The 50,171-nt window shown below is 64.6% G+C and carries 38 protein-coding genes (1 of these 38 cut by a window edge); 15 read left to right on the top strand and 23 right to left on the bottom strand.

Annotation, left to right across the window (positions count from 1 at the left end):
- The 3 genes from VN706_15905 to VN706_15895 all read right to left on the bottom strand — a co-directional run.
- The coding region (locus VN706_15905; protein ID HXT17127.1) for a M28 family metallopeptidase at positions 1-1,677 on the bottom strand (1,677 nt) is incomplete at its 3' end.
- Positions 1,678-1,699: 22 nt separating this feature from the next.
- Positions 1,700-2,449, bottom strand: coding sequence for an HAD family acid phosphatase (locus VN706_15900; GenBank protein HXT17126.1), 750 nt, complete (start codon positions 2,447-2,449; stop codon positions 1,700-1,702).
- 404 nt (positions 2,450-2,853) lie between these two features.
- Positions 2,854-3,582, bottom strand: a complete 729-nt coding sequence (locus tag VN706_15895) for a CPBP family intramembrane glutamic endopeptidase (GenBank protein ID HXT17125.1) — start codon at positions 3,580-3,582, stop codon at positions 2,854-2,856.
- 160 nt (positions 3,583-3,742) lie between these two features.
- Here VN706_15895 and VN706_15890 point away from each other — a divergent pair, with 160 nt between their 5' ends.
- On the top strand, positions 3,743-4,084 hold the full coding sequence (locus VN706_15890) for a PadR family transcriptional regulator (protein HXT17124.1): 342 nt from the start codon (positions 3,743-3,745) through the stop codon (positions 4,082-4,084).
- Between the two features lies 1 nt (position 4,085).
- Positions 4,086-6,683: an ABC transporter permease gene (locus VN706_15885; GenBank protein HXT17123.1), complete on the top strand. Its 2,598-nt coding sequence runs from the start codon at positions 4,086-4,088 to the stop codon at positions 6,681-6,683.
- A 66-nt stretch (positions 6,684-6,749) separates the two neighbouring features.
- Here VN706_15885 and VN706_15880 read toward each other — a convergent pair whose 3' ends face one another.
- Complete coding sequence (locus VN706_15880; GenBank protein HXT17122.1) at positions 6,750-7,127, bottom strand: hypothetical protein; 378 nt, start codon at positions 7,125-7,127, stop codon at positions 6,750-6,752.
- Positions 7,128-7,163: 36 nt separating this feature from the next.
- On the opposite strand from VN706_15880, the gene VN706_15875 reads away from it, so the two are divergent.
- On the top strand, positions 7,164-7,811 hold the full coding sequence (locus VN706_15875; GenBank protein HXT17121.1) for a hypothetical protein: 648 nt from the start codon (positions 7,164-7,166) through the stop codon (positions 7,809-7,811).
- 198 nt (positions 7,812-8,009) lie between these two features.
- Here the strand turns inward: VN706_15875 and VN706_15870 are convergent, their stop codons facing one another.
- The gene (locus tag VN706_15870) at positions 8,010-10,589 is read right to left on the bottom strand and encodes a prolyl oligopeptidase family serine peptidase (protein ID HXT17120.1); all 2,580 of its coding nucleotides are present in this window, start codon (positions 10,587-10,589) and stop codon (positions 8,010-8,012) included.
- Between the two features lie 107 nt (positions 10,590-10,696).
- On the opposite strand from VN706_15870, the gene VN706_15865 reads away from it, so the two are divergent.
- A complete protein-coding gene (locus VN706_15865; protein HXT17119.1) occupies positions 10,697-11,356 on the top strand; it encodes a DUF4397 domain-containing protein in 660 nt (219 codons plus the stop codon).
- On the opposite strand, the gene VN706_15860 is transcribed toward VN706_15865, so the two are convergent.
- Positions 11,357-11,878: a DinB family protein gene (locus tag VN706_15860; protein HXT17118.1), complete on the bottom strand. Its 522-nt coding sequence runs from the start codon at positions 11,876-11,878 to the stop codon at positions 11,357-11,359.
- Between the two features lie 10 nt (positions 11,879-11,888).
- Entirely contained in the window at positions 11,889-12,323 is a 435-nt protein-coding gene (locus VN706_15855; GenBank protein ID HXT17117.1) for a RidA family protein, read from the bottom strand.
- Positions 12,324-12,688: 365 nt separating this feature from the next.
- On the opposite strand from VN706_15855, the gene VN706_15850 reads away from it, so the two are divergent.
- The 4 genes from VN706_15850 (at position 12,689) to VN706_15835 (ending at position 16,450) form a co-directional block, all read left to right on the top strand.
- The gene (locus VN706_15850) at positions 12,689-14,767 is read left to right on the top strand and encodes a PQQ-binding-like beta-propeller repeat protein (protein HXT17116.1); all 2,079 of its coding nucleotides are present in this window, start codon (positions 12,689-12,691) and stop codon (positions 14,765-14,767) included.
- Positions 14,768-14,774: 7 nt separating this feature from the next.
- On the top strand, positions 14,775-15,317 hold the full coding sequence (locus VN706_15845) for a DinB family protein (protein HXT17115.1): 543 nt from the start codon (positions 14,775-14,777) through the stop codon (positions 15,315-15,317).
- 81 nt (positions 15,318-15,398) lie between these two features.
- Entirely contained in the window at positions 15,399-15,761 is a 363-nt protein-coding gene (locus VN706_15840) for a hypothetical protein (protein HXT17114.1), read from the top strand.
- Between the two features lie 56 nt (positions 15,762-15,817).
- A complete protein-coding gene (locus VN706_15835; protein HXT17113.1) occupies positions 15,818-16,450 on the top strand; it encodes a DUF305 domain-containing protein in 633 nt (210 codons plus the stop codon).
- Between the two features lie 81 nt (positions 16,451-16,531).
- Here the strand turns inward: VN706_15835 and VN706_15830 are convergent, their stop codons facing one another.
- Positions 16,532-17,089 (bottom strand): DUF1629 domain-containing protein, encoded by a 558-nt coding sequence (locus VN706_15830; protein HXT17112.1) that lies wholly within the window; start codon positions 17,087-17,089, stop codon positions 16,532-16,534.
- A gap of 14 nt (positions 17,090-17,103) precedes the next feature.
- Entirely contained in the window at positions 17,104-25,236 is an 8,133-nt protein-coding gene (locus tag VN706_15825) for an RHS repeat-associated core domain-containing protein (GenBank protein ID HXT17111.1), read from the bottom strand.
- 673 nt (positions 25,237-25,909) lie between these two features.
- Here VN706_15825 and VN706_15820 point away from each other — a divergent pair.
- Positions 25,910-26,242 carry a PadR family transcriptional regulator gene (locus VN706_15820; protein HXT17110.1) on the top strand — a complete coding sequence of 111 codons (333 nt, stop codon included), beginning with the start codon at positions 25,910-25,912 and terminating at the stop codon, positions 26,240-26,242.
- 17 nt (positions 26,243-26,259) lie between these two features.
- On the top strand, positions 26,260-28,950 hold the full coding sequence (locus VN706_15815) for an ABC transporter permease (protein HXT17109.1): 2,691 nt from the start codon (positions 26,260-26,262) through the stop codon (positions 28,948-28,950).
- Positions 28,951-29,732: 782 nt separating this feature from the next.
- On the opposite strand, the gene VN706_15810 is transcribed toward VN706_15815, so the two are convergent.
- From VN706_15810 to ftrA, 8 genes are all read right to left on the bottom strand, one after another.
- On the bottom strand, positions 29,733-30,161 hold the full coding sequence (locus tag VN706_15810) for a hypothetical protein (GenBank protein ID HXT17108.1): 429 nt from the start codon (positions 30,159-30,161) through the stop codon (positions 29,733-29,735).
- 83 nt (positions 30,162-30,244) lie between these two features.
- Positions 30,245-31,132, bottom strand: a complete 888-nt coding sequence (locus VN706_15805; GenBank protein ID HXT17107.1) for a metallophosphoesterase — start codon at positions 31,130-31,132, stop codon at positions 30,245-30,247.
- A gap of 312 nt (positions 31,133-31,444) precedes the next feature.
- Positions 31,445-34,066 (bottom strand): ABC transporter permease, encoded by a 2,622-nt coding sequence (locus tag VN706_15800; GenBank protein ID HXT17106.1) that lies wholly within the window; start codon positions 34,064-34,066, stop codon positions 31,445-31,447.
- Positions 34,063-34,419: a PadR family transcriptional regulator gene (locus VN706_15795; GenBank protein ID HXT17105.1), complete on the bottom strand. Its 357-nt coding sequence runs from the start codon at positions 34,417-34,419 to the stop codon at positions 34,063-34,065. The genes VN706_15800 and VN706_15795 overlap by 4 nt, the downstream gene beginning before the upstream one ends.
- Positions 34,420-34,599: 180 nt before the next feature.
- A complete protein-coding gene (locus VN706_15790; GenBank protein ID HXT17104.1) occupies positions 34,600-35,952 on the bottom strand; it encodes a hypothetical protein in 1,353 nt (450 codons plus the stop codon).
- 155 nt (positions 35,953-36,107) lie between these two features.
- The gene (locus VN706_15785; GenBank protein HXT17103.1) at positions 36,108-38,771 is read right to left on the bottom strand and encodes an ABC transporter permease; all 2,664 of its coding nucleotides are present in this window, start codon (positions 38,769-38,771) and stop codon (positions 36,108-36,110) included.
- A gap of 1 nt (position 38,772) precedes the next feature.
- Positions 38,773-39,102: a PadR family transcriptional regulator gene (locus tag VN706_15780; protein ID HXT17102.1), complete on the bottom strand. Its 330-nt coding sequence runs from the start codon at positions 39,100-39,102 to the stop codon at positions 38,773-38,775.
- 320 nt (positions 39,103-39,422) lie between these two features.
- Positions 39,423-40,421, bottom strand: coding sequence for a transcriptional regulator FtrA (gene ftrA / locus VN706_15775; GenBank protein HXT17101.1), 999 nt, complete (start codon positions 40,419-40,421; stop codon positions 39,423-39,425).
- A 138-nt stretch (positions 40,422-40,559) separates the two neighbouring features.
- Between ftrA and VN706_15770 the strand changes: the two genes are divergently transcribed.
- Positions 40,560-40,967, top strand: coding sequence for a rhodanese-like domain-containing protein (locus VN706_15770; GenBank protein ID HXT17100.1), 408 nt, complete (start codon positions 40,560-40,562; stop codon positions 40,965-40,967).
- Positions 40,968-41,025: 58 nt separating this feature from the next.
- Here VN706_15770 and VN706_15765 read toward each other — a convergent pair whose 3' ends face one another.
- Both VN706_15765 and VN706_15760 read right to left on the bottom strand, forming a co-directional pair.
- On the bottom strand, positions 41,026-41,370 hold the full coding sequence (locus tag VN706_15765; GenBank protein HXT17099.1) for a hypothetical protein: 345 nt from the start codon (positions 41,368-41,370) through the stop codon (positions 41,026-41,028).
- A gap of 57 nt (positions 41,371-41,427) precedes the next feature.
- Positions 41,428-41,838, bottom strand: a complete 411-nt coding sequence (locus VN706_15760) for a hypothetical protein (protein HXT17098.1) — start codon at positions 41,836-41,838, stop codon at positions 41,428-41,430.
- A 75-nt stretch (positions 41,839-41,913) separates the two neighbouring features.
- Between VN706_15760 and VN706_15755 the strand changes: the two genes are divergently transcribed.
- The 3 genes from VN706_15755 (at position 41,914) to VN706_15745 (ending at position 45,720) form a co-directional block, all read left to right on the top strand.
- On the top strand, positions 41,914-42,570 hold the full coding sequence (locus tag VN706_15755; protein HXT17097.1) for a TetR/AcrR family transcriptional regulator: 657 nt from the start codon (positions 41,914-41,916) through the stop codon (positions 42,568-42,570).
- A gap of 86 nt (positions 42,571-42,656) precedes the next feature.
- Entirely contained in the window at positions 42,657-43,007 is a 351-nt protein-coding gene (locus VN706_15750) for a PadR family transcriptional regulator (GenBank protein HXT17096.1), read from the top strand.
- Positions 43,008-43,053: 46 nt separating this feature from the next.
- The gene (locus tag VN706_15745; GenBank protein HXT17095.1) at positions 43,054-45,720 is read left to right on the top strand and encodes an ABC transporter permease; all 2,667 of its coding nucleotides are present in this window, start codon (positions 43,054-43,056) and stop codon (positions 45,718-45,720) included.
- Positions 45,721-45,748: 28 nt separating this feature from the next.
- Here the strand turns inward: VN706_15745 and VN706_15740 are convergent, their stop codons facing one another.
- From VN706_15740 to VN706_15725, 4 genes are all read right to left on the bottom strand, one after another.
- Positions 45,749-46,618, bottom strand: coding sequence for a hypothetical protein (locus VN706_15740; GenBank protein HXT17094.1), 870 nt, complete (start codon positions 46,616-46,618; stop codon positions 45,749-45,751).
- A 214-nt stretch (positions 46,619-46,832) separates the two neighbouring features.
- A complete protein-coding gene (locus VN706_15735) occupies positions 46,833-47,396 on the bottom strand; it encodes a winged helix-turn-helix domain-containing protein (GenBank protein HXT17093.1) in 564 nt (187 codons plus the stop codon).
- A gap of 141 nt (positions 47,397-47,537) precedes the next feature.
- Positions 47,538-48,296 carry an AraC family transcriptional regulator gene (locus VN706_15730; GenBank protein HXT17092.1) on the bottom strand — a complete coding sequence of 253 codons (759 nt, stop codon included), beginning with the start codon at positions 48,294-48,296 and terminating at the stop codon, positions 47,538-47,540.
- Between the two features lie 360 nt (positions 48,297-48,656).
- Positions 48,657-49,868, bottom strand: a complete 1,212-nt coding sequence (locus VN706_15725; protein HXT17091.1) for a hypothetical protein — start codon at positions 49,866-49,868, stop codon at positions 48,657-48,659.
- Positions 49,869-49,970: 102 nt separating this feature from the next.
- Between VN706_15725 and VN706_15720 the strand changes: the two genes are divergently transcribed.
- Positions 49,971-50,171, top strand: the 5' portion of a protein-coding gene (locus tag VN706_15720; protein ID HXT17090.1) for a SemiSWEET family transporter. 63 nt of this gene lie beyond the right edge of the window; 201 of the gene's 264 nt are visible here — the first part of the coding sequence; its start codon is at positions 49,971-49,973; its stop codon lies beyond the right edge, outside the window.

Raw genomic sequence — 50,171 nt, 5'->3', positions numbered from 1 at the left:
TGCCTTGAACTCCGTGCCTGCCTTCCACTCCGGCCACCGATCCGTCTGAGCGATGCGGTAGCCGACCTGGAACAGCGCCTGGAGATCCTCGGCCGCGCCCGAGAGATCCCAGTCCGGCTTCACCTGGTCCGACGGCTTGTGGTAGTCGTTGTTCGTGTACTCGTCGCGCTTCTGCTGACTATACGCCGAGTCCTTTCCGACGTACTCGGTGCCGGAGTCGATGTACAGCGACGGCACGCCCTGCTTCGCGAACTCGAAGTGGTCGGAGCGGTAATAGAAACCCTTCTCCGGTTCAGGATCGGGTCGCACGGTGCGATTGTCGGCCTTGAGGACGTCGGTCAACACGTCGTCGAGCGTGCTGTTCCCCAGCCCGATGACCGTGTAGTCGCTCGTTTTGCCCCACTGGTTCAGACCGTCCATGTTGATGTTCGCGGCGGTCTTGTTCAACGGATACAACGGATGCGTCGCGTAGTACTTCGACCCGACCAACCCCTTCTCCTCGGCCGTCACCGACAGGAAGAGAATCGAGCGGCGCGGCGGCGTCTTGAGCTTGGTATAGGCTTTCGCGATCTCTAACAGCGCGGAGCTGCCGGAGGCGTTGTCGGCCGCGCCATTGTAGATCGAGTCGCCGTTCACTTTGGGGCCGATACCCAGGTGGTCCCAATGCGCGGTGTAGATGACGTATTCATCTTTCTTGTCGCCGCCCTCGAGCTTCGCGACGATGTTCTTCGACTGAACGCGCCGGTGGTCGATCTTGACGTCAAAGCTCGCCGTGGCGCCGGTGAGCGTTGCCGGCTTGAAGTCCTTCTTCGCGGCCGCGGCCTTGAGCGAATCGAAATTCAAGTGCGCGGCGCTCAGCAGCTCTTCCGCCTTGGGCAGCGTGATCCATCCCTCGACGGGCACGCGCTTCTCCGCATCGGGCGACACGACGTCGAACTGCTCCTGCGAGTTGCTGCTGCTCACCACCGAATACGGATACCCCGCCGGCCCGGTCTCGTGGATGATGATCGCGGCCGCGGCGCCCTTGTCGGTGGCGATCTCGTACTTGTACGTCCACCGGCCGTAGTACGTCATCGCCTTGCCCTTGAACATCGTGCTGTCGAGCGTCGTATCGCCGGCCACGCGAATCGCCGGGTCGTTCACGAGCATGAGGATCGTCTTCCCCTTCACGTCGACGCCCTTGTAGTCGTCCCAGCCATATTCGGGCGCGACGACGCCGTAGCCGACGAACACGATGTCGGAGTTGTCGATCTTCGTCTCGGGCCGCTCGTGGCGCGAGTTCGCGATGAAATCATCGGGATACTTGAGCGCGACGGTCTTGCCGTTCGCCTTGAACGTCGCGGTGGGATGCGACAGATAGCCGACGAGATCGACCTTCTGAATGAACGATCCATCGGGATTGCCCGGCTTGAGGCCGAGCGACTTGAACTGCGACTCCATGTACGCGGTGGCCTTCTCTTCGCCCGGCGTGCCGGGTGCGCGCCCTTGCATGGAATCCGCGGACAGATCCTTGATGTGTTGCAGCAACGCGTCGGCGGTAATGGCTTGCGCCGCACTGTCGACATCAGCTGAACTCGTCGCGCCGCCGCTCTTGGTCGCGTCGGTCTTGGCGCATGCAGCCACCGCGATGGACGCGGCAAGCGCAGCCATCACGGCGATCGGTAGTCTCGAGCTCACGAAACCCTCGTGGGATGAATGCCTACGGATCGCGATTCTGCTGCCACGATCCGTACATGGGATTGGGAAGAATGAACCAGCGCCGGCCGAAGTCGGCAAGCGCCCGCGGATCATTTCGCGCGGCCTGCGTCATTCCCGGAAAATCGAGAATGTTGTCGCCGAAGTACGCCACGACGTCGAGCGCTGGAACCCCGGCGACCGCGCTGCCGCTGCGCACGCGCTCGAAGCGCGGATTCTTGTCGCTTTGACCGGATGGCTGGCACAACACGAGATCCGCCTCGATGCCGGCCGATTGGAGATTCGCGCGCGTCGCCGCACAGAGCGAGTCGGCGCGATTCGTCACGATCGCCACACGTCCGCCAAGGGAGTGGACGCGGCGCGTGAGCTCGGGTGCGCCGGGAATCGCGGTCGCCGCGCGCTCGTTCACCCACGCGACCCAGCTCGCATCGGTGTAGCCGCTGTCGAGCATCGCCCGGCGCCGCTCGTACTCGGAGTTGTCGAGCACTGTTTCGTCGGCGTCCATGATCACCGCCCACGACTGCGACGCGAGGCCGCGAGAGAGCTCGGGCATTCGATCCGCCGCGACTTGAAACGCCTGCCGCGCGAGCGCGCGATACTCCGCGGAGGTCCGGAACCAGCGCACGTCATTCGGGAGCGCGCGCGGCACCACGACCGGGCCGGCGGCGGTCGCGATCGTCGCCGGCGAACCGGCACAACCGGACAGCGACGCGACGAACGTGACCACAATCGAGACTGACTGAATACGGTGCATGTGTCCTCGTGACGTTGGCGAGTCACACGGAATTTATTCTCACCAGTCCAATGCTGCTTGACTCGGCACGCGCACTCGGCTTAGGTGAGACATGTGGTGTCTCGGGAGACTGGATAGTGCGCGCGGGCGGCGGCGACACCGCGGTCTTTGAGATTCTGCCGAATCCGTCGACGACCGTTGCGTACAATGCGCTGGTCGCCGTCACCGATTCGACCTCGGCGACGCGACGGGCCCGATCACGACGACTTGCATCGTTCGTCGATCGCGGTCGGGCCAGCGATTCGTCGATTGAGCATGTGTCATCCCGAGGAGCAGCGCGACGAGGGATCTAGCATACTGGTCGAGGGATTAGCCGCGCTGCCGAGATGAAAGATCCCTCGTCGCCGCGCTCCTCGGGATGACAGTTATGTCGTCGCGATCGCAGGGACCGCACCAGGCCGACGCAGCACCGCGAAGCCGAGCACGCCGCCCGAGATATCCACCAGCGCGTGAATGACCATCGCCGGGATCAGCCACCCGCTCCCGAGCACGATGAGACTCATGATGAGACTGACGACACCCGTCTTGATCATGCCGCGCGGTCCCTGATACGCATGTGCAACGCCGAACACGACGGCCACGAGAACGATCGCCGCCGGCAGTCCGACGTACGCCACGAGCAGCCACGTAAGAAATCCGCGATAGAGCAGCTCCTCGCAGACCCCCGCGGTACATGAGAGAACCATGAACCAGCGGAACTCGCGCGCGTTGTGCGGCAGAATCATCTCGACGTTGCCGATCTGCTTGGCCAGCTCGTCGAGGCGCTCGGGTTTCGCGCGATACACCGCGCGATTCTGGCGGACGACGAGCATGCCGACGCCCAGCATCACCCCGACGCCGAGGTAGACGCGCCAATCATTCGGCGGCACCAAGCCGAGGTCGCGCCATGGACGCCGGGCGCGCGACCAGATTACGATCGCGGCCGCGGCGAGCGCCCACTGCACGGCGGTGGCGCGGCGATACGCGTTGAGTCGCGCGTTCGGCACACCGGCGGCGATGCGCCGCTTGAGCTCGCGGTCGAAGTAGAGGACCGCCGCGCCGGCAACGCCGACGGCGAAGAAGAGGGCGAACGCGACGTCGAGGAGGTTGGGCATGCAGGCACGCGAGGAAGATTGCTAAAGTAATTTCGTACGAGGGCGTCGGCGAGGCGCAAGACGACCCGGCCGGCGCTCCTGATCGCCCTTTCCAACCCTTTTCGCACGGCCGGTGTCTCCAGTAAGCAGCTTACGGTAAGTCTCTTACTGGAGACCCATCATGGAGAAGGATGGCGTGCTGGTTCCCGGCACGTTCGATCTGCTCATCCTCAAGGCGCTGAGCCTGGGGGCGATGCACGGCTGGGGTGTGGCCGAGCGGATCGAGCGGCTGTCGGGCGGCGTGTGCGAGATTCAGCAAGGTGCCGTGTATCCCGCGCTGCAACGCCTGCGCCGCCGCGGCTGGGTCGTCGCCGAGTGGCGCATCACCGACAACAACCGCCGCGCGCGCTTCTACAAGCTCACGGCATCCGGACGCCGGCAGCTGGCCGCCGAAGTCGCGTGGTGGCAGCGCGCGATCGGCGGGGTGGATCGCGTGCTGCGCGCCGTCGCGGCGGAGGCCTGACATGTCGTGGCTCGATGCATTCCGCCAGCGCGCGGCGGATCTCTTCACGACGCGCGGCGACCGCGAGTTGCGCGAAGAGATCGACTATCACCTGGAGCTCGAGACGTCGCGCCTCATTCGCGACGGCTGTGATCCCGCGGTCGCTCGCCGCCGCGCGCTCGAGAAGTTCGGTCCCACCACACACGTCACCGACGCCACGCGCGACGCGCGCGGCTCCAATCCGACGGAGGGGAGCATGCAGGATTTCCACTGGGCGATTCGCTCGCTTCGGAAGAACCCGGCGTTCACCGCGCTCGCCCTCGTGACGCTCGTGCTGGGCATTGGCGCGGCGACGGTCGCATTCACGGTGCTCGACACGGTACTGCTGCGTCCCCTGCCCTATCGCGATGCGAACCGCCTCGTGATGATCCGCGAGCGCACCGACGAGCAGGTGCTGCTGCCGCCGTCGTATCCGAACTTCGTGAGCTGGCGCGAGTCCGCGCGCTCGTTCGATGGCGTCGCGTCCGCGATGATGCCGTATTCCACCACCGTGTGGCCGTCGCCGTCGGCACCGGAGCCACTGCGCGTACCGATCATGGGCGTGTCACGCCACTTCTTCGCCACGCTCGGCGTCACGCCCGAGATTGGTCGCGAATTCACCGACGACGAGAACGCGGTCGGCGGACGTTGGGCCGCGATGGTCACGCACGAGTTCTGGCAAACGAACATGGGTGGACGCCAGCCACTCGGCGCGATTCGTCTTTTCGGTGAGATCGTGCCCGTCGTCGGCGTGCTGCCGCCGGGATTTCGTTTCGCCGCTCAGGTGGACGTGTTCTTTCCGCACGAGCGGATGCCAGGCACCGTGCGCAATGCGCACAACTACATCGTCGTCGGGCGCCTCAAGCCGGCGGTTACGCTCGACGCGGCCCGCGCGGACATGACGAGCCTTTCACGACGCTTGCTCGCCGAATATGGAAACGAAACGCAGGCGGTCGATGCCGATGTGTTGCCGCTGCGCGATTACTTCGTGGCGGACTATCGCATCATGCTCTCCGTGGTGTTCGGCGCGGCGTCGCTCGTGCTGTTGATCGCGTGTACCAATCTCGTGACCGCGCAGCTGGCGCGAGGTACCGCGCGCGAGCGGGAGATCGTCGTGCGCGCCGCATTGGGCGCGTCGCGCGCACGACTTGCCCGGCAACTGCTGCTGGAGAGCGTCGTGCTCGTGGTCGTCGGTGCGGTGAGCGCGGCGGTGCTCGCGCTGGCGGCGACGCGCGGCATCAAATCGGTCGGACAGAATCTGGTGCCGAGGCTGTCGGAGCTCAGTGTCGATCCGCGCGTGCTCGGGTTCGTGAGCGCTATCGCGGTGGTGACGACGCTGATCGTCGGCGTGTACCCCGCGTGGCGGCTCGCCAATCGCGACGCCGGCCTGGTGCTGCGCGGCGCGCGCGACGGAGCGACCATCCGCGCCACAGTGTGGCGGCTCCTGGTCGGCTTCGAGATTGCGCTCGCGCTGATGCTGCTCGTTGGATCGGCGCTGCTGGTGCGCACACTTCACAATATTCTCACAGCCGATACCGGCTTCAATCCGCATGGCATCGTGACGGCGTCGATCGCGCCGCCGAACGACGTCAATCGGCTCGACGAGGTGTTGACCGAGCTTCGAACGGTGCCGGGCGTGCAAGGCGCCGCGCTCACGAATCGGGTGCCGCTCTTGTGGGGCGTGTCGTCGGCCCCGGTGCGCCGCCCGGGTGATCCGGGCGATCACGATTGGCCTGCAATGGCGGGCTTTCGCGTCGTGAGTCCGGATTATTTCTCCGTCCTCCAGCAGCCGATCCTTCGCGGACGTGCATTCACGACGGCGGACGCCGCGAATGCTCCAGGCGTGGCGATCGTCACGCCGGGCATCGCCGGGAAGTTGTGGCCGGGGCAGGATCCGATCGGGCGCACGATCTCGAGCAACTACGCGTTCAACCAATGGCTGACCGTCGTGGGCGTCGTTCGCGAAGCATCGAACTGGTCGATGCCGCGCGGTACGCAGAACGAGATTTACGTTCCGCTGGCGCAGCATCCGAAGTCGCTCGAAGGACAGGTCGTCGCGATGCTGCGCACGAGCGGCAGCACCGATGCGATCGCGCCGGCGCTCCGCGCCCGGCTTCACGCGCTCGTACCGAAGTCGCCGGCGCAGATCAGCACCATGGATACGCGGATCGCGAACAGCGCGGCGGATCGTCGATTCGCGATGCTTGCGCTCACCGCGTTCAGCGCGATCGCGATCGTGCTGGCGGCGGTCGGGATCTATGGTGTGATCTGGTACATCGTATCGACGCGCACGCACGAAATCGGCATTCGCATGGCACTCGGCGCCACCGCGGCGATGGTGCGTCGCAATGTGCTCGGCAATGCGCTCATGATGACGGGAGGCGGCGTGATCGCGGGCCTGGCGTGCGGCGCGTTCGCGACGAGGTATCTCAGGGCGTCGCTGTACGGCGTCTCTCCGCTCGACGTCAGCGTTTACATCATTGGCGCGCTGATCGTGCTCGGCACGGCGATCCTCGCGGCGTACGTGCCGGCGCGGCGGTCGAGCCGGGTGGATCCGATGGTTGCGATTCGGGGTGAATAGAAAAAAACGACAACGTCTGACAAGATCCGACCAGATCTGGTCAGGTGTCGTCAGACGTTGTCGTACTCAAGGTTCGACGGCGTCCGGCGACGCCACCTTCGGCGGCAGCAGCGACGCGATCTTCGCCGCGCGAATCGTGTGTCGTTCGCCCAGCATCCGAAACGTCTCCGCGGTTTCAGTCTGGCCGGTCGTCTCGAGCTGGCGCGCCATCGCGCGGCAGTAGTCGGCGACCTGAACCTCATCGTCGACGTCCTGCGCGGAAAAGCCGAACGGCTCCTCGTAGAGCAGCAGCGCCGCGACGGCGTGCGCTGAGAACGGCGTATCGAGCAACTGTTCGCGAATGTCATCCAGTTGCGCTCGGTTGGCCAACACACCTGCCCATTCAGCGCCGCTGAGAGCGGGCGTGACGTCCTCGTTCACCGCGATTCCTCCGAAGATGGGCACTGTGATTGCCCTTTAGGTGCATACCAACATGGGGGGATGATGATGATAGCTCAACGGGTGGCACGACTTGCGGCGACGGCGGCAGCGTTCGCTTCGCTCTCTGCACTTGGCGCCTGCGCGAACGCAGGTCAGCTCGGCAATATCCTGGGCGGTGTGCTCTCGCCGGCGGCCACCGGCATGCAGGTGTCAGCGACCGTGCAAAGCGTGAACACGCAATCGCAGGCGATCAACATGCAGCAGTCGAACGGCCAGAACATCGCCGTGCTGTATGACAGCCGCACGAGAGTCATTTACGACAACCAGCTCTATCCGGTGACGTCGCTCGAGTACGGCGACCAAGTGCTGGCGCATCTGCTCGATCAGGGTAATAACAGTTATTACACGGACTCCGTGTACGTCACGCAGCCGGTAAACGGCTCGGCGACGAACTACCCGACGACGTCGTACCCGAATTCGAACTCGGCGAACGTGCAGGCGCTCCAGGGAACGGTGCGGTCCGTCGACTACAACAACGGCCAGTTCAACATCGACAGCGGGAACGGCGTGCTATTGACCGTGTCGATGCCGTATCGCGCGAACAGCCAGGATCAGAATCGCTTCAACAGTCTTCGCGTTGGCGATTTCGTTCGCTTCTCGGGCGTGTTCCTGAATAACTCGCGCGTGGAGTTGAGGCAGTTCAACTAGCGCTCCACTCTTTGTCATCCCGAGCGGAGGCGCGCAGCGCTCCACTCTGTGTCATCCCGAGCGGAGGCGCGAAGCGCCGCAGTCGAGGGACCCCCTTCTCAGCGGAGCGCTGCGTATGGCTCCTCCGCCGGGACGGGGGTCCCTCGACTCCCCTTCGCTACGCTCAGGGTCGCTCGGGATGACAAGGAGTTCGTCGCGTTACGGAATCGTCTTCGCGTCGCCGCTACCTTTCACGTACGTATCAAACCACGCGATCCACCGCGCCCAGAGGTCGAGATCGGTGGTATACGTCGCGTCGCTGTGATCCTCATACGGATACATGTACAACGCCGCCGGTTTGCCGAGCCCTTGCAACGCGTGGTACATGCGGATGGAGCTGATCGGCGCCGTGCCGACGTTCTGATCCTCGAGCGCGTGATACATCAATAGCGCGCCGTGGATCTTGTCGGCGCGATAGAACGGCGACATGTCGAGATAGACGTTCTGCGCCTCGAAGAAATTGCGTCGCTCGCTCTGAAATCCGAACGGCGTGAGCGAACGATTGTACATGCCGTCGCCCGCGATACCCGCCTTGAAGTACGGCGTGAGCGTGAGGCCGTTCACCGTGCTGAACGCGCCATAACTATGGCCGCCGAGTCCCATGTGGTTGCGATCGACGTAGCCGGCGTCGACGGCGGCGTCGATCACCGCGTCGAGATTCTCCTTGAGATCGCGCGTGTAGTTGTCGTTCATCTTGCCCGAGTCGCCCATGATCGGCGAATCCGGCTCGAGCAACACGTAGCCCTGCGTCACCCATAGCTTCACCGATGACGCGGGGCGAGCCGGTTCGATCTCCGGAAACTTGTTGATGTTCGTGTTGTAGCGCGATCGATCGTATTCGGCCTGCGTCGTGTATTCGCGCGGATAGAACCAGATGATGCCGGGCATCCGCTTGCCGGGCTGCCATTCCTTCGGCAGCGTGACGTCCACCCAGAACTTGACGTCGTCGCGCGGACGCGTGACCTGAAAACGCTCGTGACGCGCGCCGGTGACTTCCGGTGCGACGTCCCTGTTGTGCGTGAGCTGCACGTCCTGCCCGCTCGCCGTGTGCAGATGCGCGTCGGGAAGCGTGGTGGCGGATTCGTGCGTGAAGATGAACTGGCTGTAGTCGTCGTCGAGTGGAGCGACGACTTCGTCGAACGCGTTGGCCGGACTCTCGAACACCCGCTTGCGCGCGCCGGTCGCGATGTCGACGCGATCGACCCACGGCCGTGGCGATTGCGTCGTCCACTTCGCGGCGGGCATCTGGGTGCCCGTCGTGAAGACGCTCTTGCCGTCGCTGCTCACCATGACGACCTGTTCGCCATTCACGCCATGTGTCACGGCGAGCGCACCGCCCTGCGCCGAATCATTCGCGGCGCCACCGAATCCTCCCGCGCCTCCGCGTCCGCCGCCCGCGTTCGGAATGCTGACGCCGCGGCCAAGGGAGTATTTGTGCGACGGATCGCTGAGGTGAATCGCGTAGACAGTGCCGCTGTCGGCGACGAACAACGTCTTGCCGTCGGCGCTGAACGCGGCGTTGGACATCCGGCCGCTTCCTTCATACAAGACCTTCGAGTCATTCGCACCGAACGGCGGCACCAAGTTGATCAAGCGAACGCTCGACACTTGCGGCCGCGCCGGGCCACGACCGCCGCGGGCCGGAGCGCTCATCGTGACCACCGACTGCAAGTACACGAGCCCCGGACCCGCGGGATTCCACTCGATGTTGCGCTTGCTCGTGTCCGCGGATTGATCGCCACCGCGCCCGCCGCGCGCCTCTGCCTCGCGCAACGGCGAGGTGCCGAGCAACGTGATGACGCTGCCCTTGTCGTCCCACATCTCCTGGCGCGAGCCGAAGTTCGACACGGGCACGATGTACGAGAACGGCTTCGTCATGGTCGTGACGTGGAAGAATTTCGCGTCGGGAGAAACGGAGACGGCGCGGATCATCGCGGGCGCGCCGATCTTTCGCACGGTCTTGGCGCGCACGTCGATCAGCGCGAGCTGGCCCGTGGTGTAGTACTCGAGCTGCGCCTTGTCGTGTGGATCCTCGAGCAGCGCGGGATGAATCACCTGCGGCAGCGCGCGCGATTCGGTGAGCCGTACCTGTGGTCCGGTCTCGATGCCATTCTTGCCGTGCGCCGGAAGCGGGCCGCGCGCATCGGGGACGAGCACGGTGACGAGGCTGCGGCCGTCGCTCGTCCAGTCGAGCGTCGTGACGAGCGTTGCGAGAACCGGCACGTTGCTCACGCGCGTCGAGTGCCCGCTCGCGACGTCGGCGACGTACGCGTACGACGCGTCGTCGAAGTTCGCGAGATACGCGATCTGGCTTCCGTTCGGTGACCACACCGGCGAAGCGATAGTTGCGCCTTTCGGGGTTTCCATCACACGCTCGGCACCAGTGTGCGCGTCGACGATGGACAGTCCGGTGTGTTGGCTCGTCGTGACCGTGCGTGCGCGATTCGCGCGCGCGTCGATCTGGAGGCCGCCAAGATTGACGTGCGCGGCACCGTATTTATCGATGTCGCCGCGGTCGAGACCGGGCGTGCGGATGAACCACTTCCGGTCGGGGCTCGGGTTTGTAAAGGATATGTCGACGCGCGGCGCCATCACGATGCGCTCGATCACCGCCGGTGGCTTGACGTACGTTTCGGTGCGGAGGATTTCTTGCGGATTCCAACCTTGCTGAGCCGCGAGGGAGGAAGCGAGCGTGATCTCGAGGGCGAGAAAAACGGCGCGTGAGCGAAGTGTGAGCATAGAGATTGAAGGCGTGGGATATTCGTCGTCCCGAGGCGCAGGCGAGGAATGACGAGCGCGATGAATATGGCATCGCGCACAGGGCATCGACAGACACGAGGTGAAACGTGAAGCAGGTTGGTTTGCTTTTGGTAGCTGCCGCGGCGGTTGCCGCATGTGATTCATCGAACCCGGCGTTGCCGACGCCGACGACGCAGACGGCATCGGCGCGCGCGATCAATGCGTCGAAGTTGGCGGTCGACGTGAACGTCGACGGACAACTCGTCGTCCACGGACTCGCCGCGACCAGCGTATCGGACCAGTTCTTCGTGACGCCGGGCACTCACACCGTGCAGTTCCTGTCGCCGAACGGCCCGAGCGCGACCACATCGGTGACGGCGGACACGTCGAAGCACGCAGCGGTCTATGCCTTCTCACCGAGCGCGACGACGCTCGCCGCCGGCGACATCGCGGACACCGATGCCGTGGTGCCGGCAAACAAGAGCAAGCTCCGCGTCACGAACCTCACGGCCAGCCTCGGCACCAACGAGATCTGGCGCACGCAGCCCGACTTTCAGTCGCCGGTACACGTTGCGACGCCGTTTCCCTTCGGCCTCACGTCGCCCTACCTGCAGAGCGATCCCGGAGTGTGGGAAGTGTTCGTCACGCCGCCCGGCGGTGGCGTGAAGCTCGCGACGACCGGCCCGATCAGCATTCCCGCCGGCGAGCGACGATCGGTGGTGTTGATGGACACCGCCGGCGTGCTGCGGTTTAAAGTCTTCGAATGATTAGGCGCTAAACGGCTTGTCGTCGGCGGTCGGCCCGTACATGCTCGGAACCTTTTCGCCGAGCAGGCGGAGATAGAACGCGAGCTGCGCGCGGTGATGGACGATGTGATTGAGCGTCATCGTGCGCAGCATCATGTAGCGGGGCATCGTCATCATCGTCTGGCCGCCGGCCTTGAAGTGCCACGGCACCTGGAAGTCTTCATCCGTGGCTTTGGCGATGGCGTCGCGCGCGTCTTTCACGCCGCGATCGAATTCCGCGAGCAGTGTCGCCGTCGATTCGATGCTATAGCCGAATTGCTTGCCGCCTGTCTTCGGCGCGATGTCGAACTCCGTCGCGCCCATCACCATAGTCGTCCAGCCGGGCAGTCGTGCGACGAGCTGCGCCAGGTGCGCGAGGGGAAACGTTTTCTCGCCCGGCTTCCATTCGCCTTTGCCCGGTCCATCGGGCACGCGCTCGAGGATCTTGCGCGTGGTGACCATCTCGGAGTCGAATTCCGGCAGCAGCAAATCGGCGATGCGCACGGTGAGCCTCCTATTTCGACGGTAGCGCGGCGATGCACTCGATCTCGACTTTCGCGCCCGGGCTGACGAGCGCCGCCACGACGACGGTCGATCGAGCCGGCGGTTCCTTCGTGAACGCCTGCGTGTACGAGGAGTTCATGCCCGCGAAGTCCTTCAGGTCGGTGAGAAACACGGTGCATTTGAGCACGTTGCCCATGTTGCTGCCCGCGGCCTCGACGACTTTCTGCACGTTGGCGAGCGCGCGCTTGGTCTGGCCCTGAATGGAGCTGTCGGGATCGGTGCGCGACGTTCCGGTTTGGCCGGAGACGTACAACACGTCGCCGGCGCGTGTGCCGGGGCTGAGTGTCGCGGAGGGGCGGCTGCCTTCGGGGATGACGACTTGTTTCTGCGCGTGAAGTACGGCGGGGAGGGCGAGGGCTAGGAGCGTCGCGAGGTGTAGGCGCATTGCGGTGGGCGGTGGGCGGTGGGCGTCGGGGATGACCTGGGGGAAGAATCTCCGGCGAAAAGGCGAATGGCGGAAGGGAGCATGCCGAGGTCATTCATTGCTTCTCATGGCCGAGCTCATGCTGGGCGATGGGGTCGGCGATTACGCGGAGCGTGTGTCATCCTGAGCGAAGCGCAGCGTAGCGAAGGACCCCTTGCTTAGCGGAGCGCTGCGTAGGGCTCCTCCGCCCGGACGGGGGTCCTTCGACTCCGGCGCTTCGCGCCTCCGCTTGGGATGACACGACGGGCGGCTCCGCTCAGGATGACAGGCGTCGGGCGCCTCCGCTCAGGATGACAGGCGCGCACTCGACACGTAGCTTTTCGCCGATGCACATTCGACTTTTCCTCGGCGCGTTCGTCATCGCCTCGAGCGCCGCCGCGCAGCAAACCGCCAACTGGCCCGTCTACGGCGGCAACGCGGACAACACGCACTACTCGACCCTCTCGCAGATCACGCCGGCGAACGTCGCGCAATTGCAAGTCGCGTGGACGTACGAGACACACGATGAATGGAAAGGATCGGAGATGCAGGCCAATCCGATCGTCATCGACGGCGTGTTATACGCCACGAGCCCCAAGCTGCGCGTGTTCGCGCTCGACGCCGCGACCGGAAAGCCACTGTGGAGCTTCGATCCCAATTTCGGAAAGCCGGCGCCGCAGCGCTTTCGGCATCGCGGCGTGACGGTCACGGGCGATCGCGTGCTCTTCACGTATCGCAACAAGCTGTGGGCGCTCGATCGCCGGACTGGGAAGCCCATTCTGTCGTTCGGGGACAGCGGCGCCGTCGACATGCGGAACGGGTTCGAGCGGCCATCGGAACGCATCGGCATCAGCGCCAGCGCACCGGGCCGAGTGTGGAAGGATCTGTTCATCATCGGGAGCACCGTCGCCGAGGCGCTGCCGTCGTCGCCCGGCGACATTCGGGCGTATGATATAAAAACTGGAAAGTTGGTGTGGGCATTCCACACGATTCCCCACCCTGGCGAGTACGGCTACGAGACATGGCCGCCGGATGCATGGAAGGTCTCGGGCGGCGCGAATGCGTGGGCGGGCGTCACCATCGACGAGCAGCGCGGCATCGTGTTCGCCGCCACCGGGTCGGCAGCCTTCGACTTTTATGGCGCGAATCGCGTTGGCGACGATCTCTTCGCGAACACCCTGCTCGCGCTCGACGCGCGCACCGGCAAGCGGCTGTGGCATTTCCAGGCCGTGCGCCACGATCTGTGGGACTGGGACTTTCCGGCCGCGCCGACGCTCGTCACGGTGCAACGCGACGGCCGTGCGGTCGATGCGGTCGCGCAGATCACGAAGACGGGCTACGTATACGTCTTCGATCGGGTGACCGGCAAGCCGCTCTTCCCCACCGCGTGGCGAAAGACGTTTCCGTCGTCGATGGACGGCGAGATGGCGGCGGATTCACAGCCGTATCCCGTCGCACCGCCGCCCTTCGTGCGCCAGAACCTCACCGAGGACATGCTCACGACGCGGACGCCGGCCGCGCACGATTCGGCATTGAAGTTCTTTAAAGCCTACGCGACGCGCGGCATGTACGACCCGCCCAACGCCCAAGGCACGATCATCTTTCCGGGTGTGGACGGCGGCGGAGAATGGGGCGGCCCCGCGTTCGATCCGACGACCGGCCTGCTCTACGTGAACGCGAACGAGCTGCCGTGGTATCACAAGCTCGTCGAGAACAGCGACAAGTCGCTGTTCGGCGCGAACTGCGCGAGCTGCCACGGCGACGATCTCAAGGGATCGCCGATGGTGCCGTCGCTCCTGGGCGTCGCATCACGGAAGTCGCGCGACGACATCGCGAAGATCATCCGCGAAGGCACCGGCCGCATGCCCGCCTTCGCGGGCACCCTCGACAACTCGGCAGTCAATGCCCTGGTCAACTATCTGCTCACCGGTCACGACGTGGCCGAGCAGGCGGGGGCGAACCCCAATTATCTCAAGTATCGGAGTACGGGGTTGCGGCTGTGGCAGGATCCGGACGGCTATCCGCCGATCTCGCCGCCGTGGGGGACGTTGAGCGCGATCGATCTCAACCAGGGCGAGATTCGCTGGCAGATTCCGTTCGGCGAATATCCGGCGCTCGCCGCGCAGGGCGTGACGAACACCGGAAGCGACAGCTACGGCGGCGCGATCGTCACGCAGAACGGGTTGCTGCTCATCGGCGCGACGACGTACGACAGGAAATTCCATGTGTACGACAAGCGCACCGGAAAGCTCTTGTGGGAGGCGTCGCTGCCGGCATCGGGCAATGCCACGCCATCGTTATATATGGTGAATGGAAAGGAGTATCTCGTGATCGCCTGCGGCGGCGGCAAGAACGACGCGCCGTCGGGCGGAACGTATGTCGCGTTCGCGCTACCGAAACCTGAAGGTCAACACCACCTCCACTGAGTCGCCCATGGCTGAATACGCCGCCGCTGACATGGCAAGATCATTTCGCACCGTTCGCAACAACACGCTGCAGATCGCCGAGGAGATTCCCGAGGACAAGTATGATTTCGTCGCGGCGCCGGGGACGCGGTCGGTGCGCGATCTGCTCGCGCACATCGCGTACGCGAATCAGCTGCACTTCGAGGTGCATCGCGACCAGCGGCGCCCGTCGCTTCAGGGCTACGATTTCGGTGCGTACATGCAGCGTGTCGCGGCCGCGGAAACGAAGCCACAGACCAAGTCCGAGGTGATCTCGGCGCTTCGCGAGGAGGGTGAGAAGTTCGCGGCGTGGATCGAGACGTTGCCGAAGGAGTTCCTGAACGAGACGATGACGAATCCGATGGGCGAGCATCCGAAGACGCGCATGGAGTATTTGATGGCGGTGAAGGAGCACGAGATGCATCACCGCGCGCAGCTGATGCTGATCGAGCGGATGCTTGGCATCACGCCGCATTTGACGCGGGCGATGCAGGAACGCCGGGCGCGCGCGCAGCAGGCCGCGAAGGCTTAGGGCCGTCACGCACCGTCGCCACGCTCAGCCGTGGCGACGGCCTCTCCTGTGCAGGACAACATGTACACACAGGAGAGGCCAATGGCAGACGAAGAGAGAGATCCGATTACCACCGGCGACGAGCGGCGCGAGCGCGACCTGAACCGTCACCGGCTCGATGAACAGCGGACCGTGCGCGCCGAGCTGGTGGGGCGACTGCGGAGTCGAGGGATCACCGTGCCCGACGCGGACTCCTCGGAAGAGGTGGTGCGCACGGTCGACGCCGTCGAAGCATTCGAGCGGGCGGTCGAAGCGCAGGGCGGTGATCTGATGGTCGACACGCCGCCGGCGCAGCGGCCGGACAACAGGGCCTTCGTGATCCCGACGCGCGCCGAGGGCGAGTCAGCCGCCGAATTCATTCGCCGCGTTCAGGTCGCGACCGCGCGGCTGGTTCGCGCGGACTGAGCCTTTGAACGGGGCGCGCCCCGTCATACGTTCATGACGAACGCGGGAGCGAACCCATGAGGACGATTCTTTTCGCATCGGCGATTGTCGGCGCGCTGTTTACTTCTCATACGCCGGCCGCCGCGCAGGGCTCGGCGCGGCCGAGTCCGGCGTTCACCGCCGCGGACGTGGCGTTCATGCAAGGGATGATTCAGCATCACGCGCAAGCGGTGATGATGTCGGCATTCGCGCCGACGCACGGGGCGAGTGCAGCCATTCGGTCGCTTGCCGAGCGTATCGATGTATCGCAGCGGGATGAGATCGGGCTGATGCAGCGGTGGCTGGCGGACCGGCATCAGTCGGCACCGGATCCACTCGCGGCGAGAGGCGCGCACGGCATGAACGGTATGCCGGGGATGCCGACGATGTCGGGCATGGCCGATTCGACGATGCCGAAGTTGATGCCCGGCATGTTGACGCCGGCGCAGATGAAGCAGCTCGACGCGGCGAGAGGCGCGGAGTTCGACCGATTGTTTTTGACGTTCATGATCCAGCATCACCGCGGGGCGCTCACGATGGTGGATGATCTCTTCGCGGTGCCTGGTGCGGGGCAGGAGAACCAGGTGTTTCGCTTTGCGTCGGATGTGACGGCGGATCAGACGGCGGAGATTGGGCGGATGGAGAAGATGCTGGGGGCGCTCGGCAGGTAGTTGCGGGGTCGCACTCGAGATAGGCGCGGTCCTGCGGGACGGACACCATTCGACAAAGATCTGGACTCACGCGACAGCGCATCAGACTGCTATGAAATTCACTCCTGTTGTTTCCTCACTAAGCAAGAGATTTCGTATTTCCTCCGTTACAATGAGGGCGATCTCCCAACTATCCAGCCGAAATACTGATGCTCCGTCGATTTTTTCCGCATCGACTCTCAGTTTGTTAATCATGAAATACTGTCCAATCTTTTCCGGAGCGCCGTCCGAAGCTGACCAACGCTCGATTATTGAATTCTGCTCATCAATTGCTGCGCGCTTAGACACAACATTTATCGCATCGAACTTCTCATCGACGTCGTCGATGCGCACCGGAAACAACTGGATGTCGTTTGGCGCCGCGTCACGTAGTCGAGCAGCCAGTTGAGCGCGCAGAATAGGCAGGTCGAAATCTGAGAATGTGAAGTCAAGACTGCGGCCCACTCGACGCATCGCAAGATTGAGCTCACCCGAATAACTCGATGGAACTCCAACCGTGAGTCGCCGTACGTCGAATTCGGCCCCGGCCGAATCGCGCGCGTGGCCGAGAAACCACCGGCCGGGCAGTTTGAGGTCATCTACGATTCGATAGAGGCGCATGACTGGGGTTCGCTCTATTTCTTTGTGATGAGTTGGTTGAGGTACGATCCAGGCGTGGACGCAAGCTGACCCAACTTAAATAATGCTCGCTGCAGAGCTGTCGCGTACGCCTCCCCGGAAAGGCCCTTAGTTGCCGACGAAAGCGCGTCGTAGATCGCTTGATGATACTCTTCCGCGTGAGGTCCTACGTGTCCAACGACCGGAACACGGTTCAAACCATCCTTGAGGGTCATACCTGCCTTTTCAAAAATGGCGCTAAACCGCTCGGTCCACGGACCGCCGTTTCGCTCAGTAAAGCTCTTATCAGTTGCAATGTGGTGCCATTGAGCCTTCGCCGTCTCGATGATGTTTTTGGCTCCCTCAATCCATCGCTCCTTTAGCGCTATTGCTTCTTCCTCAATCACCGGAGCTTCTTCTTCAAAGAATTCTTCGGCTTCTACAAAGCATTGGGGGCACAGGCCGAACGGATCGGAGAGGTTGATGGGATCACCCCGGGCGAAGCCATACAGATTCACTCCGCCTGCCAGCCCTACGGGATCCTCCTGCGTAAACCTCCCAGTCTTCGGATCGTAGTACCGATTCCGCATGTACATCGCGCCCGACGCATCGAGCTGCCCCTGCGCCATGTCGCCGTACCACCCGACGACGGTTAATGCGGTCGGCCGAAGATGACTTAGCCGAAGTTCGGTTCCTGGCCACCGTACATTGGCACAGCCCGGAACTGCGAACGGTAGACCGCAGGTCGAATATTGGCCAAGCGGATTGGTCGTCACATCAACTACGCCGCGCCACGAATAGTGAAGGACGAGCGGTGTCCCATTCCGCAGCATTTCCAACGGTCGATCGATTCCGCCGGCATGCACATACATGACGCTGGCGAATTGATCTCTCACCGTACCGCTTCCACTGTTCTCAGGCGCGTCGAGATTTGCCTCGAGTTGCGTCGAAGACAGCGCATCGCCAGCGGCAGCTCGCAGCTCGTATAGCACTTGAGAGCCGTCCCACACGGTGAGCACGGTCGCGCTCGCACATTGCGCGGCAAGATTCGGATCGAGACGCGCCTGATCGGTACAATACGAATCGCGATGCGTGCGCTTCCACACTCGGCGCCCTAACGCGTCGTAGCGGTACTCCTCGAACGACCCGAAGCCAAGGCTCTTGGCGGCGCCGGTGAGCTGATTGAACGTATCGACGAAACCATCATTGACGGTTCCCCGCTCCGCCGACATGAGTCGTCCGTATGAGTCGTATCCGAAGTCGACGCGCCACGCCCCGTCAATGTGGCGGCGAACGATTTCGTTCGATTGAACCGGCGTGGACTGCCGATACACCTGCCACATCAGATTGCCCGAGGCGTCGTACGCATGCGACAGCGTGTCGAACGACGATCCACCGAGCTGACCAAACACCTGCGAAAGACGATTTGAATTCGCCTCGTACACATAGTCATACGTCTTTGGGCCCGGGCTGCTCTCGGTTCCGTCCTCACGCTTACGCACGAGGTGAGCAAATGCATCGGCCGTCATGTGGAGCGATTCGTCATCGCCCAACGAGAGGAACGACCGGATGACCGCTCCGAGTCCACTGTAAACAAAGTTTCCAGCTTGAACTCCCCCGAGTATCCCGTCTGCCGTTGCAGCTGTGGTACGCCCCGCCGCATCTCGCGCGAATGTATCGCCATGCATGAGCCCAGCCGGTCCAACCTCCACACGCCGAGCTTCGCGTCCGTCCGGATCGTAGTGGTGCGTTTCAACTACTGCGCCTGGCATCACCAGCGAGTCGAGTCGACCGGCCTGGTCATACGTGAAGCGGAACAGGTTCGATTGAGGATCCACGACACCAACCAATGCTCCCGTAAGCCCGTCGTAGCTGTACGTCACGACACTTCCGCCGAGCGTGACGTTTGATGGCTGGTCCTGATAGAGCCGGCGGCCGTCGAGATCGTAGTGATTCACGAGACCGTAGCCGTGACGCATGCTGGTCTCGGCCATATCCGCTGCGTGGACAGCCAACGAGTCTTTTTCTACGAGGCCAGCCGGCGTGTACGTGCGAGTGACTGACGCGAACGCATTCGTCGCGGATATCAGATTGCCCATCGCGTCATAGACGAATTGCTGATGATCGTCGACTGACCCAAACTTGTTGCCAATACGCGGAATCGTTCTAGTCACCATGCGATTCAGCGCGTCATAGTGCATTAGCACGGGAGAACGACCACGGTTGAACGTTGTCGTGACATTTCCTGCCGCGTCATATTCCCAAGACGCGAACTGATCGACCGGAGCGTTCGGATCGCGCTCCGTCACGCGTCGTCCCGCCCCATCGTACGTGTACTGCGTCGAGACCGTACCCACGTGCGCCGAATCGGGATCTGACCAGCGATTTACGGCGACAAGATTCCCTTCCGCGTCAAAGGAGTTCTCGAGACGCAACGCCTGGCCGCCGGCGCTGTCGGCGCTTGTTAACACGCGGTCGAGGAGATCATACGTCACTCGGCCGACACGCCATTGTGTTTGATTGGAATCGATTGGAGTTGTCGTAACATCGATCCGACCGATAGGATCGGTATGGAACGTGGTCGTAAACAGCATCGGGGATCGAGTATATGCGACATTTCCGGTCACGGACTCATATGCTATCGAGTCGACTTGCGCACTCGAATTCCCCGGTTGTTGGATCGTCGAGAGTTGGTGGTTTGCATTGTACGTGAACGTCACCCGACTCATCGCCCCGCGCCCATCCTGCTGCCACATCCGATCGCCGCTCGCAGGATCATACGCGAACGTGTTCATCACGCCCATAGGCGACACGGTCGACGTCACCCGATCCCACTTCGTATCCCACGTGTAGCGCGTGTGCGCATTCACGCCGTCGCCGAGCGGGTCTTCGTCCACCGTCTCGAGCGGGAGCGCGCGTAAGGAGTCATAGCGCGTCATCACGCGATGCCCATTTGGCTGCACGGTCGCCGTCGCGAGCGCTGGCCAGTGAGTGTCCGTGCGCTCGATCTGCGTCGCGTCGCCGTGCGCATTCACGATACGCATCGGCGCACCAAAGGCGTTCACCGCGATGCGCGTCACGACGACCGTGTCGGTGCGTGGTCCGGTGATCGTCGTCCACAGCGCCGACGTATCGACGGGCGCATGCGCGCAGGTGCTCGCACTCGCGGCTTCGGCGACGCAGAACGTCGTCGTGACGTTCTGAATGGCGGCGTCCGCCATGTCGAGCGTCGCGCCCGTCAGCGTCCCGGCGAGCGGATCGTACGAGAAGCTGGTCGTATAGTGGCGACGGTCCGTGCGTGTGCTCAACCGCCCGCCGGCGTCGTAGCTGAACGCAATACTTGTCGTGTCGGGGCCGCGAAACGACAGGATATCCGCCGAACCTGGCGCGTGGACGACTTGCACCACGCGAGGCTGACCGGGAATCGCGGCGGCGTCAACGCGACTCAACAGCGCATGCGCGTTTGCAGTATCCGAATATGTGAATGTGTAATGCTGAAACAGATTGCCCAGTGAGACGGTCGGTAGCGTAATGCCGGTGAGCAATTCCCAATTCGTGTCGTAGTGGAACGTCGTGACGTGGCCCTGCGAGTTGACGGTCGCGACGTGGCGGCCCGTGTTGTCGAAGCGGACGTACGCCCCATTTCTCAGATGGCGAGCGCAGAAACTGCCGCTGCACGTGAGCGTGTCCGGCCGATCGATCGCCGGCTGAACGGTCCACACCGAATCCACGGCGGATTGCGTGTACAGCCGCGTGCTTCCATCGGCGCCAATCCACAATTTCTGCGTTGCCGTGTAGGCGACGAGTTGCTCGAGACCGTCGAGCCACCAGCCGGCGCCGAACGGGCTATCAGTCCGATTGACGACCGCGACCATCCCCGCGTCCTGCTGCTGCAACGGTCCCGTGCTCGTTAGCGCATCCACCGCAATGGTGAAGTGGTAGGCGCCAGTCGTGAGGTGCAGTGCCTTGATGTCCACCGGAACGACGACGCGACGCACACTTTGTCCGTTCCACGACGCGTCCCACGCGAACATCTTCGTGACGGGCGTATGACCATCGATGGTGACGTGCACCGCGATCGAATCCGTCTGGTTGCCGAGTCCGATGGCGACGTCGGCCGGGAACAGGACGATGCCGTCGTGGTGCCGCGAGTCGTAGACGAGCGTGGGCGCATGGGTGCGGCCCATCGTCGTCGTCGCGGGCAGGGTATGCGCGAGTCGGAGATCGCCGCACTCGAGCGCCGCGTCGGCGCCGGCAGCGGCGGTGACACACTCGTCGCGAAGCGTCGCGGCCGCAGCGGGTAGTCGCGACGTCACCGTGATGTCCGTAATCGCGTCGAGCGTCAGCGTCACTCGACCCGTGTCGCTGGTCGCGAAGTTCGTCGCCGATGCCCCAAGGCGCATCGTACCGACGGACGACGCGGCGTTCGACGTACGCACGTGATATTCCACCGAGTCCGTCTGCTGCGGATCGAGGTGCAGCGACGCGCGATCGAGCGAGTCGCAGGTGACGATCGCCGACCCGTCGCACTCGGCCGCCGTGATGACGTCCGCCGCCCGATTGCCGCTGTTGGTGATATAGAAACGCTGATGGAAATCGCGATTGGTGCGGCTGCGCAGCGATGCGCCTTTGGGAGTGACCGCGAGAGCAGCGAACGCGCCGTTGAGCGCGAGGTTGATCGTGACGATCTGCGAGTACGACGCGAAACCGCCGGTGCCGGTCAGGAGGGCGCGAATCACGCCGGATGTGGCACCGGCGCGCACGTCGAAATGAATGCCAACGCCGACGGTCTGATCGACAAAGATGGTGATGTTCCCGCTCGGTCCGCAGTTGGAGGCGATACCGCTGCATTCGAGAATGGTCTCGTTCAGCATCACGCCGACATTGCCGGTGTTCGTGACGGCGTACGAGACGTCGTTCGACACAGCGTTCGGGAAGACGGCCTGGGTCGAGGTGATCGGCGTAACCGCGACCGCCGCGATCGACGCCCGCGTGATCCACGGGGTCGATGCAGAATCCGCGCGGACGATACCGTCCGCACCCAGGTAGCTCACCGTCAGCGTGACGCGGTCCGAGACGCCGACGATGGGCGGCGCTACCACCGTCATGATCTCAGTGGCAGTCTCGCCCGGTTGGATCGTCACGACGCTGTCGGCGTCGCGGATTGAAAACAGGCCGTCAGTATGTGGGGACAGCGTGAACGTCACTTCGGTCGAGTTGCGGTTGGTGACCGAGAATAGTGACAGGCCAACAAACGACGGATCGAGCGCGCCGACGCCGGTGAACCCGCCGTTCGTGACGAGCGGTGCGACCTCGAGCGAAGGAACGATGACGGCACGAGCCGCCGACGCCGCGATTTGTCCGCCATACGGCGACGTATATCGCGCCGCGAGCTTTACGGTGTCGGGGACATCGCGAACCGTCGGCGTGGTGTACGACACGACGGCCCGCTGCGACGCACCCGCGGCGACGCTCAACGTCGCCGGCGTCACGGTGCAGTTGCCGAACGCACCGCACGTTGGTGCAAGTGCATACGCGGCAGTGAAACTGCCGGTGTTCGTGACCGTGAACGTGTCGACCGCGGTGATTGCAGGCGCGACGCGGTGGAGGAACGACTGCGCGCGCACGGCCGGCTGAAACAACGTGAGGGGGGCGGACCACCCGATCGTGACGGAACGAGTGACCGTGTGTCCGGTGGTGTCGACCGCCGTCACATCCAGCGTCTGATCCCACGGCAGGAGCGTCACCGGGAATGTTTCGGTCCAGTGGGACGCGCAACCGGCCACCTGTCGCGTGAGGAATCCATTCGGAAGACGTTGTCCGTGCCACGTTGCGCTGACGGACGTGATCTGATCGTCCGGATCACACGCGTCGATCACGATCGTCGCGGCCGGCGAGGTAACGATCGTGCCGTTCGGCGGTGTCACCGTGATCTGCGGCGGCAGCAGCGCACCAGTCACGGCCCGGAACGATTGACTACTCGAGTCTGTCGAATACGCACTCGAGTACTTCGCTCGAGCCGCGATTGTCATTCCCGCACCAACCACTGCCGGCGACGTGTAGGTAAACGGAATCGTCGCGGTCTGCCTGGCACCGACGCTGATTGTTTGCGTCGCCGGCCCAGCGCATGATCCGGGGCACGGCACGCCTATGCTGTACTGCGCCGTATGCCATCCCGGATTCGTGATGCGGAACGTGTCCGTGACAACGGTGTTGATCGGAACACGTGTGTCTGCGTGCGGCGCGATCCCCGGTGCGTGATCGCTGGCGTCGTCGTAGAAATACCACTGCGCGTATTCGACGGGGTGAATGCCGTCCGTGACATCCAGAACGATCCAGTCAGCGCCGGAAAACGATTGCGGAAATACGACGTGCTTCGACGTCAGGCACCCAGGCACGTGCGTCACCGTCACGATCCCACCCGGTTGAACTGCACCGTTGTGCGTGAGTACCGGCGTGCCGACGGTCCCGTCCGGGTCGCACACGTCCACGACGAGCGACGTGAGATTCGTGAAGACCGACGGTGTCGCGCCGTCGCTCGACGGCGAGACGGTCATGATCGGCGGGCTGACGTCGGCGCCCACGATCTTGATGATGGCGGAGTCCGGCGGCGATGGATTGGCGACGCCGGCGGGTCCCGTGACGCGCACGACGATTTGCCCCGGTCCCGACGCACTGACGTCGTAAAAGACTGTTACTGCCTGATTCGACGCGAACACCGACGAACCGTTCGGCAGGGTGCAGTTTGTGGCCGTGCCGGTGCAGACGACGCTCAGCGCGAACGTGCCGCTCGACGTGCCGGTGTTATTGACGAACGCCTGCACCCACTGATGCGAGCCCGCGGGGAGCGTCGTCGGTGTCGTCATCTTCGGCGTCACCGACAGCACGTAGGTATCGGGCACCGAGACCGTGATGTTCTCTCCGATGGCCTTCTGAATCGTCGTACCGTGCCACGATACGAGAAAGATGAGCGTCGCACTGCTGTTCTGCGCGGCAGCTCCGTACTGCACGGGAACGCGGAGCACCTGACCCGGATTGAGCGTGACATTAAAAGTCTGCTCATCCGTGAAGTCGAAATCACCGACGGGATGTGGATCGTCGATGGGCGACCCGCTGGTTCCCGCCCAGACGGTGTAAGTGACGGGAGCGATCGCGGTGTTCCGCACCGTGAACGTGTCGACGTACGATTGCCCGGGCACGGCGAGCAGGAACGTCCGTGGCGCCGTGAGGATCGGCGTGATGTCCTGCGTATCGTCATAGCTGAGCGCCCAAGAGCCACTCGCGCCGTGTCCAGCGCCGTCCGTGACGCTCGCGGTGATGGTGTTAGCGCCGCGCCACAATGGCGGCGAGTGAAAATCCGCCTGCATCGCCGTGGCACAGTTCGCGACGGAGATCGCGTAGTACGCCGTCGGCGAAATACCAGAACCATTGAGCGTGAAGCTCGGCCCGTTCAAGGTTCCGTCCGGCGAGCAGATCGAGATGGAGAATCCGTTGATGGCTGACGTCAGTTGGACGCTGGGTGACGGAGATATCGATAGCGTGGGCGGACGAACCGACGCGGTCGTGACGGTGACAGTGCCGGAATCGTTGATGCCGGTGGACGCGTCCGTCGCACGGAGAGAGATCGTCGTCGACAACCCGAGAGCGCCCGAGACATAATTGACGCTGACGTTCGATGCGCCGCCGGGCCCGAGGGTGATCGTGGACGGCGATGCCGTGCAGCCGCTCGCGGCAAACGTCCCGCAATTGGGGACGAGGTTGAACGTCCCCGCCGATGAGCCACCGTTCGTGACGGTGAACGCCTCGCTTCTCGCGTTCGACGGAGCGATCGCCGCCGAAATGCCTTTGGGAGAGACCGCCGGGTAGCTGGGCGCGATGATCGTGGCGTCCCAAACGACTTCGTTGTCCGCGTCCAGGCTCGGATGGAGCGTGACGGCGTACGGGACACCGTCGAGCGTGAACGATACGGTGCCGCTGACTGGCGGGAACGGCTTTAGGCCGAGCTCGAAGGTGATGTAATCCGTTCCCTGGGGAGCAAGGTTGCTCAAGCCGAACGGAAAACAGAACGTGAACTGTCGCCAGTCCGTTGGCCACGTGATGACGCGGGTCTCGAGATACGGCCCGCAGCTATAGTTTGCGATTGGGACCAAAACGGCCTGATTCGTCGTGTTTCGAAATCCGACCGTCAGATACGCAACCGGCGTGGCCGGATAATCAGCATCGAAGTCTGTGTAAACGGTCGCCGAGACTGGCACGACGCGCTGCGCGCAGAGCGGTCGTGGGCGGAGACCGAGGAGTACCGCGCACACGATGAGCGCGCGTCCAAAACGAGCTGCGATGCAGGCGACCGACACAGGCGGGCTCCGGGGTGGGAGTGAGGGAGGCCACCCTTAAAAGCAATGCGCGGTCCAGGCCGGACCGCGCATGTAAATTCAGGTATTATCGATATTTAACCTGATGAAACGGCGCGCAGGGTCACCCCGATTCGCACCGATGTCGCGCGAATTCGCGCGACAAGAACGCGAATCGCACCCCTCGACACCCATCGCTTCATCGCTGAAGTAGCGGCGCCACAGGTAATCCCTCAGAAGCGGGATGCCAACCTGCATCCCGTGCGTTTGCGTCGCGACGGCGAGGCTCGTAGCCAACCGGGAGTGAAAGCCGCGTTCATCTGGAACCTTCTTTCGACTCCAGACTCAGTAGAGACCATATGCCCGCCAAGAGTGCTTCACTCATTGAAGGACGCCCTGACGCACACGGGGTCTTGTCAAACCATTCTTGCCCTCGTAGTGTCTTATAGGTAAGACCATTACCTATAAGACCATGCCCCATCCGCCGCTCGATCTCCTCCACGGTACCGTCGATCTTCTCGTGCTCCGCACCCTCGCCTGGGAGCGGATGCACGGCTACGGCATCGGCCAGTTCGTCAAGGCGCGCACCGACGGCGCCATCGCGATCGACAGCGCGGCGCTGTATCAGGCGCTCCACCGGCTCGAAAAGCGGAAGCTCGTTCGCGCTTCGTGGGGCGTCAGCGAAACCAACCGGCGCGCCCGGTTCTACGAGCTCACCGCCGCCGGCCGCACCGCGCTCAAGGCACAGTCGAGCGACCTCCGCGCGTACGTCGCGGCACTCTATCGCGTTCTCGACGCCCGCTGACCACGCGGAAAGTCATCATGCGACCCATACGACCCATTCGCTGGTTCCTTCGGCTGCCCCGGTCCGCCGCGCGCATCCGGACCGACATCGACGAGGAGATCGCGTTCGACATCGACATGCGCGCGCGCGATCTCGTCCGACAGGGCGTCGACGCGCGTGAGGCGCACGCCCGCGCCGCGCAGGAATTCGGCGACCTGGACGCCACCCGACGGTACTGTGAGGACATCGACATGCAGACTGAAGCCGACGCGCGCCGGAGCAACATGCTCGAAGACCTGCGCGCCGATCTCACGATCGCGCTCCGCGGCATGCGCCGCACGCCGGTGTTCGCGGCGGTCGTCCTGCTGACGCTGGCGCTGGGAATCGGTGCGAATACGGCCGTGTTTTCGGTCGTCCGCCGTGTATTGATCGCGCCGCTTCCGTTTCGCGCGCCCGAACAACTCTATCGTCTCTACACCACGCCCGCGGCGACCGACGGCGACAACGACAAGCTGTCGCTCGTCGAGCTTCAGGAGCTTGCGGCGCAGAGCCGGTCGCTCGCCGGCCTCACGCTCTTCGGAAGCTACCAGGGCGTCACGTACTCCGACGATCGCACGACGGATGCGTGGCAGTCCGTATCGGTCGCGCCGAGCTTCTTCGACGTGCTCGGCGTCCGCCCAGCGCTCGGTCGCACGTTCCGAAGCGATGACTTTGCCCAGGGCGCGTCACCGGTCGTGATGATCACGTATCAAATTTGGCAGCGCACGTTCGGCGGCGATCAGAAAATCGTCAATTCCAGCGTTCAGCTGAACGGCAAACCGTTCACCGTGATCGGCGTGCTCCCCGAATATTTCGTCGGGCCGACGTTCAACGCCGACATGCTCCTCCCATTCGACGTCGACGCCGGCCTGCGGCGGACGCAATTCGCCAGATCGCGTGCTTGGCGCTCCGTGGCACGGCTCAAGCCCGGAGTATCTATGGCGCAGTGGCGAAGCGAGTTGGCGATTATCCGGCAGCGCATTCAAGCCGCGCACCCGGAGATTCGGAACGCCGGTGTGGTGCTTCCCACACCGCTGCACGAAGCCATCGTCGGCGGAGCGGGATCGGTGCTGCGCCTCGTGATGGGCGGGGCGCTCATCGTGTTGCTCGCCGCATGCGCGAACATCGCCGGACTCTTTCTGTCGCGCTCGGCCGCGCGTCGCCGCGAGCTCGGCATTCGCACTGCGCTGGGCGCCGGGCGCGGACGTCTCATCCGCCAAACTCTCGCCGAAACACTTCTATATGGGATCGCCGGTGGGGCGATCGGCGTCGTGCTCGGCGCGCTTCTCAAGGCGTCGCTGCTGCGCCTGGCCGGTCCGATGCTGCCCAAGCTCGGTGAGGTTCACATAGACGCGGGCGTGCTGTTGTTCGCGCTCGGCGCATCGGTGGCCTCGGGCGTGATATTCGGGGCGGTTCCGGCACTCGCCGCGACTCGCGTCGATGTGCGCGAAACGCTCGGTGATACCGCGGCGCGTGCGTCGTCGCGTGGCGCGGCTTCCGCCCGCGCGTCGAGCGTCCTCGTGTCGGCACAGGTCGCGCTCGCCGTGGCGCTCGTGGTGGGCGCGAGTCTGTTCGTGCGGACCTTCCGGACGTTGCTGGACACGGATCTCGGATACGAGATGTCGAATCATCAGGCGGCGTTCGTTCTCAACCCCGGCCCGCAATATCGCGATCCAGGATCACGCAGCGCGTTCATCGATGCGTTCGTGCGACGCGTACGCGCGCTACCGGGCGTGACCGCCGTCGGATACACGGTGACCAACCCGTGGAATGGCTCGTGGATTTCGCCGCACTTCCAAATCGAAGGCCGATCGATGGATCAAAACGACCGGCCGAGTGCCGTGCTGGCGACCGCGTCGTCCGAGTACTTTGCCGCCATGGGAATGGCCGTGCGCACCGGCCGCGGCTTCAACGCCGGCGACTCGCCGACGAGCGCGCCTGTCGTGGTGATCAGCGAAGCGTTGGCCAAGCACTACTGGCCCAACTCGAGTCCCATCGGCGCGCGGATCCGATTGCCTGACTTCTACGCGCAAAGTCCTGGGGACACGCTGCTCTTCCGCGAGATCGTCGGTGTCGTCGCCGACGTGCGACAGGATGCGATGTCCGCTGCCTCGGCGACGATCTATTTGTCGTCCGAGCAGATACAGATTGGCGCAGGATCGTTCGTGGTCCGCACGCGCGGCGACGTCGCACCCGTACTGCCGCTGATAACCGGCGCCGCTCGCGCACTCAATTCGAAGGCGTTGATGCTCGCGCCTCGCACGCTGCGCGACGTGCTCTCCGGCATCGTGCGCCGTCAGAACGTCGCGATGACGCTGACGGGCCTGTTCGCCGTGCTCACGGTGCTGCTCGCCGGATTGGGCGTGTACGGTATCATGGCGTACAACGTGTTCTCTCGCACGCGGGAATTCGGCATTCGCTCGGCGCTCGGTGCATCGCGTGGCGCTGTGTTGAGGCTCGTCTTGCGCGCGGGCTTGGCGACGACGGCGCTCGGTCTGGTCGCCGGCGTATTGCTCGCTGCCGGGCTAGCCCAGTTCGCCGCTTCGATGCTCGCTGGCGTGACGGCACACGATCCAGCGTCATATGCGGCGGCGGTCGTAGTCGTAGGCGCTGTGGGTTTGGTAGCGTGCGCACTGCCGGCGCGCGCCGCCACGCGCGTGGAACCCGTCGAGGCATTGCGGCTGGAATGACCTGTCGCGTTCAAATCGGAGTTCACGAGCCAAGCCTTTGATCGATCGGCGCACGGGCGCGGGATCACGGTCCACTTCAATCGGCCCGGCAGAGCGATCGAGAACTGCTACGTCGAGCGCTTCAACGGCCGGCTCCGCGGCGGGTGTCTCACCGAGAGCGAGACGGGCCTGTTGCTCACACCTTCAACCGCATCCGATCGACAGGAATAGCTGGATCAAGAATAGGGGTCACGTCAGTAGACCCTCAGCGTCCGATGCAGTGCGCTGTCGACGCAGTGATGGGGCGCCGCCGTCATCATGCCGGTGGCGCCCCATCGCACGGCGAGATCGTCCGCAGCGTTCAAGGAGAATTGACGACGACCCTAAGTGAATCTGACAAGGTTTGAGAACCTTGCACGAGCTGGACAACGATTTCAGTAATGCCGGGGCGCCGTGTGAAGACAAGGCCCGACGTGCTCGCTGTTGCAATTGTCGAATCCCGGCTGATGAACCCGAGCGGCGTATCGGCGGTTAGTGGCTGTCCCGAAACGTCGCGGGCCACGACTGACAACTGCGCCGGATTCCCGGGCGCAATGAGCAGCCCTGTCTTTGGATCAGGCTGCGTGATTGCGATTGAAGCTACCAAATCAGGTGCGGTGGAGGCGCTGGACCCGCACCCGCCGAGGGTGGCGACACTCGCGACGGCGGCCGCCCCTCTGAAGACACGACCAAACACCGTCACTCCCTCGCCAACAAGGTCACCATCCACGCCGGTGTTCTACAGGACAACCGCGACGCAACGTCTACTGCGCGACGTAGACCTGGGTTTCAATCGGCGTGCTCGCTGCGGTGGTGACGTGATGTCGTACTACGAGCTGGGTCCCGCGCAACGTCGCCGTATCGACCGCGGCAAACGGAGTCAACGGCGTTAGCACGAGCGTGTCGCCGCTTCGCACGACGCGGTCAAAGCCGACGTGGCCGACAGCCACCGGGTCGCCGTTTGGATTCGCGGGCTTCGTCAGGTCATTGACCTCTGCGCTGTCGCTGCCGATGAGGACAATACTTCCCGAGACGATGGTGGAGTTTGTGGAGGGCTCGGTGAACGGCAACGGAGTGCCGTTGATCGATGACAGTGTATAGGTCGTTACCGAGAGCGGCGGAGCCGTCGCGCTACCGCAGCCCATCGCTGCCACCACCGCAATGATGGCTCTTACGTCAGTGAGAGATTTCATGGTTCGCCGTCGCGCATTTTACGCGCCGCGCGGAACGTCTGAATCGCCGAACGTGACTGCCGCCGAGGCTCCTTTGCTCGAGGCTACGGCCCCGGTTCCAGCGTGAACACCGTCACCTCCGGCGCCGCATGTATCCGCGCCGGAACGATGCTGAACCCAATTCCGCGCGTCACGTACACGGCATTCCCCGCCTGCCCGCGGTCGCGCTGCCACCCTTCGACACCCATCGCTTCATCGCTGAAGTGGTGGTGCCACAGGTAATCGCTCAGGAACGGGATGCCGAGCTGCATGCCGTGCGTGTGCGCCGCGACGGCGAAGGGTGCCTGACCGGCCGGAATCTTCACGAACGAGTCGGGATCGTGCATGAACACGATCCGCGGTGCGCTCGGCGGTACTGTGCCGAGCACGGACTCGACGTCATCGTTGTTCGCCCACTTCTCGCCGATGCCGACGAGATACAGCGAATCACCCGGCGACACCGGCGTCCCCGGCTGTGTCAGCGCGTGTGCGGCGTTGTCCATCACTTCCACGCCGGCGATCGTCAGCGCCGCGCGCACGCGGTGCGCGACGTAATTCTCCTGATTCGAGTGTTCGTTCATCAACGAATAGTCATGGTTGCCGAGCACCGCGTAGATGGGAATGCTGTCGCGAAGAATCGGCTGGAGGAGCTCGACGACTTCCTTCATCTGCTCGTCGACGCTCGAGTCGGCGTTGTACACGAAGTCGCCGGCGATCAGCACGAACGCCGGGTGCACGTCGACCACCTTCCCCACCGCTCGGCGCACGGCATCGCGGTTCGCCCACCACATTCCCACCTGCATGTCGGCGAACACGGCGAACTGCTTCCCCCGCCACGCCGCGGGCAGGCCGGGAATGCGAGCCTCTTCATTATTACGAATGACGAAACGCGGCTCGACGGCCGTCCCGTAGACGGTGATCGCCGTGAGCAGCTTCAACAGAGTCCACCACATTGCGCAACGCTCCGGTTTGAGCGCGAGCGTCGCAAGCGGCGTGCTGAATCGTTCGAGGTTTGCGGTTCGGCCGAAAACACTGCCCCGCGCCGCGGCGTGTGGGACCTATGGCTCCTTGCCGAACGCTGGCTTCGGGACGACGAACCCTCGCTGTTTCGTTGCCCTTCTACCGCTGGTCATTGACCGCGGCGCGGCCTATTCCGAGGTATCCCGGAGGTTTAGAGAATTGGAAATACGGCCGGACCACGGCAGCGGATCGGTGCATTCCCGCCACTCGCACACAACAGCTCGAGAGCGTCGAGACTCACGCGCTCAGTCATTCCGGAGTGCCGTCATCGGATCAACGCGCACGGCTCGGCGCGTCGGCGCGAAGCCGGCGATCAACGCCACCAGCAACAGAACGCCCGCAACAGCCAGCATTGTCGCGGGATCGGTAGGCGTGACTTCAAAGAGTGATTTCTGAAGCACGCGCGTAACGGCCAACGCCCCAATTAGTCCGAGCGCCAACCCAGGAACCACGAGCGCAAGCATCCGACGTGTAACGACGCGAATGACGTCCTGCGACATCGCGCCAAGCGCCACGCGAACGCCCAGCTCGTGCATCCGCGCGGCGACGTCGTACGCCAGCACGCCGTACGTTCCGACGGCGGCGAGCAACAACGCGAGCGCCGAGAAGATCGTCACGAGCTGCGTCTCGAAGCGCGAGTCGGCGATCGATGCGGAGGCGATGTCGTCCATCGACTGGACATTGCGCACGGCCACGACCGGGTTGAGCTCGTGGACGATCGCGCGCACGGTCGGCGTCAGCTCCTCCGCGGACCGTGCGGAGCGCATCACGAACGTGACGTCGTTGGAGATGAACGGCATGTCGGTGGCCTGCGACAGCGGAACGTATTGCGCGCGGTCGCGCCCCTGCGTCAGGCCCTGTTCCACGACGTCGTCGACGACGCCGACGATCGTCTTCCAATCGCCAGGCTGGGGATTTTCTTCCTCCGTGAGGCGCTGTCCAATCGCGCCGCGTCCATCGGAGGGCCAGAAACGTCGCGCGATCGAGCGGGTCACGATCGTCACCGGCAGCGACGATGCGTTGTCGGCGCTGTTGAAGTCGCGGCCGGCAAATAACCGAATCCCCATCGTGCCGAAATATTCGGGCGCGACGACGATCTTATGGACGTCGTACCCCTTGGGGACAGAGCTGATCCCGTCGATGCGGAGATCGCCGATGAGGTGGGGCGGCCTGATTGGAAGCACGTTCACGAGCGACGCCGTCCCAACTCCGGGCACCCGCCGCACGCGATCGAGGACCTGCGCCTCGAACGTGTGAAGATCGGTGGGTGTCGGAAACGCCGCGGGCGAGAGGATCGTGCGGAAAGTCACGATGCCGCTCGAGTGAAATCCGGTGTCGACCGCGCGCAGGCGCGTGAAACTCTTGAGCAGCAGTCCGGCGCCGCTCAACAGCACGATGGCCAGCGAGAGCTGTGCGACCACGAAGACGCGGCGGATCCGGTCGTGGCTTCCGGCGACCGTGCGTCCCGACGTCGAGAGCGCTTCGCGCGGATCGCGCCGCGTGCTCGCGAGCGCCGGAAAGATCCCGCACACCAAACCGGCGATGAGCGACACACCGAACGCAGCGCCAAGCACACGCCAATCCACGGTGATCTCCTGGGCACGCGGGATCCGGCCAGGGGGCGCGACTGCGATGAGCACGCGGACGCCCCACTTCGCAAGCACGATTCCCGCCGCGCCGCCAATGCAGGCGACGAGGGCACTCTCCGTCACGAGTTGTCGGACGATGCGCGCACGTCCAGCGCCGAGCGCCGCGCGGACGCCGATCTCATGCCGGCGCGTCGACGCGCGGATGAGCAGCAGGTTGACGACGTTCGCACATGCGATCAGCAGTACAAAGAACACGGCGCCACTGAAGATCCAGAGTGTGGGCTTCGCGCGCGCGACGAGCAAATCGACCATTGGACGAACGTCCGTGATGTGCGTGCCCGGCTTTTCGTCTGCCGTTGACGGCAACCGCGGGAGCATCGACGCCAACTCGCGACGCGCCGCCTCAATCGTCGTTCCAGCGGAGAGCCGAGCGATGACCGCCCGATCGATGAAATTGTTCGGTGTGGGCTTGATGGCGAGCGGCGTCCAGAACGCCACGCCGTGCGGCAGATCAAAGATCGGCGGCATCACGCCGATCACCGTGTACGCCAGGCCGTTCAACGTAATCGAGGTGCCGAGCACGGAACGCGCGCCGCCGAAGCGCTCGCGCCACAACTGGTCGCTCAATAGCACGACGTGATTGTTCCCAGGCTCTTCTTCCTCCGCCGTGAACGAGCGTCCGATGACCGGAGAGACGCCGAGGGTGGCCGGGAGACTCGCCGTGACCTGTCCTGCGTTGAGTGGCTCCGCGTCACCGTTGCCGGTGAGCGTCATCTGGCTTCCCGCAAAGGTGGCGATCGACGTGAACGCGCGCGGCGGCGTCGCCCGCAATTCGGCGAACGTGTGATCGCTCAGGTTGTGCGGGCTGTTCGGACCTGCGTCCACGGACCGATGCGAGAGCATGACCAACTGCTCGGGATGCGCGAACGGCAGCGGCGCGAGCAGCGCACCGTTCACGACGGTGAACATGGCGGTGTTGGCACCGATGCCAAGGGCAAAGGTGGCAACGGCGACCGCGGCGAACGTCGGCGAACGACGCAGACCGCGCGCCGCATACCGCGCGTCGCGAACGAATGCGTCCCACGACGCGCCGCCCCACATCTCGCGCGTCACTTCGGCGACGTGCGTCGTGTTGCCGAACTCGCGGCGCGCATTGTCGCGCGCCGCCGACGGCGATTCGCCGCGCTCGATGCGCTGGGCCGCGGCCATGTCGAGATGCGCCTGGAGCTCTTCGGCAAGCTCCATCTCACGCGCACGACGTCGCCACGGCCATGTCATGATTCGTTCTCCGCGATGGCCGGGTTCAGAATGCCGGCAATCGCCTGCGTCATCCGCTCCCACTTCGTGCGCTCGACGATGAGCCGTTTGCGCCCGGCCGCGGTGAGCCGATAGACGCGAACGCGTTGGCCTTTGTCGGACCGGTCCCACTTCGCATCGATGAGCTTGGCGCGCTCGAGACGATGCAGCGCCGGGTAGAGCGATCCGGTGTCGACCTGCAGCGTTTCGTTCGAGTGGGCGCGAATCATCTGCGCGACACCGAAGCCGTGCTGCGGTCCCCAGCGAAGCGTTTGGAGGATGATGAAGTCGAGCGTCCCCTGGAGCAGCTCGATGCGTGATTGTCCGCCGGACATTGGGTGACCCGCGCGCGAAAGGTGTAGGCGCTCTACAGCAAGCTGAAGAATGTCTACACCCTGCCGTGCCGCGCGTCAAGCGTGCTCGTGAACCGTCCCGGCTTCAATCACCGAGCGCGCGCCGAGGCGTTTCGTCATCTCCTTGATGCGTGCGACACCTTCGTCGCCGCGCGACGTAGCCTAGAGCGACTTCAGGTACTCGACGAGGTCATGCTTCTGCTGCGGGGAAAGGCCCAGCTTGAAGAATGTGTCATAGTGATTGACGACGTCGTCGAGCGTGGCGAAGCGCCCATCGTGGTAGAAGCCGCCCTTCTCCTTCACGAACAAGCCTTTGAGCGGCGTCGTGCGGTAGCGATCGTCCGGCGACCGGCTCGCCTGGAAGTCGTCGATGCCGATTTCCGCGGCGGTGTGCATCGGCCACCCCGGCTCCGCGAACAGCGGCGGAACATGACAGCGCGCGCATGTCCCCTGGCCGTTGAAGATCGCGCGGCCTCGATCGGCCGCCGCGTGGTCATAGCTGTTCTTCGGCGGCGCCGGCGCCGGAATCGACATCTGATAGTAGTGCAGCGCCGCCAGGTGCGGCGTCACTTGATCGGGCGTCGCGTTCACGTCGTACATGTGCGTCTTCTGGGCAATCGGATACTTCTTCGGATCATTCAGTCGCGGATCGTAGAAGCGTCCGCGGCCGTGCATCTGCGTCACGGCAACGTACGCGTTCCAGTGCGTGATCGAGCCCCAGCCCGTATACGTGTGGAGGTTGATCCCCTGGAGGCCGAACGCGGCCGGCAGGAGCGTCGCCGCCGACTTGCCGTCGGGCCGGAACGCCTTTCCGTCGTGGATCAACTCCGCATCGTATTTTCCCGGACCCCAGCTTCGTAACACTTTTCTGATCGTCTCCGCATCGAGCCCGAGCGCCTGCTCGAAGGGCGTGAGGCGCGGCGCCATCGCGACGATCGCGCCGACGTTGAGATCGCGGTTTGGCCAGCCGTCCAGCCGATTGCCGATGCCTTTCGTGAGCGCGTCGTTCACCGTCGAGTGACACAGCGCGCAGGTGATACCGACGCGCGTCGGCCGCAATCCGCCGTTGTCATAGAATGCTTTGACACCGACGACGGCATCCGCCTTCAGCAGCTCGAGCGTCGTCTGCACTTCGTCGAGACTCGCCGAGCCGCCGCGGATTGCGTCGGCCGTGATTTTGGGCAAGTGGTCGATATCGACTTTGAGACCGACGTCGAGCGCCTGCCGCGGCGTCAGACCGGGGCCGACGCCGCCATGGCGACTGCCGGCGATCGCCAGCTGCAACTGTAGCGTATCGCTCCAGAAATACTCGTCGCCGAACGTCTCGTGGCGAAAGACTTTCCGGCCTTCGTCGAGCATCGACGAGGCGTTGTGATCGATGTCGTCGGTGAAGCTGTTCGGTTGCGTACGAACGGCCGCGTTCTGTGGAACGCCTTGCGTGCTCAGATGCGCGCAGGCGAACATGCCTCCGGCGAATACCAAAATGCTAACGAGCGAAGCCGACAGCTTGTGCATGGGCGTACCCGGCGCGAGGTATGAACCTGACGAGCAGTGCGGCGCCTGCTTCGGCAAGGCATATACCAAGGCTGAGCTGTGGAAAAGAATTCCGCGCTGTGGCAGGGGAATTCAGACTACCTCGCGGTCCGTTTCGTCGACGCACTCGATGAGAATTACTGAAGGCCGAGCGCCGCGCGCGGGTCGAGCCTCGAGGCACGGATGGCCGGAACCAGGCACGCGAGCAGCCCGGTGACGGCAAGCACCAGCGCCGTTCCTCCATAAACTTCCGGATCCGTCGATCCAGTCTCGAACAACAACTGCGACAGCGCGCCCACGACGAACAGCGAGAGACAGGCCCCGAGTACGATGCCCGTGCCGACGAGCAAGCCGCCCCGTTTCAGGACGTCGACCAACACGTCGCCGCGGCGCGCACCCAACGCCATCCGAATGCCGAACTCCTTCGTCCGTTGCTGCATGACGTACGACACCACGCCGTAAATCCCGAGGCCGCACAACAGCAGAGCCAGAACCGCAAAGCCGGTCATCAGCAACGCCGCGTAGGTTCGGCGCTCGATCGATTGCGCGATCACCTCGCGCATGGGGCGGATGCGCTCCACCGGTTGATTGGGATAGAGCGACTGAATCCGCGCGCGCGCGCTTTCGGCCAACGAGACCGGGTCGGCCGCCGCGCCGCGAATATAGAGTTGCATCGAGTTCAACACGTGATACGTCTCGTCCTGCGTGTACGGCATGTACACGGCCGGGCCGGGACGTGCATCGACGGAGCGCTGCCGCAGGTCCGGCACAATGCCAACGATCTCACGCATGCGCGGCTCGCCGGTCGCGCGGCCGCCCAGCGACAGATAGCTCACGCCGATGCGCTTGCCGATTGGATTCTGCCCGGGGAAGAGGCGCGCCGCGCCTTCGCTGTTGATGATCACGACAGGCGGACGATCGGCGTCGTCGAGGTTCGTGAAGAACCGTCCGTGAACCAGCCCCACGCCGAGCGATTTGAAGTAGTCCGCGCTGATCCAGCACGCCTCGGTCGACGGCTCGCGGCCCGGGACATTGAGGCGGTCGGCGAACTTGATGATGGCGGTATTCACCCGCATCGACGGCATGCAATCCGAGAGCGCCGCGGACGTCGCCCCGGGAACGTTCGCCGCCGCGTCGAGCACGTTCCGCCAGAACGGATACCCTTCGCGATTATCGTAGTTGGTGCGCAGGTACGCGGTCGCCGTTTGTTCCGGCCGATATCCCAGCGGCACCGACTGGATTCGCATGAAGCTGCGCACCAGCAGCCCCGCGCACACCGTCAGCACGACCGCGCACGCGATCTCGGCGACGATCAAGCCGCCGAACGGTCGTTGTGCGCGGCCCGTCTCCGTGCGCGAGCCGCGGAATGCTCCGGCCAGGTCGAGCTTCAGCAGCGTACCCGGAATCACGGTGAATATGCCGCTGCTCAACACGACGATCGCGAGACTCACCGCGATCGCCGCGCCATTCAGCGCGAGTCCGTCCATGCGCGGGAGCGACGCGGCGGCGAATCCGCGGATCATGCCGATCGTCAACGCGCCGACAAGGAGACCCAGCACACCACCTGCTCCGCTGAGCAACACGCCTTCGACCAGGAGTTGGCGCCGAATGCGCGCGCGACTGGCGCCGAGGCCCAGCCGGACGGCGAGCTCCGGAGCTCGTTTGATGGAATGCGCGAGCAGCATCGCCGCCGTATTGAGCAGCGTCACGAGCAGCACCAGCGCCACCGCCGCCATCATGATGTCGAGCTGGCGCGCAATCGGACCAACGACCACCTCCCGCAATCCCGTCAGCTGCGCCGCCACGTCAGCCGGTTCGCCGTCGGCGCGGCGCAGGATCGCCGTCAGCTCCTGCTCGGCGACTCGTGGATCGACGCCGGGCTTCAGCCGGCCGACGACATCGAGGAACTTGTTCGCCCGCCAGTTCATGAAGTCCCAGCTCGGCTCGGTGGCGAGCTTGAGCCACAGGTCGACGTCGGAATAGAGATCCGGCATGGGTGGCATGACTCCCACGATCACCGACGGCCCGTCTTCGACGTGAATCACGCGTCCGATGACGTGCGGGTCACCACCAAGCTGGTCTTTCCAGAACTTGTATGAGACGAGGAGTGTGCTGTTGTTCAGATCGTTGAATTCGGCGGGCAGGAACGTGCGTCCCAGGAGAGGTCGAACGCCGAGGACGTCGAAGAACGCCTGCGTGGGCGACGCACAATTCACGACGCACGGTTGACCGTCGCCCGTCAACACCTCGGCGAACCGCGGAATGACCGCGGCGACACCGGTGAAGACCGTGTTCTGCGCGCGGACGTCGCGGAAGTCGGGACCGGACATGGCGCGGCGAGCGTTGCCGAGGGTCCGGGCGTGCGACGTGACCATGTAGAGCCGGTCGGCATTCGGCAACTGTATCGGCGCGATCAGCACCCGATCGAAGACGCTGAACATCGCGGCATTGAGCCCGAGCCCCACACCGAGCATCAGGACCACGACCGTCGTGAAGCCGGGACTGCGCCGAAACAGTCGAAGACCGTACCGAATGTCCTGCACGACCGATTCGACCGACGGAAACAGTTCCTGGTTTCGCGCCTCTTCCTTCAGATAGGTGCGATTGCCGAAGAGCCGCCGGGCTTCGCGCTGCACCTGTTCGGGCGGCATCCCTCGCGCAGCCAGCAGCTCGGCGCGCATGGCGAGGTGCGACTGGACCTCGGCGTCGACGTCGTCTTCGATTCGGCTGGTGCGGAAGACCGCGAACAGTCGCGTCGAGACGGACCGCAGGCGACGGATGAGGTCACGCGGCGCGTTCATCTCACGAGTACCGCAGGAGGGCGGTGACGCCCGCAACGACCTCCGCCCAGCTGCGCTCTTCGCGGGCCAGCTGCCGGCGGCCGGCGGCGGTGAGCCGGTAGTACTTCGCCCGACGGTTGTTCTCGGTGGGCTTCCATTCGGAGGCGATCCAGCCGTCCTGCTCAATGCGGCGCAGGGCCGGGTAGAGCGAGCCTTCCTGGACGCGCAGCGTGTTGCTGGAGACCTGCTGGATGTGCAGCGCGATACCAAAGCCGTGCATCTCACTCAACTGCGCGAGCGTCTTGAGGACCAGTAAGTCGAGGGTGCCCTGCAGCGCATCGTTGCGTGCCATGGCGAACACTCGACCGCCGTCCCCTAGATGTCAAGGGGAGCGTCGCCGCGCCGGGGAAGCGGCGGAACTAGTCCTCCTGCCGCGGCGTGGAAGTCTGGCCTGGGAGCCTTGAGCCGGATTAGACCACGCCCCGCGCCCCTCAATCACTGCAGAGGAGCATTGAGAGCTTCGTTTGCCCTTCTACCGCCGGTGCCTGAACGTAGCGAAGCCGGCGCGCATCATTTCGGACAGCCACGTTGCCCTTCGTTGTTGGCAGAGATGCACGCACGCGTTGGATCGATAGGGGCTCTGGCGGATCAGGGGTTCATCGCTCTTCGAGCTCACGTCATGGCTCGGCCGGTGTGGAAGCGCGCACGGTACGCCGCCGGATTCATGTGCACGCGCCGCCGAAAATGATGGCGTAGCGTCGCGACGGACCCGAACCCGCAGTCGTCCGCAATGCGTTCCACCGATCGGCGCGACGTCTCCAGCAGATCCTTCGCGCGCGCGACTCGTAAGCCGATGAGCCATTCGCCTGGGCTTACGCCGGCGGTTTCCACAAATCGGCGCGTCAGAGTGCGAGCGCTCATGTGCGCCTGTCGCGCCATACGGTCGATCGGCAGCGACTCGTGAAGATGGAGTTGCACCCAATCGAAGAGTGTCGCCAACCACGGGCGATCCTCGTCGCCAACCGGCGCCGGAATGAACTGCGCCTGTCCACCTTCGCGATGCGGCGCCATCAGCAGCCGCCGAGCGACCGCGTTTGCGACCTTGGCGCCGTGATCGCGGCGGACAAGATGCATGCACAGATCGATGCCGGCCGCGCTCCCTGCCGACGTGAGGACTGAGCCCTCGTCGACGTAGAGCACATCCGGATCGACCTGGATTTTCGGAAACGCCTGGCGAAGCAGGTGCGCGTCCCGCCAATGGGCCGTCGCGCGGCGGCCATCGAGCAACCCGGTCGCGGCGAGCACGAAGACGCCCGAGCAGATCGACGCCAGTCGCGCGCCGCGGCGATGCGCGGCGACGAGCGCATCGAGCAGTGCACGTGGCGGCGTCTCATTCAGGTCGCGCCATCCAGGAAGAATGATCGTGTCCGCCCGCTTGAGCACCTCGAGCCCAGCACGCGGTACCAGCTTGATACCCCCGGTCGCGGAAAGCGGAGGGCGCTCGGCAGCACACACGACGAACTCGTACCAGTGCGGCATCTCCGGCCGCGAGAGGCCGAAGAACTCGACCGCGATGCCGAATTCGAACGTGCAGAGGCGATCGTACACGACGGCGGCGACGACGTGTCGGCGGCGCGGCCGGTTGGCTCGTGCGGAGGCGGATTTGCGCATGGTTTCCGCGGAAAGGGGCGTGGCGGAATATTGACGATGATTGGCGTTTCAGCCACTGTCGCCGCGCGCACCGGCCGCGCAGAATGCCGGCAGTGTCCGACCGCGCATCCGCTCACACGCCACTTGGTGCCCATTCCGATGCCCACGCTTCCAACATCGTCGCCCGTCACCGATATCCCGGCCGCACCGCCGGATATCGCGCGCGAACACTTCGCTCGGCTCCTGACGCTGGAGACCGACTGCTGGGACGTGCGCGCCGCGATGCGAAGCGCGACACCCGGATTCGTGTTGCTCGACGTGCGCGGTCCGAGCGACTATACCACCGGACACCTCCCAGGCGCGATCAACCTGCCGCACCGCACGATCAACGAACGCTCATTGGCCGAGTACTCGCCCGATACGTTGTTCGTGGTCTACTGCAACGGACCGCAGTGCAATGGCGCCGATCGCGCCGCGCATCGGTTGGCGTCGCTGGGGCGGCCGGTCAAGAAAATGATCGGCGGCGTCGAAGGATGGAACGACGAAGGCTTCGACTTGGAGCAATGAGCCCCGAAAGTGGCCCCGCCGAAAAAGCACACGGGGCCAGCGGCGCTCGACTCGCTGTTCAGCCCGACATCCCCGGCAGTGAAAGGAATTCCAGAATTTGAATGTCGGCATCGCCCGGTGTGTGCAGATGCGGGTGCTGCGCGAATCGTCGCGAGACGTCGTCGATCGAGTCGCCCTGAACGATCGAGTAGCCGGTGATTCGCGACGTGCCGCGCGTCGTGCCGCTGCGGGTCACCAGCGCGACGTCTCCGAGCGGGCTTCCTCCGTCGACGAGCGCGCCCTCGTTTTGCTTCATCCAGCCCATCCACGCCGCCATACCTGCTTTCGCCTGCTCGGGCGTGGCGTTCGCCATCTGCGCGCTCGCCGAGATTGGCGACTGATACAGCACGAGAAATTTCTTCATGACGGTTGCTCCGGATCCAGTGAAAAAAAAGTACGGCCGTTCGGCCCGTCGCAGCATTCAGCCACCTAGTGGAGAAGCCGGGGGAAGCGAGGCGCCGATACGGCGCTTGTTCGTGGCGCGGACCAGTGCGACGATGAAGCACGCGCCCAGGACCGTGTGAATCACAAAGGCAGGTGCGACCGCGAGGCCGGCTCCGAGCGCCGCCGTCCGCGCCGCGACGGCGAACGAGAGCACCTGGGTCACGAGATTGCCGACCAGCACCGCGACGAGGCCTTGACCCTCCGCGCGGCGGGCAAACCAATTGATTGTGCCGAGGCCAAAGAGGGTCGCTCCGTGCGCTTGGGCGACGGTCGCCAGCATTGGGGTGAGCGCGATGCCCGTCGGCGCATAGAATTGAGTAGGCGCCAGGACCAGCATGAGACCGATCAACCACGCGAGCACGGCCGCTATCCCGAGAAACAGCTTCATGGCCCGATCCGGAGAGAGGTGGACCATTATACATACCAACTGGTATGTTAGCGCAAGTCCCTGTGGTACGAAGCCATGACGCCGCAACGAAAACCACGGAAGGTGCGGAAGGTGCGGAAGGTGCGGACGGCGCGAAGGTCCCGCGATCGGGAGGCAACGCGCGCCCGCCTGCTCGCGGCGGGATTCGACGAGGTCTACCAGCACGGATTCCAGGCCGCGAGCGTGGATGACATGCTGCGCCGGCTCGACCTGACGAAAGGCGCATTCTTCCACCACTTCGAGAGCAAGCTCGAGTTCGGCTATGCGCTCGTTGACGAAGTCGTTGCCGAGATGATTCGTGCGCAATGGGTGATGCCGCTCGCCACCGCCGACGATCCGCTGACGATCATCGGTGATGCGTTCGAGGGAGGCGCGCGAGCGCTCGCCGCGGCGCCGGTGAACCTTGGCTGCCCGCTCAACAACCTGGCGCAGGAGATGTCACCGCTCGACGACGGGTTCCGTCTTCGCACGCAACAGGTATTCGAGCTGTGGATGCAGACCTATGAGCTCGCATTGCGGCGGGGCCAGGCGAGCGGCACGGTGAGCGCCGCGATCGACCCGCAGGCTGCGGCGTTCGCGCTCGTCGCCGAGATCGAAGGCATCTTGAGTCTGTCGAAAAACTCGCAGGATCCACGTGCACTCACCATCGGCGCGCGGAACTTGAGGCGGCGCCTGGATGCCATGCGCCCGTGACGCCGCCGTCGACCGCGTAGCATCCTCCCCTTGACTTCCTATGGAAGCGTCCCCATGTTGCTTCCACATAGACTTCCTATGGAAGAATGCCAGACAACGCCAAGAACATCGAAGTTCTCCGCGGCACACTCGATCTGCTCATCCTCAAAGCAGTGAGCTGGGGCCCCACGCACGGCTACGGCGTCGCTCGCTGGATCGAGCAGGCCACCGCCGACGTCCTGCAAATCGAGGAGGGCTCGCTGTACCCCGCGCTTCACCGGCTCCAGTCCCGCGGGTGGATCGCCGCGGAATGGGGAACGTCGGAGAACAACCGGCGGGCTCGGTTCTACACGCTCACCACCAAGGGACGCGCGCAGCTGCGCGCGGAAGCGGCGACGTGGACGCGATTCGCCCGCGCCGTGTTCGCCGCCCTCGAGGCACCGCCGCATCCGGTGTGATCGCGCACGCGCCGTCATGCGTGTTTGATTATTTGAATACCTTGTTATGAGCTCTCAGAACACCTCACGTCGCACGCCGGCCTGGCGGCGCTACCTCAGCTTCTGGGGCGCCGACACCACCGCCGACGTCGACGACGAGCTCCACTTCCATCTCGAGATGCGCGCCGCCGAGTACGCGGCGCGCGGCCTGTCCCCCGACGCGGCTCGATCGCGGGCCGAGCAGCGGTTCGGCAACGTCGCCCGCGCGCGCGACGATTGTGTCGAGATCGACCGCCAACAAGCCCGTGCCGAGAGTCACATGCAAATGCTGAATGCGCTCGTTCAGGATGCGGCGTATGCGCTCCGCGTCCTTCGCCGCCAGTGGGTGCCGGCGCTCGCCGCCATCCTGTGCATGGCGGTCGGCGTCAGTGCCACGACCGCGATGTTCAGCGTCGCCGATACCATGTTGCTGCGGCCCCTGCCCTACCGGAACGGCGACCGTCTGGTGTCGATCAGCAGCTCGCGTCAGGGATCCGGGTCCGGCACCGTCAGCTCATACCTCGACTACCGCGATTGGCGCGCGTCGCAGCGTTCGTTCGACGACATGGCCGCGCTCGGCCAAACGAGCTTCGTCATGCTGCATGGCGATCCACGAAACCTCTCGGCGGCGCTCGTGAGCGCGAGCTTCTTTCCAACCTTCGGCATTTCGGCGGAGTTGGGACGTCTATTCGCGAACGCTGATGATGAAACGGGCGCGGCACCCGTGATGGTCGTCTCCGACGCATTCGCGCGCCAGGAATTCGGCGAGCCCGCGCGGGCGCTCGGCCAGAGTGTGGTCGTCAACGGCGCCGCGCGCGCGATCGTCGGCGTGATTCCCGATCAGTCGCGCTACCCGTCGCGCACCGAGGTGTGGCTGCCCATCTCCACCGGCGGCTACAGTGCGTTCAGCAACGGTGTGCTCGATCCATCTTCGCGCGGCAACCGCAATCTCGAGGTGTTCGGTGTGCTGCGGCGCGGCGTCTCGCTCGATGCCGCGCGCCGGGACCTCGCGTCGATCGCGGCGCGACTCCAGCGCGAGTGGCCGAAATCCAACGCCCAGGAAACCACGGTCATGATGCCGATGCGCGAGCGCTACGTGGGCGACGTACGCGGCAGCCTGTTCGCCGTCATGGGCGCAACGATTCTCGTGCTGCTCATCGCGTGCGCGAACGTCGCGGCGCTACAGCTCGCGCGCGCCGGCGCACGAACCCGCGAGATCGCCGTGCGTGCCGCGCTCGGCGCGAGCCGAAGCCGGATCGTTCGGCAACTGCTCACGGAGAGCCTCGTGCTGTCGCTCAGCGGTGGCGCGCTCGGCGTGGTGCTCGCGGTGTGGGCGCGCAAAGTCATTCAACGCGCCGTCGCGCCGAACACGCCCGCCTGGATGACGTTCGACATCGACGGGCGCGTGTTCGCGTTCGCGCTCGGGGTATCGGCGCTGGCCGGCATTGCGTTCGGCATCGCGCCGGCGTTGCGGCTGGCGGACATTCGCGGCGGCGCGGCGCTGCGCAACGCGACGGTCGGTACGACGCGCTCGCGGCTTCAGCGGGGGTTCGTCGTGTTCGAGATCGCGATCTCGATCATGCTCGTCGTGAGCGCGTCGCTGGCGCTGGAGAGCGTACGGCGCATTCAAAGAATTCCAATCGGCATCGACCCGGCGAACGTCGTCTCCTTTCAGATGACGCTTCAGGGCCCGCGCTACGACGACCCGCAGGCGCGCGCGCGGTTCGTGGCCGACGTCGAACGGCGATTGCGCGCACTGCCCGGCGTGGATGGCGTCGGCGCCGCCGATCGCCTGCCGATCAACGGATGCTGTTCGCAGTTCACGGCGCGCATCGAGGGCCAGGAGGCGGATGAGGGACACGCACCGCTCATCACCGGCACCATCGCGACGCCCGGATACTTCTCCGCACTACACGTGCGTCTCGTCGCCGGACGGACGTTCAACACCGGCGACGACGCGAACGCCCCGAAGGTGACGGTGATCAATCAGACGTTCGCGAACCGGTACTGGCCGCGCGGCGACGCGATCGGCCATCGCGTGAATACCGGCGTCGGCGCCGCGACGATCGTGGGGATCGTTCAAGATCTGAAACAGGCGACCATCTTCGGCGCGCCGGAGCCGCAGTTCTTTCGGCCCTATGCGGAAGATCCGTGGACGCGCGTGGCGTTCGCGATCCGGGCGCGCGGCGATCTCGCCGCGGTGGCTGCTTCGGCGCGGCAAGTCATTCGCGGTCTCGACCCGGCGATGCCGATCTTCAACGTTCAAACACTCGAACAAGTGTTCGACGACGCGACGCTCACCACTCGTTCGCTGACTCGTCTCCTCGTCGCGTTCGCGGGTATCGCGCTGTTGCTGGCCGCGACGGGTCTGTACGGTCTCATCGCATTTCTCGTCGAGCGTCGCACGCGCGAGCTTGGGCTTCGTGTCGCGCTGGGCGCGGAACCGTCGCGGGTCGCGGCGATGGTCGTGCGGCAGGCGTGCCTGCTCGCCGCCTTAGGCGCGGTGCTCGGCTTGGGCGGCGCGACACTGGCGGCGCGATGGCTTGCCGCGACGCTCTACGGTGTCACGGCGCGCGAACCGTCGGCGTACGTCGCCGCGGCGCTCATTCTCGCGGCCGCGGCGCTCGCGGCCAGTTACGGACCGGCGCGCCGTGCGAGTCGCGCCGATCCAATGGACGCGCTGCGCGCCGAGTGAGGTAGCGCCGTTGGCCGAGAGACGCGGATCACTGCGTCCGGGATGCAAGGATCACGTCGAGAAATGCGCCCTTCTCTACGTCCGACCGCCACGATGGCTCGCCGTCCTCGAGCAGCGTGACGAGAGCGGCTCCGGTGTAATACGAGCGCGGCCGAAGCTCGCGCGTCGCACCGTGCTCGCGCACATCCCGCGCGGTCGCATGGAGCAACGCAACGAGCGTATCGCGGAGTTGCGCGCTCAGGTTGTTCGCGTCGGCCTTGGGGCCCGCAGCCAACGCCGCCGTGAGTCCGACGCATTCCGCCGTGCCTTCCATATATTCCATTTGCCGCTCGGCGTCAGCCGCGGCCGCGCCCATGCGCTGAAAGCGAAGGTTCCGCAGCCGCAAAAAAGTGGCGGCGCCGGCCTTCCGAGAGGCCGCGTCATCATGCGACAGGACGCGCGCCAGTCCGTCCAGCTCGAACGCGACCGACGACGTCAACGCCGAGTCGATCGGCACCGATGCCGGCAGCTCCCGCTCCATGGAACGCGCGGCGCCCTGGAAGTGCGCGAACTGATACGCCAGATGGAACGCCTCGTGCGCGACGAGATCCGCCGTGGCCGCGGGCGACGCCAGCAAGCCAACCGATACTCCGGCGATTCGCCGATTCTCATCGAGCACGGGTTGAATCGCCTTTCCGTGACCAGGCCACGATCCGGAGCGAACGAAAATCCGTCCGTGGAGGGTGCGTGGTACAGCGTCGCACGTCAGCGGGCGAAAGCCGTCAGGCGCGAATGTCGAGACGACGATCGCGACCGTGTCGGGACGCACCAATCCGAATGCGAGAGTACTTCCAAAGCCAGGCCAGCCGCGGTCGAGCGCCGGGCGAGCGGCTTCGAGTGCGCTCGCGGTGGCAAGCATCGTCGAGTCGACTGACTCGCAAGAGATTCGACCCGGATGCGTCGCCGGCGAGCGATTCAAAAGCCCGACGATTACACTGGCGACAAGGGCTACACGCTGCGAGAGCATGAATGAACTCCGGAGGCGGGGCGCGTACGCACGCTCCCCTAGGACATCGAGGTATATACCTAGAAATCATAGGGGAGTCAATCCTCGGCGACGCGTTCTCTGACGCCTAGGAATCCTTGCGCGCCATCTGCTTCAATTGATACCCCTGCCCGCGCAACGTCACCAACGCCTCGCCGGCGCCGATCGCGGCGAGGCGCTTGCGCAGACAACACACGTACACCGCCAGCGCATTCTCCCGCTCCACGTTCGGCACCTCCTGACTCGGCCACACGCGCTCGATGAGATCGAAGCGCGTCAACGGCTGTCCCTCGGCGCCAAGAAGCACCGCGAGAAGCCGAAGCTCGGTGCGCGAAAGCGAGACACACTGCCGGCCGCGCGCCACCGTCGAGGCCAACCAATCGACGACGATCGGCTCCGCGCCGATCTGATGCCTCGTTCTCGTCAGGCCAGCGACGCGCAACCGGACCTTCGCCGCCACTCGACCGTCGCTCGACGTGAGCACGAACTCGTTCGCACCGGCGCGCAATACGTCTTCCAGGCGGCGTCCGCCGGCCGGCGACGTTTCGAGCACGGCCTCGAACGCATACTCCGCGGAATGCTTCTGCGCTCGCGATGCCGCAGGCTGGCCCCCGAGACGCCGAGGATATTCGGCAATCGATTCGGAGCTCATTTCTCCTCCGTAAGTCGTTCCACCGCGAAGATAGGATTGGCGCCGCGGCCGCACCGTTACACAGCGTGCAATCGCATGCAATCGCGTGCGGAACGTACGGGACTCAGCCGTTTGTCTCGATCGCCGATGTTTACGGAAGTCTTACAGGTCCGCGAGATGCGCTCGATGCGCGTCGAGCTTGCTCTGGAGGATCTTTAGAAGACACTCAAGGCCGCCGCGCTCGCGCAGCTCGGTCGCGGTAAGACGCGTGTATCGCTTGAGCGTATTCCTGAGCGCCGTGTCGGACGGAAATCCGAGATCCCGCGCGATCGTGTCCACGCTGCAGCGCGTCGTCTCCAGATAGTAGGCGACGAGCGCCAGCCGGCACCACACCAGCAATTCGGCCGGCTTGTAGAAGCGCGCGAGCTGGCACCAGTTGTAGAGCGTCTTGCGATGCACGCCGACGCGCGCCGCCAGCGCGGGCACCGAGGTGATCTCGGCGGGATCGGAAAGGATGGCTTCGGCGAAGCGCGCGAGGCGCGCCGGTATCGTCTTCGCGAGACGGCTCACGACCCAGCGGGTGGTGCATCCGTTGCGGGCCGTCGTGATCGCGGCGAGCAGCGCGGCGCCCTGATCGTTGTAGCCGCGAATGATGATTTCGTGAACGCCCGCTTCGGTGAGCGACGGGATGGTCGAGAACTCCGACGTGCTGGGCCCGAGAAACACGACGATGGGAAGTTGCGGGCGAACGCTGCGCACGCGGCGAATGATTCCTTCGGTGCGCGGGAGCTGAGTTCCGAGCGCCAGCAAATCGAGCGGATCGACGTGATCGTCGAGCAGCTCGAAGATCTCCTCGGGCGAGGCCAGCGCGACGACGCGCGCCGCACCGCGCGTCGCGTCGGCCAGACGGGCCCGCTGCACGGGATCCAAGCCGCACGCGATGACGCGGCGCGGATCTTCGACAGAGCGTGGTACGCTGTGTAACCCGGCGCCACGAGGCATAACCAGTCAGGCCGCGCGCGAGCAATAAATAGCCAGCTCCCCGATGACGGAGCGACCTATGAAATCGCAGATGAAGCCCTGGTGCCGCGCGGTGATTGCGACGGCCGTACTCTCAGTCCTGGCCGCGTGCAGTTCGAGTCCCACGTCGCCTGAGCCGAGGCGGGTGGCGCACATCGCGCAGCCGACGGTGGCGGCGCAGCCGGATGATTTGCCACCCGACGAGCCGTGTGCGTCGGGTTGGACGGAAATCGAAGGCAAGTGGGTTTGCGAAAACGGCATCTAGCCGAACACCGCGGGCTCGCCTGCCGTGACGACATGTTTCGGCAGGCGAGGCTGCGGTTGATTGTCGAAGTAGCGAACGATGCGCGTTGAGGCTGCGGCGCGTTTTGGATTCGTTCCAGTAATGCCCCTCGGTTCGGCCTTGACGCTCAACTCGTTGTAGCCTCGTGCTTCGGCAAGTGCGAACGCTTCGTCGCGAAACGCATCTGCACGCTCGACAGAGCCGATTTCGCGCAGCGTTTCGGCGCACTCGAGGAGCGCCTGGGCAAACGCAAAGCGCGACGCGGGCGTCTTTCGGAATCGCTCGACTTCACCCGCTGCCCAGCGTACGTCGTTGGGTTGCGGCGGGCGCAGCCGAGCGGCCGCGGACGCAAAGCCGCTGAGCGCAGGAAGAATCACTCGCGCGGGATGGGGCCCGCTGAGTAGCTGCGCGAACGCGACATAGGCCGCCGGCGGCTCACCCAGGCGCAACAGCAATTCACCGAGTGCCACGAGACTCGTTGCTTCGCCGACAGGGTCGTTGTGCGCAGCGCGATACATCTGCCACGCGCTCGCGAGCGCTTCGTCGTAACGGTGCAATTGAGCCGCAGCCATCATCAACCCAGTCGAAGCCCGCCGACGCAATTGCGGTGCACCACACTCCATAGCGAAGCTCGCAGCGCGCCGCGCCTGACGGAGCATTTCCGGATAATTACCGCGCAACTGCGCCACCGCCCCGAGTCCAAGCGACGAGCGCGCGAGCAGCTCGGCGCTCCCCAACTTTCTGGCGACCCGCTCGAGCTCCAGGTATCGCTCCACCGCGAGATCGTGCTCGCCGAAGTAGTGCGTGAGCCGCGCCCGCGCCGCATCCAATCGTCCGCGCTGCAGCGGCGTCAGCGACGCCTTCGTCGCGAGCGCGCCCTCGACCAGCGCCAGAGCCAGGTGACTCGTCCCCGCCTCGTGCATCGCGATCGACAGGAGCACGATCGCATCCATTCGCCGCGGCGCCGCACGCCACTCCAGCCGCGACAGGCGCCGCACTTCCTCCTCGCCGAAACACGTCCGCGCCAGATCGTCGGCTTGCCGCATGAGCCGCCGCTCCTCGCGTTGCGGCACCCGCGCGGCATGCGTCACGAGCGTCACGGTCGCCACCCACTCGCCATCCATCGACGAGAAGGCCTCGGTGCGGTTTGCCCGATCCAACCGGTAGGCTTCCGTGGCGCTCGGCATCATCCAGTTAATCGTGATCGCGAGAAACGCGTAAGGGGGTTACATATTGTGCAATTCCCCGGACGGCCATGGCGCAAATGACCCTATGACCCGGAGCATCGCGACTTGACGCCCGTCGACGCCGCCGCGATCGTCGGCACCGCCAGCGGGTTCATCACCGTGTCCTCGTTCGTGCCGCAGGTGTGGCGCGTGTGGCGCACGAAGCGAACGCGCGACCTCTCGCTCGGAACGTGCGCGCTGCTGGTGATTCAGTCGGCCGGCTGGACGACGTATGGATTACTGCTCGGCCAACCGCCGATCATCTGG

This window comes from Gemmatimonadaceae bacterium, from assembly GCA_035606695.1.
Classification (GTDB): domain Bacteria; phylum Gemmatimonadota; class Gemmatimonadetes; order Gemmatimonadales; family Gemmatimonadaceae; genus JAQBQB01.
This window is presented reverse-complemented; position numbering and strand designations above follow the sequence as displayed.

What these genes read in the sequence shown, in the direction of transcription:
- VN706_15810 (HXT17108.1), bottom strand. Translation starts at nt 30,161, where the DNA reads ATGAAATCTCTCACTGACGTAAGAGCCATCATTGCGGTGGTGGCAGCG.
- VN706_15800 (HXT17106.1), bottom strand. Translation starts at nt 34,066, where the DNA reads ATGACATGGCCGTGGCGACGTCGTGCGCGTGAGATGGAGCTTGCCGAA.
- VN706_15830 (HXT17112.1), bottom strand. Translation starts at nt 17,089, where the DNA reads ATGCGCCTCTATCGAATCGTAGATGACCTCAAACTGCCCGGCCGGTGG.
- VN706_15805 (HXT17107.1), bottom strand. Translation starts at nt 31,132, where the DNA reads ATGTGGTGGACTCTGTTGAAGCTGCTCACGGCGATCACCGTCTACGGG.
- ftrA (HXT17101.1), bottom strand. Translation starts at nt 40,421, where the DNA reads ATGCGCAAATCCGCCTCCGCACGAGCCAACCGGCCGCGCCGCCGACAC.
- VN706_15745 (HXT17095.1), top strand. Translation starts at nt 43,054, where the DNA reads ATGAGCTCTCAGAACACCTCACGTCGCACGCCGGCCTGGCGGCGCTAC.
- VN706_15850 (HXT17116.1), top strand. Translation starts at nt 12,689, where the DNA reads ATGCACATTCGACTTTTCCTCGGCGCGTTCGTCATCGCCTCGAGCGCC.
- VN706_15870 (HXT17120.1), bottom strand. Translation starts at nt 10,589, where the DNA reads ATGCTCACACTTCGCTCACGCGCCGTTTTTCTCGCCCTCGAGATCACG.
- VN706_15855 (HXT17117.1), bottom strand. Translation starts at nt 12,323, where the DNA reads ATGCGCCTACACCTCGCGACGCTCCTAGCCCTCGCCCTCCCCGCCGTA.
- VN706_15755 (HXT17097.1), top strand. Translation starts at nt 41,914, where the DNA reads ATGACGCCGCAACGAAAACCACGGAAGGTGCGGAAGGTGCGGAAGGTG.
- VN706_15820 (HXT17110.1), top strand. Translation starts at nt 25,910, where the DNA reads ATGCCCCATCCGCCGCTCGATCTCCTCCACGGTACCGTCGATCTTCTC.
- VN706_15795 (HXT17105.1), bottom strand. Translation starts at nt 34,419, where the DNA reads ATGTCCGGCGGACAATCACGCATCGAGCTGCTCCAGGGGACGCTCGAC.
- VN706_15765 (HXT17099.1), bottom strand. Translation starts at nt 41,370, where the DNA reads ATGAAGAAATTTCTCGTGCTGTATCAGTCGCCAATCTCGGCGAGCGCG.
- VN706_15900 (HXT17126.1), bottom strand. Translation starts at nt 2,449, where the DNA reads ATGCACCGTATTCAGTCAGTCTCGATTGTGGTCACGTTCGTCGCGTCG.
- VN706_15835 (HXT17113.1), top strand. Translation starts at nt 15,818, where the DNA reads ATGAGGACGATTCTTTTCGCATCGGCGATTGTCGGCGCGCTGTTTACT.
- VN706_15815 (HXT17109.1), top strand. Translation starts at nt 26,260, where the DNA reads ATGCGACCCATACGACCCATTCGCTGGTTCCTTCGGCTGCCCCGGTCC.
- VN706_15780 (HXT17102.1), bottom strand. Translation starts at nt 39,102, where the DNA reads ATGGCACGCAACGATGCGCTGCAGGGCACCCTCGACTTACTGGTCCTC.
- VN706_15790 (HXT17104.1), bottom strand. Translation starts at nt 35,952, where the DNA reads ATGCACAAGCTGTCGGCTTCGCTCGTTAGCATTTTGGTATTCGCCGGA.
- VN706_15740 (HXT17094.1), bottom strand. Translation starts at nt 46,618, where the DNA reads ATGCTTGCCACCGCGAGCGCACTCGAAGCCGCTCGCCCGGCGCTCGAC.
- VN706_15895 (HXT17125.1), bottom strand. Translation starts at nt 3,582, where the DNA reads ATGCCCAACCTCCTCGACGTCGCGTTCGCCCTCTTCTTCGCCGTCGGC.
- VN706_15725 (HXT17091.1), bottom strand. Translation starts at nt 49,868, where the DNA reads ATGATGCCGAGCGCCACGGAAGCCTACCGGTTGGATCGGGCAAACCGC.
- VN706_15785 (HXT17103.1), bottom strand. Translation starts at nt 38,771, where the DNA reads ATGAACGCGCCGCGTGACCTCATCCGTCGCCTGCGGTCCGTCTCGACG.
- VN706_15845 (HXT17115.1), top strand. Translation starts at nt 14,775, where the DNA reads ATGGCTGAATACGCCGCCGCTGACATGGCAAGATCATTTCGCACCGTT.
- VN706_15885 (HXT17123.1), top strand. Translation starts at nt 4,086, where the DNA reads ATGTCGTGGCTCGATGCATTCCGCCAGCGCGCGGCGGATCTCTTCACG.
- VN706_15890 (HXT17124.1), top strand. Translation starts at nt 3,743, where the DNA reads ATGGAGAAGGATGGCGTGCTGGTTCCCGGCACGTTCGATCTGCTCATC.
- VN706_15760 (HXT17098.1), bottom strand. Translation starts at nt 41,838, where the DNA reads ATGAAGCTGTTTCTCGGGATAGCGGCCGTGCTCGCGTGGTTGATCGGT.
- VN706_15735 (HXT17093.1), bottom strand. Translation starts at nt 47,396, where the DNA reads ATGAGCTCCGAATCGATTGCCGAATATCCTCGGCGTCTCGGGGGCCAG.
- VN706_15875 (HXT17121.1), top strand. Translation starts at nt 7,164, where the DNA reads ATGATGATGATAGCTCAACGGGTGGCACGACTTGCGGCGACGGCGGCA.
- VN706_15840 (HXT17114.1), top strand. Translation starts at nt 15,399, where the DNA reads ATGGCAGACGAAGAGAGAGATCCGATTACCACCGGCGACGAGCGGCGC.
- VN706_15750 (HXT17096.1), top strand. Translation starts at nt 42,657, where the DNA reads ATGCCAGACAACGCCAAGAACATCGAAGTTCTCCGCGGCACACTCGAT.
- VN706_15770 (HXT17100.1), top strand. Translation starts at nt 40,560, where the DNA reads ATGCCCACGCTTCCAACATCGTCGCCCGTCACCGATATCCCGGCCGCA.